Genomic DNA, 49515 nt, shown 5'->3' with positions numbered 1-49515 from the left:
CGAAGAGCTCCTCCAGCTTGTGGGAGACGAAGAGGATGGCCACGCCCTTGGCCTTCAGGTTCCGGACGGTCTCCATCAGCTGGGCGATCTCGTCCTTGCCCAGGGAGGACGTGGGCTCATCCATGATGATGAGCTTGGCGTCCAGGGAGACGGCCTTGGCGATCTCCACCATCTGCTGCTGGCCCACGCCCAGCTTGCCACACTCCATGCGGACGTCGATCTCGGGGTGGCCCAGGGACTTCAGGGCCTCCTCGGCCTCCCGGTGCATCCGGGGATAGTCCAGGAGCAGCCCCTTCTTGACGGCCCGCCCCATGAAGACGTTATCGGTCACGGGGAGCTGCTTGACGATGTTCAGCTCCTGATAGACGCAGGCGATGCCGGCCTCCCGGGACTGGACCGGGGTCCGGAAGGTCTTCTTCTCGCCATCGACGAAGATCTCGCCCTCCTCCGGGGAGTGCACGCCGGTGAGGACCTTGATCAGCGTGGACTTGCCCGCGCCGTTCTCGCCGATCAGTCCGTGGATCTCTCCGGGCCGGATGCCGATGGACATGTTTTTCAACGCGATAACGCCAGGGAAACGTTTGGTGATGTTTTTCAGCTCGACGACGTATTCGCCCATGCAATTACCTCGATTCTGTAAGTCTGTGATCCGGAGGTCGTTTCGGCCCTGTCCCGCTCCTCCGGCCTCTGCCGGTCTCGCCGGTGCGCCGAGGGATCAGGACAGGGTCGAAAGCCAGCCGGGGGGGGGGGGGGGGCCCCCCCCCCCCCCCCCGCCGACGGAGGCGTGCTCGTTAGCCCTTCATGGAAGCCAGGTTGTCCAGGTAAGCCTGGCCGTTCTCAGAGGTGACGACCTGGACGGGAGCGTTGACGACCTCGTCCACGGACTCGCCCTTGGCGGCCTTCACGGCGTTCTCGACCACCTGATAGCCCATCTCATAGGGCTGCTGGGCGACGGTGGCCTTCACCAGCTCGCCGTCCAGGATCAGCTTCACGGCGGACTCGTTGCCGTCGAAGCCCACGATGATGATGTCGGTGATGCCGGCGGACTTGCAGGCGTTCATGGCGCCGATGGCGGTGTCGTCGTTGTGGCAGAGGACGATGTCGATCTGGTCGGGATAGGCGTTCAGCAGGTCCTCCATGGTCTTGGTGGCGCCGTCGGTGGTGTTCTGGCCGGACAGGGCGGACAGGACTTCCACACCGGCCTCGGCGCAGGCGGCCTCATAGCCCTCGCGGCGCATATTGGAGGTGTTGTCGCCTTCCTGGCCGTAGATGACGACGGCCTTGGCGCCGTCGCCGGCCTGGGCGGCGGCCCACAGTCCGCCTTCCTTGGCGGCGTCCACGTTGGAGGTGCCCACGAAGCAGGTCTGGCCGCCGATGCCCACGTTGGTGTCCACCGCCAGGACGGGGATGTTCTGGTCGATGGCGCTCTGGAGGGCGGAGATGGCGGCGCCGGCGTCGTTGGGAGCGCAGACGATGGCGTCGCAGCCGGCGCCGATCTGCTGCTCGATCATGGAGACCTGGCCCTCGATGTCGCTCTCAGCGCCGGGGCCCACCACGACGACTTCCACGCCCAGGTCGGCGGCGGCGGCGTCGCAGCCGGTCTTCACATAGCCCCAGTACTCGGAGGCCAGGGTCTTCAGGACGACGGCGACCTTGATGGAGCCGTCGGCGGGAGCGCCCTGCTGGGCGCCGCCGTCGGAGGAGCCGCCATCGCTGGGGGTGCTGCTGCCGCTGTCTTTGCCGCCGCAGGCGGCCAGGGACAGGGCCATCGCCAGGGCCAGGATCAGAGCCAATACCTTCTTTTTCATACGCTTCTTTTCTCCTTTTCATTTCTGATGCCCTTCGAGGCGCATCCCCCCGCCGGCCTGCCGGCGGGACAAGCGGGAGCGCTCCCGCTTGATGGTCCCGTGGCGCAGGCTGAGAGGCCGCGCCCGAAAAGCGGAATCATTCTACCATACGGCACAGCCGAGCGTCAATCATGCTCAAAAGAAAATGTACATTTTATACAAATTTTTTGTGCGTTATGTTGAATTTATAAAGAGACCGGCATATTTTATGGAATGTTTTTCCAGATCTCGCGGCCCGCGCCTCCCCTCCCGTGGGGCCGGGACCGGCGCGGCGGGCGTCCGACGGGGGGAGCGGGACGGGAGGGCCCCGTCCCGTGCCCGGTCAATACGCCATGATGGCCTCCACCGCCTTTTCCGTGGTGGTCTCCGGGATCAGCTCGAAGCCGATCAGGCCCTGATAGCCGATCTCCTCCAGGCAGGAGAAGACCCTGTGGTACTCGATCTCCCCGGTGCCCGGCTCGTGCCGGCCCGGGGCGTCCGCCACGTGGACATGGCCGAACTGGTCCCCGTAGGCCCGGATGTTGCCGCAGAGGCTGCCCTCGTTGAGCTGCATATGGTACACGTCATAGAGCACCTTCAGCATGGGGGACCCGATCAGGCGGGTCATCTCCGCCGCCGTCCGGGTGGTCGTCAGGAAATTGCCCGCATGGTCCGTGGTGACGTTCAGCGGCTCCAGATCGATGCGGATGCCGGAGGACTCCGCGAGGGCGGCGCACTCTCTCAGCGTGTCGAACATGGTGCACAGCTTGACGGTATCGCTCAGCCCGTCATAGCGGTCGAGGACGGCGCCGCCGGCGCCCAGGCCGTTGGAATGGATGGTGACGGACCGGGCCCCGATCCGCTCCGCCGCCGCCACAGAGCGCCGGAGGAAGGCCAGATAGGCCCCCTTCTGGGCCGGGTCGATCAGGGACAGCTCCGCGTCCCCGTTGAACCCGGCGATGCCGATCCCGGCGGCAGCCGCCGCCGCGCGGACGGCGTCCAGGTCCTTGTCCGTCCAGCTCCAGAACTCCGCGAAGTCGAAGCCGTCGTCTCCCGCCGCCCGGAAGCGGTCCAGGAACGGGAGCTCGCGGTACATCGTTTCGATGCACGCCGATCGTTGAGACCTCATGCTCATCCTCCTCCCATATTGTATCCCGTGCGGATCAGGATGTCCGTATAGAGCAGCGCTCCCCCCGGTGCTTTCCCGTTCAGGAGGTAGTCATAGAGGATCTGCAGCGGCTGGCTGCCCTGCTGGAAGGCCATCTGATCGAGCACGAAGCTCAGGTCCCCGCTCTTGAGCAGGCGGCGGTTCGGCTCGTTCAGGTCGTAGGCCACCACCCGGACGCGCCCCTTCCGGCGCTCGTCCTCGATGGCCCGGCAGACCCCCCGCTGGCCGTTGGAGGTGATGTAGATGCAGGCCAGGGAGGGGTTCTCCCGGAGGGTGTGCTGGGCGATCTCGTGGGCATAGTCGTCCCGGTCGAAGCAGGGCTGGGACGGGAGGAGCTGGATGTCGCGGCTGTCCTCCAGCGTGTCGAGGAACCCCCGGAGGCGGCTGTTGTGGGCGCTGTTGTTGACGTGCCCGGCGATGGGCAGCACCAGCCCGCCGCCCGGCAGCATCTGCCGGATCAGCCCCGCCGCCGTCTGCCCGGCCCGGTAATTGTCCATGCCCACGAAGCACAGCCGTCTGCTGTCCGGCGCGTCCGTGTTGAAGGTCACCACCGGGATGCCCCGGTCGTGGAGCGCGTCGATGCGCTGGACCAGCTCCGGGGCGCTGCCCGCGGCGACGGCCAGGCCGCTGGCCCCCCAGGCCACCAGCTCGTCGATCTGCCGCAGGACCTGGAAGGTGTCCCGTCCCTGGACCTCCCGGAGCTCGACCTCCAGGCCGGAGGCCCGCAGCTCCGCCGCCGCCTGCCGGGCCCCGGCGGCCGCGTCCTGCATGGTGGGCGTCTCCGCCGACTGGAGGATGGCCCCCAGCCGGAAGCCCTGCCGGGCCCGGACCAGGGCCTGCCCGTTGGTGTTGGGCCGGTAGCCCAGCTCCTCCGCGATCTTGCGGATGCGGGCCGCCACCTCGGGATCGATCCGCCCCCGGTCGTGGAGGGCCCGGTCCACCGTCCCCCGGGAGACGCCGGCCAGCTCGGCGATCTGCTGTGAAGTCACTGCCATGATACGACACTCCTGTTCCGTTATGATGGCATTATAGCAGGTACGCACACGGTTTGACAAGATGCCGGGCCAAGGTTTTTCAAAAAAGAACGCAGTGCACGCGATCGAGGGCGATTCCTGGACCGATCGTACAAGAGGGGGGCGTCCATTTTGCTGGGACATCCAAACTTTCAAGGTTAATCGTTTACGCCGATTTTCTGTACTTGTATGTCCGAAAAATGTGTGGTATTTTGATAGCAGGACAGAAGACCGCCCCCGGCGGGGGCCTCTGGGGCGTGTTGCCGCACGCCCACGGGGCCGGACGCGGGCCTCCCCTCTTTGTGTGCAGTCGTGCGTGCCCCCATCCTCCTCCCCGAAAAAACGACATGGAGGCTTTCACAATGACGTTCTTCAGTTCAATGGCATGGACGCTGATCTCCTTCGTCCTATTCACGGCCCTGGTGGCGGTCATCTCCAGCTGGAAGACCCGGGGAGACGACCTGGAGTCCGCTGAGGGCTATTTCCTGGCCGGGCGGGGCCTGCCGGGCATCGTCATCGCCGGCTCCCTGCTGCTGACCAACCTCTCCGCCGAGCAGCTGGTGGGCCTGAACGGCCAGAGCTGGGCGTCCAACATGGGCCCCATCGCCTGGGAGGTGGGCTCCATGTTCACCCTGCTGGCGCTGGCGTATTACTTCCTGCCCCGCTATCTGAAGATGGGGGCCATGACCATCCCGTCCCTGATGGAGGTCCGCTACGGCAAGGGGACCAAGACCATGTTCTCCCTGGTCATCGTGGTCATGTACTCCATCCTGAACCTGCCGGTCATCCTCTATTCCGGCGCGGTGGTCTTCGAGCAGATCTTCGGCATCTCCGGGATGCTGGGCATCTCGAAGTTCCAGGCGGTGGCGGTCCTCTGCCTGATCATCGGCATCATCGGCGGGTGCTACGCCATCTTCGGCGGGCTGAAAGCGGTGGCGGTGTCCGACACGATCAACGGCATCGGCCTGATCGTCGGCGGATTGATGGTGCCCTTCATCGGCTTCGCGGTGCTGGCCTCCGAGACCGGGGGCAGCGGGATCGCCGACGGCATCCGGTACATCGTCCAGGCGGATCCGGCGAAGCTGAACGCCGTCAATGCCTGGAACGCCGCCGAGCCGGAGGTCCCCTGGCCCTTGATCATCACCGGCATGTTCTTCAACAACCTCTATTGGTGGTGCACGAACCAGTCCTTCGTCCAGCGGTCCCTGGCGGCCAAGTCCCTGAAGGAGGGGCAGAAGGGCGCGATCTACTGCGGCTTCCTGAAGTGCCTGGGCCCCCTGTACCTGGTCATCCCCGGCATCATCGCCTTCTACCTGCCCTCTATCCAGGACGCCATCGCCGCCGCCGGGGACAAGGCCATCGACTTCGCCTATCCCGCGCTGATCGCGGCCATCATCCCCAAGCCGGTGATGGGCTTCTTCGCCGCCGTGATGTTCGGCGCGATCTTGTCCTCCTTCAACTCGGTGCTGAACTCCGCGTCCACCATGTTCACCCTGGACCTGTACCGCTCCGCCTTCAAGCCCGGCGCCACGGACGCCCACTGCGTCAAGGTCGGCAAGATCTACGGCACCATCGCGGGCTGCGTGTCCATCGTCATCGCTCCCTTCGTCATGAACGCCCAGGGCATCACCACGTTCCTGAACTCCATGAGCCAGTTCGTGTCCCTGCCGGTGCTGTGCGCCGTCCTCGGCGTGTTCCTGTTCCGGCGCCTGCCCGCCTATACGCCGAAGGTCGTCACGGTCTTCCACGTGGTCTGCTACGGCGCGTTCCTGCTCATCGCCCCCACCTATCCCGGCACGGACGATCCCATCCACTATCTGTATGCCATGGCGGTGCTGTTCCCCATCGAGCTCATCATCATGTGGGCCCTGGACAGATACCGTCCCGCCGAGGAGTACGTGCCCGAGGACGTGGGCGCGGTGGACCTGACTCCCTGGAGATACCGGCATGTGGTCTCCATCGTCGGACTGCTCCTCGCCGTCGCCATCTACGTCGTCTTCTCCCCCCTGGGCATCGCCGCGTGAAGGGGCCTCCGCCCGGCGGACGGCCCGGCGGACCGCGCATCCATCCTAAACGAGAGGGGCCCTTCCCGGGCCCCTCTCGCAGCGCTCTCCCTTCCACCGGGGAAGCCCCCACTGCGTCCCCGGCCCTCCGGGCCCTGCGACGGTCCGTCCCGGAGCGATGCGTGCTGCACGCAAGGGAGGGGTGGCAGCTTTGTACACCTTCCTTAAAAAACGGTCCCGCAAAATGGTGGCTACGGGATATCTCACAATTTTTCAGTCATATAATTGTGGATGATACGCGCAGATTTTCCTTGCGTTCTCGTGAACGCTTTGCTATAATCTAAATCGAGGAGAAGGGAACGAGGCACAGACGAACGCACGCATCAAGGGGATCGCTCCCCGGCGGCTCCGGCAAGGGCCGCCGGACCTGAAGCGGACTGCATCGGACCACGATATCATTTTTATCATAGGAGGTATCCTTATGGAACTCAACATCTGCTTAGTCGGCTGCGGCATGATCGGCCGGGAACACATCGAGCGCATCCAGGACCGCATCCGGGGCGCCAAGGTCGTGGCGGTCTGCGACGTCTTCGAGGAAGGCGTGAAGAAGGGCGCGGAGCTCGCCGGGCCCGGGACCAAGACCTACACGGACTTCAACGAGGCCATCAACGACCCGGACGTCAACGCCGTGGTGGTCACCACCCCCGGCCAGTTCCACAAGGACCCCGTCCTGGCCGCCATCAAGGCCGGCAAGCCCGTCTTCTGCGAGAAGCCCCTGGCCAACACCGCCGCGGACTGCAAGGCCGTGGTGGACGCGGAGATGGCCTCCGGGAAGCACCTGGTCCAGATCGGCTTCATGCGCCGCTATGACCGGGGCTACAACCAGGTGAAGGAGCTGCTGAGCTCCGGCAAGTTCGGCGCTCCCCTGATCGTCAAGTGCACCCACCGGGCCGACGGCGTGGCGGACAGCTATACCACCGCCATGGCCGTCACCGACACCGCCATCCACGAGATCGACTGCCTGCCCTGGCTGGTGGACGACGAGTGGGACGAGGTCCAGTGCATCCTCCCCAAGGTCTCCAGCAAGGCCCATGAGGGCCTCCGGGATCCCCAGGTCATGCTCATGAAGACCAAGGGCGGGATCGTGGTCATGCTGGAAGTCAACGTCAACTGCGGCTTCGGCTATGACATCAACTGCGAGGTGGTCTGCGAGAACGGCGTCGTGAGCCTGCCCTGCCCGTCCTTCCCCACCGTGCGCTACGCCAACAATGTCTCCACCAAGATCGAGGACAACTGGATCATGCGCTTCATCGACTCCTACGACGTGGAGATCCAGGACTGGGTGGACCACGCCCTCAAGGGCGAGACCGGCGGTTCCTCCGCCTGGGACGGCTATGTCGCCTCCATCACCGCCGACGCGCTGGTGAAGTCCCAGACCTCCGGCCAAGTGGAGAAGGTCGTCACCGGCGGCACCCCCGATTTCTATAAGAAGTAATTAGGAAGGAGCGCCCTCTAATGAAGATCGCATTTGACGTCGACGTCTTAGCCAAGCAGATGCCCATCCGGGACTACGTCCGCAAGGTAGCCGACTGGGGCTACAAGTACATCGAGCAGTCCCCCCATCCCCGCATCAACCCCTTCTATAAGCACCCCCTGTTCTCCAAGGAGTGCGAGGAGGAGTACCGCAGGGCCCTGAAGGAGACCGGCGTGGAGATCTCCAGCTTCATCGTGGTCTATCGCTGGTCCGGCCCCACCGAGGAGCAGAGGCAGCACGCCGTGGCCAACTGGAAGCGGATGATCCAGATCGCCGTGGACATGGGCGTCCCCGTCATCAACACGGAGTTCTCCGGCGACCCCAACCAGCAGGAGCTCTGCAACGGCATGTTCTTCCGCTCCATGGAGGAGCTGCTCCCCATCATCGAGCGGGAGGGCCTCCGGGTGGAAATCCAGTCCCATCCCTACGACTTCTGCGAGCTGAACGACGAGACCTGCGACATCGTGAAGTCCTTCCGCTCCAAGAACCTGGGCTACGTCTACTCCGCCTCCCACGGCTTCTTCTACGACCAGGGCAAGGGCGACGTGCGCCACATGCTGAGATACGCCGGCGACGAGCTGACCCACGTGCTCCTGGCCGACACCTGGAACCAGACGAAGGACTGCCGCTACATCCTCAATCCCCCCTGGCTGAACGCCAGAGGCCGGGCGGACGTGACCATTCATCAGCACACCGCCATGGGCGAGGGCGAGGTGGACTTCGACGGCATCTTCGAGACCCTGCGGGAGATGGACTTCGCTGACAAGCAGCTCAAGCCCGACGCGCCGAAAGCGGGCGGGGACAACATCATCTGCGTGAGCTACTTCGGCTTCCCGGAGAAGATGGACAAACAAGCTCCCGAGGCCCTGGAGCGCATCCAGAGCGAACTCCTGCGCAAGTAAGGCGGGCGACCGTTTTACATACTTCTTTTCTCCGCGGGACGCCCGATCGGTGACGACTGGGCGTCCCGCACATCCAGGCGAGACCGCCGACGGCCGCGAACGGCCATCCTAAAAAGATAAGGAGAGTAGAGCTATGAAGATCGGATTCAACGAAGGCTGCAACCGTTTCTGCGAGGACCACTCCGTGCTGGAGGACCTGGCCCTGTGCGAGGAGCACGGCTTCGACTACATCGACGTCCAGTCCGAGTGCCTGGACCGGGAGCTGGCCGCCGGGAAGTACACCCTGGAGGAGCTGGGGGAGTTCTTTCGGAGCCACAAGCTCAAGATGCTGTCCTACAACGCCCTGGTCTTCTTCAACATGAAACAGACCCAGGCGGAGAAGGACGCCGTCATGGCCCAGCTGGATGAGATCATCCGCCGCTGCCAGATCCTGGGGTGCAAGATGATCGTAGTGGTGCCGTCCATGGACCTGAGCGTCCATGCCACGGTGGGCGAGATCAAGGCGGACGCCGTGGCCGTCCTCAAGGAGATGGTCAAGAAGGTGGAGCCCTACGGCATCAAGCTGTCCCTGGAGTTCTGCGGCGCGCCGTCGATGTCCATCAACCGCTTCGAGTACGCCTATGACATCGTGGAGGCGGTGGGCTCCCCCCTGTTGGGCGTGACCCTGGACCAGTTCCACTTCCACGCCATGGCCTCCGGCTGGGACGCGCTGGAGAAAGCGGACGGCAGGAAGATCTTCGTCTGGCACCTGAACGGCACGGAAGACATGCCCTGCGGCGCGGCGTACAACAGCGACGAGAAGCGCCTCTGGCCCGGCGAGCCCGGGGACTGCCTGGACCACAAGCGCTTCGCGGACACGCTGAAGAAGATCGGCTTCGACGGGGACGTCTGCACCATCGAGGTCTTCCGCCCCGACTACTACAAGCTCTCCAGCGCGGAGAACATCCGCAAGGCCGCGGAGGTCACCCGCGCCCACGTAGCGAAGTATTGGTGATATCGCCAGCGCGGCCGAGGAGGGGCCCATAGCCCCTCCTCGGCCGCGCCGACCGCATCGATGATAAGCGGCGCCGGCGTGACAGGCGCCTATGCCGCCGGCCGCATCGCAGGAGGCCGGACGTGGAGCCCGCCGCGATCGAGACGGCCGGGACCTTGACTTCCGGAAACAGGAGTGGTATCCTATCGATCGAGGGGATCTATGCGGCTGATGGTCAAAAAAGGATACGCCCGGCTCCGCGAAGCGCGGAACGGACGACTGTGGACAGGAGGGGCTCCATGAAACATAAGGTGTGCTGCCGTCTATGTGCGATCGTCATCGCAGTCTCGGCCGTCATGGGCATCTACGTCCGGTCCGTGCAGGCCCCTCTCCGCGCGCAAACATATACGATCTCCCCCTGGGAGACCCTGTACGTTTTTGCAGCCAGACCGGCGTTTTGGTCCTGTTCCGGTATTTTGGTGGCTCTCGCTCTCCTTCGGCTGCGCGTGGGGCCCCGGCCCCGCAAGGTACTTTTATGGTGCGGGACCGCTCTCATCGCGGCATACTGCGCGGCCGCCGCCCTCCACTTCATGGCGGCACCCGGCCGTGCGGCGCTCCCACAGTCCCTCCTGCCATGGCTTTCGGGGCATCCGGCCGTGTTCCTCCTCCCCGGGATGCTGATCGGATCCGGGATCGATGAGAGGGCCCCTTAAGCATCAGGCCGCTTTGTCCCGCCGTCCCTCCCGCCATCGCACCGGCGCCTCGGAGAGCCATGCTCCCCGAGGCGCCGTTCATCTCCGGCCCCGCCCCCGGTCCCGGGACGCGCTCCTGCCCTTCCGCTCCCGTTGGAAGCACGCGTCACACAGCCGCCCCCGGTGGTACAGCGGCAGCGCCTTCCCGCAGCGGTCACAAAAGCGGATGTTGCTGCGCAGGCGGTGGAGCAGGATCTCGTTGATCTCGTCCGCCACCCGCTCCCGGCTGTCGTAGAGCCTGTCCTCGTCCACCGGGCAGCCGAACGCCTTGGCGAAGGAAAAATAGAGGTCTAGCTTCCGGTAATGCTGCTCCAGCTCCGGCAGGGTGGGCTCCCCCTCCGGGAGGCCCGGCTGTTCGACGCCCTCCCCCTGCTGCCAGCGGCGCAGGAAGGAGAAGAACAGCTCCCGCAGGGCCTCCTCCGTCTCGTCGAAGGGGATGTTGGCCGCCCGGAGCTCCTGCTCCCGGGTCAGGCTGAAGCCCATCTCCCGCAGCTTGGAGATCAGGGAGATGTACCGGGAGATGTCCAGCTTCCGGTAGGGCTCCACGGTGGGCATCCTGTTCCACTCGGTGAGGACCTCCAGCAGGTCGAAATCCGCCTGGAGCACCAGGTCCGAGAACCCGACCACGGCATGGTCCAGCGGCGGCACCGCCGCCTCCAGCCCCGCCCGGATGGTCCCCAGGTCCTGGGTCGCACCCACATAGCCCTTGTCGTACATCCCGAAGCGCCCCGCCCGTCCGGCGATCTGGCGGATCTCCTCCGGCCTCAGCTGCCGGCGCTCCACGCCGTCGAACTTCTCCGTCTCCAAAAAGACGATCCGCCGGATGGGGAGGTTCAGCCCCATGCCGATCGCGTCGGTGGAGACGACGTACTCCATCTCCCCCGCCAAAAACCCCTCCATCTGCCTGCGGCGGGTGGAGTAGGGCAGGGCCCCGTAGATGATGGCGGGCTCCTTCCCGCTCTGGCGCAGGTCCTCCGCCACGCTGAGCACCCCCACCTTGGAGAAGGTGATGAGGGCGTCCCCCGGCTGGACCCGGTGATAGTCCACCGTGCGGCTCATGCAGATCAGGGGCGTGGTCCGGCGGTGGACCTCCACCTCGAAGCTGTCGCCGCAGCTCTCGATCAGGCGGATCAGCAGCCCCTCCGCCTCCGGGGCGGCACACAGGTGGACCTCCGGCGCCAGGACGCCCAGGATCGCCCGGGTCCAGGCGTAGCCCCGCTGGCGGTCGGCGATCATCTGGCACTCGTCGATCACCGCCACGTCATAGCGCCGCTTGAGGTCCAGCTTCTCCGCCGTGGCGGCGGTGTGGGTGTCCCACTCCCGGGCGTCCTCCTCCTCGCCGGTGGAGAGGGAGCAGTCCACCCCCGCGTCCAGCAGCGTCTCCTGGGCTTCCAGGGCCAGGAGGCGCAGGGGGGCCAGGTACACGCCGGTCCCCGCCCGCTTCAGCCGCTGGAACCCGGCGTAGGTCTTCCCGGTATTGGTCCCGCCCAGGTGCAGGACGAAATGGCGGTGCATCGCCCGGGCCTCCGGATACTCGTCCTTGGGGTTCAGGGCGATCAGCAGGGACAAGCTGGTGCGGATGGCCTGGGGGACGTACCAGACCGACCAGACCGCGCCCAGGCCCTCCTTGAAAAGCCGGGAGACGGGGAAGCCCTCCATCCTCAGCATGGCCTCCGGATCCGCCTCCGGCTGGGCGGCCCTGAACTCCGCCAGGACCTGCTCCGCGGCGGCGCACAGCACATGGGGATAGCGCTCCAGCACCTGCCGCGCCAGGGGGTGGTCGGCGCAGCTCCCCAGCCAGCCCCCCGCCCGGAGGAAGTTCCGCAAAACGCCGGAGAGGTCCTTCCCCTCGCAGCGCCGCTCCAGGGCCAGGAACTCGTTCAGCCAGGCCCCGGCCTGGGACGGCGGGAGGCCCCGGCCCTTCGCCGCGGAGAGGAGCCGGTCGAGGATGGCCCTGTGGTAATGGCCCGCCAGGATCCAGGAGGCGGACCCCTCCTCCTCCGCCCCTCCCCACGCCTGGTCCAGCAGGGCGCAGGCGTTCCGCGCGCCGGGAGCGGGGGGACGCGGTCCCCGGACCGTCCCCCGCTCCTCCGCGAACCGGGGATCGGCCTCCGCCGCCCGTACGTCCCGTTCGTCCCACACGCGGACGGCGCGTCCGTCCATGGGGACCGTGCGCGGCTTCGGGAGCAGCTCCCGCATCAGTTCGTTGGTCCAGCCCCGGCGCTTCAGCGCGGAGGCCGGCCAGTACCCTCCAAGGCGTCGTCCGGACACGGCGTCCCCTCCCCTCCCTGCCCGGCGGCGCGCCGGGCGGCGGTGTCTCGATGTCGTATAGTATAGCCCGAAACGCGGGATCTTTCAACGGCGGTCCTCACGCCGCCGCGAAAAAAGGGGCGGGGAGCCGGCTGCTCCCCGCCCCCGCGCTTTGGACGGACCGCCCGCGCTCACTCCGCGAAGAGCGGGGTGGAGAGGTAGCGGTCCCCGGTGTCCGGCAGCAGGGCCACGATGGTCCTGCCCTTGTTCTCCGGGCGCTTGGCGAGCCGGACCGCCGCCCAGACCGCCGCGCCGGAGGAGATGCCCACCAGCACGCCCTCTTTCTCCCCCACCAGCCTCCCGGCGGCGAAGGCGTCGCCGTCCTCCACGGTGACGATCTCGTCATAGATCCCGGTGTCCAGCACCTCGGGGACGAAGTTCGCGCCGATGCCCTGGATCTGATGGCTCCCGGCGGCGCCCCTGCTGAGCACGGGGGAGGAGGCGGGCTCCACCGCCACGATCTTGACGGCAGGGTCCCGCTCCTTCAGGTACTGGCCCACGCCGGTGAGGGTGCCGCCGGTGCCCACGCCCGCCACGAAGACGTCCACCCTCCCCTCCGTGTCCTCCCAGATCTCCGGGCCGGTGGAGGCGCGGTGGGCCGCGGGGTTGGCAGGGTTCACGAACTGGCCGGGGACGAAGCTGCCGGGGATCTGCTCCGCCAGCTCGCCGGCCTTGGCGATGGCCCCCTCCATGCCCCCGGCCCCTTCCGTGAGGACCACCTCCGCGCCGTAGGCCCGCATGATCTGGCGGCGCTCCACGCTCATGGTATCCGGCATGACGATGATGACGCGGTACCCCCTGGCGGCCGCCACGGAGGCCAGACCGATCCCCGTGTTGCCGGACGTGGGCTCGATGATGACGGAGCCGGGCCTCAGCAGGCCCCTGGCCTCGGCGTCGTCGATCATGGCCTTGGCCACGCGGTCCTTGACGGACCCGGCGGGGTTGAAGTACTCCAGCTTCGCCAGGATCCTGGCCTCCAGGCCCTCGGACCGCTCGATATGGACCAGCTCCAGCAGCGGGGTCCTGCCGATCAGCTGGTCGGCGGATGTGTAGATACGGCTCATGTCCCGTCCCTCCTAAATAGCTCGATGCTCCAGACTATGCGCCCGTGGCGCGCTTATCCCTCCGGCGGCGGGGGCATCCCCTGTCCCGGGCCCGCCCGCCCCTCAGCGGTCCAGCGGCACGCGCCTCTTCTCCCGGCTGCTCTCCTGGGCGGCCTCCAAGATCCGGAGGACCGCCGCGGCCTCCCCGGGCCCCACCAGCGGCGGCGCGCCGTGCCGGAGGGTCTGATAGAGGGCGTCGTAATAGCCGCCGTAGTCCCCGGTCTCCGTGGGGACGGCCTCCTCCCGGACGCCGTCCTCCGTGACGGTGTAGAGCTTCCCGAAGTCCGCCGGATCCTCCCGGCCCCACTCCGGATCCTCCGCCGGGCGGAGGCCGCGGAGCAGCCGCTCCTCCTGGACGTCCCGTCCGTATTTCAAGTACGTCCCCTTCCGCCCGTTGACCGCGAGATGGGGCCCCGGCATCGCCACCAGCTCCCCGGCGGACAGGACCGCCCGCTTGTCCGGATAGTACAGCACCACCGTGAACCGGTCGACGCCGGGAGACTCCGGCCTCTGCCGACGCAGGTCCCCATAGACCTCCTCGGGCAGGCCGAAGAGGCTGACCGCCTGATCGACCAGGTGGACGCCGATGTCGTACAGCAGGTCCACGCCTCTGCCGCCCTCCCGCTTCCACGGCTTGCTCCGATAGCCCGTGATGAAGCGGTCGAAGTGGCACGTGTAGTCCACCACCTCCCCCAGCCGGCCTCCTTCGATCAGCTTCCGGACGGTCAGGAAGCCCCCGTCCAGCCGCCGGTTCTGGTAGACGGTGAAGAGGACGCGGTTCGCCTCCGCCAGGCGGCGGAGCTCCTCCGCCTCCCGGCTGGAGGCCGCCGCGGGCTTCTCCACCACCACATGCTTCCCCGCCGCCAGGGCCTGGGAGGCCATGGGGACATGGAGCGGGTTCGGCGTGGTGACGACCACCAGATCCACGTCCTCCCCCAGCAGCTCCTCGAAGCTGTGGACCACCTCGGTCTCCGGGTACTCCTCCTTCGCCCGCTCCGTGGAGCGCTCGTAGATCTTGCGCAGGGAAAAGCGGGGATCTGCGTGGATGAAAGGCGCGTGGAAGATGCGGCCGGACATGCCGAAGCCGGCCAGTCCCACGCGGATGGGTCCATGCTCGTTCATGATGTTCCTCCTGTTCGCTCCCGGCCCGCGGCCGCATCCCCTGCCAGGCCCCGAAAAAACAGCCAAGATCTGCGGCATTTGCCTGGGATCTTTGTTACCTCTGTTCCTTGACGGCGGGGGGCCGCGGTGCTATCTTATCACATCATCCAAAAAGAAAACGAAGATCGAGGTAATGCGTTATGGAGATCCTGATCGGACTGTCCGCCGCCCTGATCGGCGGGCTGCTGCTGTCCCGGCTGGCCAAGCGGCTGGCCCTGCCCGCCGTCACCGCTTATCTGGTGACGGGCCTGCTGCTGGGGCCCTTCTGCATCGGCGCCCTGGGCCTGAGCGGCCTCGGCTTCGCCTCCATGGAGGCCGTGGAGCGCCTGAACATCCTCTCCCAGGTGGCCCTGGGCTTCATCGCCTTCACCATCGGCAACGAGTTCCGGGTGAGCCAGCTGAAGACCATGGGCCGCCAGGCCATCATCGTGGGCATCCTCCAGGCCGCGGCCGCCACGGCGCTGGTGGACCTGGCCCTGATCGTGCTGCACCTGGTCCGGCCGGAGATCATCTCCGTGTCCTCCGCCATCACCCTGGGCTCCATCGCCGCCGCCACCGCGCCCGCCGCCACGCTGATGGTGGTCCGGCAGTACAAGGCCGACGGCCCCATGACCCGGCTCCTGCTGATGGTGGTCGCCATCGACGACGCGGTGGGGCTGGTGCTGTTCTCCGCCTCCTTCGGCGTGGCCATGGCCCTGGAGAGCGGTTCGGTCAGCGTCGTCACCGTGCTGGTGGAGCCGTTGGTGGAGATCGTCCTCTCCCTGGTCCTGGGGGCGGCGGCGGGGCTGGCCCTGTACTGGGTGGAGCGGTTCTTCCACTCCCGGAGCAAGCGCCTGTCCATCTCCATCGGCTTCGTCCTGCTGACGGCGGGATTATCCATGGAGGAGTTCGAGGTCGGCGGCGTCCGGTGCGGCTTCTCCCTGCTGCTGGTGTGCATGATGACGGGGACGCTGTTCTGCAACATCTGCGACTTCTCCGAGGAGCTGATGGCCCGTGTGGACGGCTGGACGGCCCCGCTGTTCGTGCTGTTCTTCGTCCTCTCCGGCGCGGAGCTGGACCTGTCCGTGCTGAAGGACCCCTCCGTGCTGCTGATCGGCATCATCTACATCTTCGTCCGGTCCCTGGGCAAATACCTGGGCGCCTACGGCAGCTGCGCCCTCACCGGCTGCGACGAGAAGATCAAAAAACACCTGGGCATCACCCTCCTGCCCCAGGCGGGCGTGGCCCTGGGCATGGCCATCACCGCCCAGGCCCTGGCCGACGGCGCAGTGGTGCGCAGCGTGGTGCTGTTCTCCGTCCTGGTCTACGAACTGGTGGGCCCGGCGCTGACCAAGCGCTCCCTGCTGGCCGCCGGGGAGATCCAGCCGGAGGGCCGGACCTCCGCCCGGAAGAAGAACGGCTGAGCGGTCCCGGCAGGACGATATACATAGGCGGCAGGGCTGCGCCCTGCCGCCTCCTCCGCTCCGTCAGATCCGCGCCACGCCGGATCTCCGGGCGGCCTCGGCCACGGCCTGGGCCACGGCGGGGCCCACCCGCTTGTCGAACGCCTTGGGGATGATGTAGTCGGCGTCCAGCTCCCCGGCGCCGATCAGCCCCGCCAGCGCCCCGGCGGCGGCCATCTTCATCTCCTCGTTGATGTCGCTGGCCCGCACGTCGAAGGCCCCCCGGAACACCCCGGGGAAGGCCAGGACGTTGTTGATCTGGTTGGGATAGTCGCTCCGCCCCGTGGAGACCACCGCCGCGCCGCCGGCCTTGGCGTCGTCCGGGAAGATCTCCGGCGTGGGGTTGGCGCAGGCGAAGACCACCGCGTCCTTGTTCATGGTCCTCACCATGTCTGTGGTCACGGTGCCGGGGGCGGAGACGCCGATGAACACGTCCGCGCCTTCGAGGGCGTCGGCCAGGGTGCCGGCCTGCTTTTCCAGGTTCGTCACCCGGGCCATCTCCTCCTTGATCCAGTTCAGGCCCTCCCGGCCCTGGTAGATGGTCCCCCTGCGGTCGCACATGGTGACATGCCGGAAGCCCGCGGACAGCAGCAGCTTCACGATGGACACCGCCGCGGCCCCCGCGCCGGAGGTGACCACCTTCACGTCCTCCTTCTCCTTGCCCACCACCTTCAGGGCGTTGGTCAGGCCCGCCAGCGTGATGATGGCGGTGCCGTGCTGGTCGTCATGGAAGATGGGGATGTCGCACTTCTCCTTCAGCTTCCGCTCGATCTCGAAGCACCGGGGGGCGGCGATGTCCTCCAGGTTGATGCCGCCGAAGGAACCGGACATCAGCCACACGGCGTTGACGAACTCGTCCACGTCGTGGGTCCTCACGCACAGGGGGAAGGCGTCCACGCCGCCGAACGCCTTGAAGAGGACGCACTTGCCCTCCATGACGGGCATCCCGGCCTCGGGCCCGATGTCCCCCAGGCCCAGGACGGCGGAGCCGTCGGTGATGACGGCGCAGAGGTTGTGCCGCCGGGTGAGCTCATAGCTCTTGGCGATATCCTTCTGGATCTCCAGACAGGGCTGGGCCACGCCGGGGGTGTAGGCCAGGGACAGATCGTCCTTGGTCTCCACGGGGACGGTAGCCGCCACCTCGATCTTCCCCTTCCACTCGCCGTGGAGCCGAAGGGATTCCTTCGCGTAATCCATGTTGGGTCCTCCTTATGTGAATAAGATCTTGGATCCAGGTCCCGGCGGATACCGGGACCACCGGCGCCCCTCCTCCCGGCAGGGGCCGGGGCGCTCCATGGGGCCCGGCAAATGCCGGATCGGGCCGGGCCCGGCCGTCCCCGGACGCGGCCGCTCCGCCCGGGGGAGGGGGGCTCACGCACCGCCCGGGGCCTCCCCCGTTCCCGGCAGGGCCGCCGCCCCGCCGCCCCTCAGCAGGTCCGCCAGGGTGAAGCCCTCCAGGTATTCCGCGATCGCCCTGTCCAGCCCCTGCCACAGCGGCAGGGTGGGGCAGCCGTCCATGCGGGGGCAGCCGCCCTCCAGGCAGACCACCGGGGCCAGCGGGCCCTCCGCCGCCTCCAGGACCCGCCGGACGCTGTACTCCTCCGGCGCTTTGCTCAGGCGGTAGCCGCCGCCCTTGCCCCGCACGCCGGTGAGGTATCCCTCCTGGACCAGGGCGCGGACGATGATCTCCAGATACTTCTCCGAGATCCCCTGCCGCTTCGCGGCGTCCCGCAGGCGGATATAGCCGCCCTCCTGGTGCTCCGCGACGTCGATCAGCAGCCGCAGGGCATATCGTCCTTTCGTCGAGATCATCATATCCTCCATACCGCCTTTCCAAGACCTGCCGTGTCCCATCCATCCTCATCCATTATACCGGATGGGACGGCCGATTTCAAGGATCACGAAGCCCGGCCCCGCGTCTCCCGGGACGCGGGGCCGGCCCGCCCTCATCCGATCCAATAGAGCACCCGGCGGTCGAAGGTCAGCCCCAGCTTCTCCTGCAAAGCCTCGGAGGCCGTGTTGCCGATCCGCACCTGGGCATAGGGCAGGGCGCCTTTTCCCAGCTGCCGCCCGATGAGCGTGGCCTCCAGCGCCTCCGCCAGCCCCCGGCGGCGGAACTGGGGCAGGACCTCCAAAAGGCCCATGGCCCCCTCCTCGTGGATGCCGATGAAGCCCGCCAGCCGGCCGCCGACCTCGGCCCCCAGCATCCCCTCGGCGATGCGCCCCCGGATGTGCTCCGGGAAGGCGCCGGGGTGGTGGTAGTTCTCCAGGACGAAGTCCAAGTCCTCCGGCGTCAGGGGGCGGAGGACGGCGCCGGGGCACTCCGCCCGGGGCGGGTCCTCCCGCAGGTACATGCACTGCCGGCACTCCATGATCCCCAGCCCGGCGTCCCTCGCCGCCAGCCGCTCCGCCAGGGCCCTGTCCTCCACCAGCACCAGCCGGCCGGCCTCCAGCTCCGGCGAGGAGGCGGTCCCTCCGGCATAGCAGATGTCGAACTCCTCGTTTTTCAAGACCAGGCCGTCCTCCCCGGCATAGCAGACCCGGGCCCCCCGCCGGTAAAAGTCCAGCAGATAGCCATAGCCCGCCGGATCCCGGCGGACCCAGTCCCTCACTGCTCGTTCCATGTCATCCCTCCGCTCGTTCGTTCCATCTCAAAATACCACATCCCCCGCTCCTTGTCCAGGGCCTGCCGGGGCCGGGCCTGGACTTTTTGCCTGTTCCGGGCGGGGAGACTTGTGCATCTTGTCAGATCGACACCAAAATGGAGCTGTGTTACAATGGGGGAAACGCTCCGGGCCGGTCCAAGGCCCCGGGGAGACGGAGGTATGCTCAGCTCATGACCTACACCTACGAATACTTTCAAAAAAGCGCGGACTTCCTGCGGTCCAAGGTAGACGACGTCCCGGAGATCGCCATCGTCCTGGGCTCCTGCCTGGGCCCCTTCGCCCAGACCATCGAGGACCCTGTGGTGATCGACTACGCCGACATCCCCAACTTCCTGGTCTCTACCGTGGCCTCCCATGCCGGGAAGCTGATCTTCGGCAGCGTGGCGGGGCGGAAGGTGGTCTGCATGTCCGGCCGCTTCCACTCTTACGAGGGCTATGACTTCGAGCAGCTGGTCATCCCCATCCGGGTGATGAAGCTGCTGGGGGTCCGGGCCGTCATCCTGACCAACGCCGCGGGGGCCGTCAACACCGCCTACCGCCCCGGGGACGTGATGGTCATCTCCGACCACATCAAGCTCAACGGGGACAGCCCCCTCCGGGGCCCCAACGTGGACGAGTTCGGCCCCCGGTTCTTCGACGTGTCCCGCATGTACACGCCGGAGCTGCGGGCGGCGGCCCTGGCGTGCGCGAAGGACGCCGCCCTCCGGGTCCACGAGGGCGTCTACATGTTCTTCCCCGGTCCCCAGTTCGAGACGCCGGCGGAGATCCGGGCCGCCCGGGCCCTGGGCGCCGACGCGGTGGGCATGTCCACCGTCACCGAGGCCCTCACCGCCGCCCACTGCGGGATGCCCCTGCTGGCCCTGTCCGTCATGACGAACATGGCGGCGGGCGTGCTGGACCGGCCCCTCACCGACACCGAGGTGGACGAGACCGCCCGGACGATCGCCGGGGCGTTCAGCGACTACATGAAGAAGATCGTTGCCGCGATCTGAGGATCTGAGGAGGGACACTGCCATGAAACTGCTGCTGAGACACTGCGACATCCTGGCCGCCGGGGAGACGGGCTTCCGCGCCTTGAAGGACGCCTATCTGGGCATCGACGGCGACACCATCGACTACATCGGCACGGAGGGACCCAAGGCCGCCTACGACCAGACGAAGGACATGTCCGGCCGTTTGCTGCTCCCCGGCCTCATCAACTGCCACGGGCACAGCCCCATGGTGCTCCTCCGGGGCGTGGGCAGCGACCTGCCCCTCCAGGAGTGGCTGTTCGAGAAGATGATGCCCATCGAGGACCGGCTCACCGCCGAGGACATCCGGGCGGGCAACGCCCTGGCCCTGCTGGAGATGATCTCCACCGGCACCACCAGCTACTCCGACATGTATTTCGAGCCCCAGACCGCCGCGGAGAACGCCATCGCCGCCGGCATCAAGGCCAACCTCAGCCGCCCCGTCCAGTGCTTCGACAAGGACGAGCGGTATGAGGACAACTTCCGGGCCAGGCAGTCCATCCAGCTGTTCAAGGACTTCCACGGCGCGGCGGAGGGCCGGGTCCGCATCGACTTCGCCATCCACGCCGAGTACACCTGCTTCGAGCACATCGTGCGCCCCTACAGCGCCGCGTGCAGGGAGCTGGGGGGCCGGATGCAGGTCCACCTCTCCGAGACGAAGAAGGAGCACGACGAGTGCGTGGCGAAATACGGCAAGACCCCCGCCAGGTGGTTCTGCGACCTGGGGACCTTCGACTCCCCCACCGCCGCCGCCCACTGCGTCTGGGTGACGGAGGAGGACATGGCCCTGATGCTGGAAAAGGGCGTCAGCCCCATCCACAACCCCACCAGCAACATGAAGCTGGGCAGCGGCTACGCCCCCGTCCAGCGGATGCTGGACCTGGGGCTCAACGTCGCCCTGGGCACCGACGGCGCCGCCAGCAACAACAACCTGAACCTGATGGAGGAGCTCCACCTGGCCGCCGTCCTCCACAACGGCTATCACCGGGACCCCACCATCCTGAAGCCCGCCCAGCTCTTGGCCATGGCCACCCGCAGCGGCGCGAAGCTCCAGGGCCGGGAGGACACCGGCGAGCTGGCCGTGGGCAAGAAGGCGGACATCATCGCCCTGGACCTGACCAAGCCCCACATGTACCCCGATCTCGACCCCATGGCCCTGACCGTCTACTCCGCTCAGGGCAGCGACGTGGCCATGACCATGGTGGACGGGAAGATCCTTTACGAAAACGGCGAATTTTTGACCCTGGATGCGGACAAGATCCTCTATGAGGCCAAGGCCGCCGTGAAGCGGCTGTACGGCTGATGTCCGATCTTGGATGAAGAAGGTTCGATAAAGGAAGGTCTGTCATCATGGAAAATTTCACTTACGCGATCCCCACCGTGGTCCACTTCGGGAAGGGCCAGATCGAGAAGCTGGGCGCCGAGATCGCCGCCCGGTCCCACAAGGTCCTGGTCGTCTACGGCGGCGGCAGCGTCAAGCGCAGCGGGGCCTATGACGACGCCGTCGCGCAGCTGGAGGCCCACGGCATCGGATGGACCGAGCTTGCCGGCGTGGAGCCCAACCCCCGCATCGCCACCGTCCGGGAGGGCGTCCGCCTCTGCCGGGAGGAGGGGCTGGACGGCGTGCTGGCCCTGGGCGGCGGCAGCGTCATCGACTGTTCCAAGGGCATCGCCGCCGGGGCCCTCTACGACGGGGACCCCTGGGACTTCTCCGGCAAAAAGATCGCGCCGAAGGAGGCCCTGCCCATCTTCACCGTGCTGACCATGGCCGCTACGGGCTCTGAGATGGACGATATCGCCGTGATCTCCAACCCGGAGACCAACGAGAAGGAGTCCTTCGCCGGCCCCTGCTGCTACCCCGCCGTGTCCATCCTGGACCCCACCTACACCTACTCCCTCCCCGCCTCCCAGACCGCCGCGGGCACCGCGGACATCATGTCCCATACCTTCGAGAACTATTTCAGCCCCATCGAGACCTCCCGCCTGGCGGACAGCCTGGCCGAGGCCATCCTGCGCTCCTGCATCCAGTACGGTCCCAAGGCCATCGCGGTCCCCGACGACTACGAGGCCCGGGCCAACCTCATGTGGGACGCCTCCTGGGCCATCAACGGCTTTTTGAGCATGGGCAAGGGCGTGGCCTGGAGCGTCCACCGCATGGAGCACGAGCTCTCCGCCTTCTACGACATCACCCACGGCGTGGGCCTGGCGATCCTGACCCCCAACTGGATGCGCTATGTGCTCAGTGAGGGGACCGAGCGCCGCTTCGCCGCCTATGGCGTGAACGTCTGGGGCCTGGACCGCTCCCTGCCCCAGAGGGACCTGGCGGAGGCCGCCATCCGGAAGACCCGGGAGTTCTTCACCTCCCTGGGCCTCCCCGCCACGCTGAGCGAGGTGGGCATCGGTACGGAGCACTTCGAGGAGATGGCCCGCAAGGCCCGGAACGCCGGCTTCGACCGCACCTTCGTGCCCCTGCGCGTGGAGGACATCGTCGAGATCTACCGGATGAGCCTGTGAGGCGCCCCTCACGTCCCCGCCAAAACGGCGGGCCCCTCCCCGCCGGTCCGTGTCAGGGATCCCACAGATCCGAGAGGGATCCCAAAGATAGAATTGACAACGGACGATCCCTTGTCTTATAATGCTTCCCGTGGGCAGAGGCGGGCCCTTCGGTCCGCCCGCCCCGGACACCTTTGAACGAACGAAACGATGGAGGAAATGAAAAGGATGAAAAAGTTTCTGGCTCTGGCCCTGACCCTGGTCCTGGCCCTGTCCCTGGCCGCCTGCGGCGGTAACGGCGGCGGCTCCCAGCCTTCCGGCGGGAGCTCCGGCGCCCAGACCTCCCAGCCCGCCGGCAGCGGCTCCGACGGCGGCAGCGCCCCGGCCGGCGAGGGCAAGCGCATCGCCCTGGTCTGCGACAAGATCGGCGTGAACCCCTTCCTGACCGAGATGGTCCGGGCCCTGGAGGAGACCTCCGCCACCTACGGCTTCGACCAGGTGGTGGTGGAGTGCGCCGACAACGCCGCCTATGAGGACAACATCCGCGCCCTGGTGGCCGAGGGCTGCGACCTGATCATCGGCGGCGGCTGGGCCGCGGGCGATCCCCTGGACAAGGTGTCCAAGGAGTTCCCCGACGCCTGCGCTTACGCCCTGATCGACTCCGAGATCGACAACGAGCTGGTCAAGTGCATCTCCTACCGGGAGCAGGAGGGCGCTTACCTCATCGGCAAGCTGGCGGCCTACACCGTGGACGGCGAGTCCCATGTCTATGGCGGCGTGCACTGCAACGAGGGCCCCGGCTCCTGGAAGTACCGCTACGGCTATATGGAGGGCGTGAAGTCCATCGACCCTGACGCCACCTTCGTCTTCAACTACACCAACTCCTACTCCGATCCCGCCAAGGCCAAGGAGCTGGCCATCCAGCAGTTCGAGCAGGGCTGCAAGTTCATCAACGGCGCTGCCGCCGCCGGCGACTCCGGCGTGTACGAGGCCGCCATGGAGAAGGGCTTCTACACCTCCGGCCAGGACGTGGACGAGACCAGCGCGGACAATCCGTACATCGTCTCCTCCCAGCTGAAGGACACCTACCAGACCGTGAAGAACCTGGTGGACGAGTTCTTCAGCGGCAGCTGGACCCCCGACAACACCGCCTGGGGCGTGTCCGAGGGCACCATCGGCGCCGTCAACGTCACCCACGACTCCCCCAACCCCCGGAGCGACCGCCTCACCGACGAGGAGATCGCCGACATCCAGGCCGTGGTGGAGCAGATGAAGTCCGGCGCGCTGGACATGACCGACGTCCCCGCCGAGGAGGATTACCAGTTCTGAGCCCCGGCGTCGTCTGCGCATCCAACAACAGGAGCGGACGGGAAGACCCTATCTTCCCGTCCGCTCTCCTACTAGAGACAGGAAAGGTCAGGTGAAGCCCCTTGCTGTTGGAAATGAAGCACATCACCAAGGTCTATGGCTCCCTCTACGCCAACGACGACGTCCACCTCACCCTGGAAAAGGGGGAGATCCTGGCCGTCGTCGGGGAGAACGGCGCGGGGAAGTCCACGCTGATGAAGATCCTCTACGGCCTGGAGCAGCCCACCTCCGGCGAGATCTATCTCAACGGGGAGCTCCAGCACTTCCGCTCCCCCCACGACGCCATCGCCAAGAAGATCGGCATGGTCCAGCAGCACTTCATGCTCCTGGCCCCCTGCACCGTGGCGGAGAACATCGTCTACGGCCGGGAGCCGCGGAAGCACGGCCTCTTCTTCGACCGGGAGGCGGCGGTCCGGGTCACGGAGGAGCTCTGCGGGAGATACGGGCTCCACATCGACCCCCGCCGGAAGGTGGGAGACTGTCCGGTGGGCCTCCAGCAGCGGGTGGAGATCCTGAAGGTCCTCTACCAGGACGCGGACATCATCATCTTCGACGAGCCCTCCGCTGTGCTGACCCCCCAGGAGGTGAACGAGCTCCTGCGCACCATGCGGAAGCTGGCGCAGATGGGCAAGAGCATCATCATCATCACCCACAAGCTGCACGAGGTCATGGCCGTGGCGGACCGGGTGATGGTCATGCGGCTGGGCAGATACATCAAAGAGATGCCCAAGGCGGAGACCAGCGTGGAGGAGATGTCCTTCCTCATGGTGGGCCGCCGCATCGTGGAGCGGCAGGTGCCCCCCCGGGAGACCACCGGCACCGTGCTGGACGTGCGGGACCTGGTCCTGTCGGGCCCGGACGGGAAGGAGATCCTGGACCACTTCAGCATCCATGTGGACGGCGGGGAGATCGTGGGCATCGCCGGGGTCTCCGGCAACGGCCAGTCGGAACTGATCCAGTGCCTGACGGGCCTCCTCTCCCCCACCTCCGGGGAGATCTGGCTCAACGGGGAGGACGTGTCCGGCCGGACCGTGGGCCAGATCCGGGAGGCGGGCTGCGCCTGCATCCCGGAGGACCGCTACCTCTGGGGCTGCGCCGCCCAGGCCACGCTGACGGAGACCGCCATCATGGCCCACCAGTACGAGCCGGGGATCTCCAGGGGCGGGCTGCTCAACGGGAAGAACGCCCGGGCCTTCACGGCTTCCCTGCTGGAGGGCTATGACGTGCGCAACAGCGGCCAGGGCCAGCGGGCCGGGGAGCTCTCCGGCGGCAACATCCAAAAGCTGATCGTGGCCCGGGAGATCGAGCAGAGGTCCCCCCTGCTCATCGCCGCCGAGCCCACCCGGGGCGTGGACATCGGCGCCATGGAGGCCATCCACAACAAGCTGCTGGAAAAGCGGGAGCGGGGAGACGCCGTGCTGCTGATCTCCTCGGAGCTGACGGAGATCATGTCCCTGTCGGACCGCATCTATGTGATCTACGAGGGCCGGGCCGCCGGGGAGTTCCGCAAGGCGGACGCCACGGAGGAGGACCTGGGCATCCTGATGATGGGAGGGGCGCTGCATGAAGCCGGATGATATGAGAGCTTTGGGCGCGCGGGCCTGGCGGGCCCTGCGCCAGCCGCTGGTGGCGACCGTCTTCGGCCTGCTGGTGGGCGCGGCGGTGATCCTGGCCTGCGGCCACGACCCTGCCGCCGTCTACATCGAGATGTTCAACAAATCCTTCTTCACCCCCTACTACCTGTTCTCCACCCTGACCCGGGCCACGCCCATCATCATCTGCGCCATGGCCACGGGCATGGCCTGGCGGGCGGGCTACATCAACATCGGCGTGGAGGGCCAGATGGTCACCGGCACCTTCGCCGCCACCGTCGCGGCGCTGTACCTCCCCGGCCCGCCCATCCTGGTGGGCCTCCTGGCCTGGCTGACCGGCATGGCCGCCGGGGCGCTGTACGCCCTGCTCCCCGCCGTGCTGAATTGGAGGTTCCAGGTCAGCATGGTCATCACCACCCTGATGCTGAACTACGTGGCCAACAACATCGCCAGCTACTTCGTCACCTATCCCCTGAAGGACACCTCCGGCGACGGGCTGGCCCTCCAGACGGCGGAGATCGCCGAGGGCCTGCGCCTGCCCCGCCTGTCCTCCACCAGCACCTTCAACGCGGGGTTCCTCCTCGCCGCGGCGGTGGTGCTCTTCATGATCTTCGTCACGAAGAAGACCGTCTTCGGCTATGAGTCCAAGATGGGCGGGTTCAACCCCTCCTTCGCCCGCTACGGCGGCACGAAGCAGGTGAAGGTCATGATCGTCACCATGGCCCTCTCCGGGGCCATCGCCTCCCTGGCGGGGACGGCGGAGGTCTTCGGCCTCAAGTTCCGCTATGTGGACGGCATGCTCTCCAACACCAACTACGCCTGGACGGGCCTCATGGCCGCCCTGATCGCGGACCTGGACCCGGTGGGCATGTTCTTCGTGTCCATCTTCCTCTCCGGCCTCCAGATCGGCGGCAGCGCCATCCAGCGTTCCCTGGGCATCCCCCTGGAGATCGCCACCATCATCCAGTGCTGCATCACCCTGTTCGTCTCGGTGAAGCTGGTGTTCCGGTCCATCCGCCGGAAGGCCCCGAAAGAGGACGGGAACGTGAAAGGAGGCGCGCAGGCATGAACTCCGCTTACATCGCATCCATCCTCAACTCCACCCTGCGCTCCACCACGCCGATCCTCCTGGCGGCGCTGGGCAGCGCCGTCTGCAGCCGGGTGGGCGTGTTCAACATCGCCCTGGAGGCGCAGATGCTCATCGCCTGCTTCTTCTCCATCGCCGTGAACTACACCACGGGGAGCGTGCTGCTGTCCGTGGCGGCGGGCATCCTCTCCGGGGCCCTGGTGGGCCTCATCGTGGCGGTGCTCCAGGTGAAGTACGGCGCCGCGGACATGGTCATCGGCACCTCGCTGAACCTGCTGGTCCAGGGCGGGACCACCTTCCTGCTCTATCTGTTCTTCGGCCTCCGGGGCGTGCTGAACGACCCGAAGCTGGTGTCCCTGCACAAGATCAACCTCCCCCTCATCCGGGACGTCCCCTTCCTGGGCCGGGCGCTGGAGAACCTGACGATCCTGGACTACCTGTGCTATGTCATCGCCGTCCTGCTCTTCATCTACCTCTTCAAGACCGTCTCGGGCTTCCGCACCCTCTCGGTGGGGATCAACAAGCCCGCCGCCGAGAGCCTGGGCACCAAGGCCACCCGCATCCAGATGGGGATGGTCATCCTCTCCGGGGCCCTCTGCGGCCTGGGCGGCACGGCGCTGAGCATGGGCCAGGTCATCATGTTCACGGAGAACATGACCTCCGGCCGGGGCTTCATCGCCATGGCCGCCGCCAGCCTGGGCATGTCCCATCCCCTGCTGACCATCCTGTCCAGCCTCTTCTTCGGCCTCTGCCAGGGCGTCGGCCTGGCCCTCCAGACCGTCATCAAGAGCCAGCTGACCATGACCCTGCCCTACATCGCCACCATCGTGGCGCTGGTGGCATTCAGCCGCCGGGGCGGAGGGACCGCCAAGCTGAAAAAACAGGCCCCCAAGTCCTGAAGCCGATCCGGCATGGCGCCTCCTCCAAAAAAAGCCCCGGAGGAGGCGCCCTTTTCGTGCCCTCCTCCAGGCAGCGCTCCCGCCTCCGCCGCATAGACTGTCAAATAGTCTGAAAAACGAAGGAGGACTTGCCGTGAGCATACGAAGGACCGCCGCCGGGGACGTGGACGACCTGATCTTCCAGGACGGCTGGCTCCCAAGCGACCGATAGGCCGCGGCCCGGCGAAAGGCTTTCCGCCGGGCCGATCCCCCAGGGCCCCAAAAGATCCTGAGGCCGCCTCGATCCCCATGGCGCGGGAGGCCCGGGCGGGGCCTCCCGCGCACATCCCCCTCCCCGCGGGCCCGATCCCCGCGTCCCCCGCGGGCCCGGACGCCGTCCCGCGGCGTCCTCTCCCCGATCCTGGGCATTGACGATCCCTCCCGATGGGCCTATACTGGTCCTGTGATTCGAAAAGGAGTGTGGACCTTATGGACCTGACTTTGAACAGCGCCGTGCTGGGCGTGGAGCTGTCCGGCATCCGCCGCTTCACCTTCCTGGTGCGGGACACCCCCGGCGCCTGCGCCCTGACCATCGGCGAGCCGGACCAGGACACCCCGGAGGCGGTCAAGGCGGCCGCGAAAGCCGCCCTGGACGCCAACGACACCCACTATCCTCCCGGCAACGGCTATCCCTATCTGCTGGAGGCCATCTCCCGGTTCGAGGAGCGGGCCCACGGGCTGCGCTACTCCCCCGAGGAGATCATCCTCACCATCGGGGCCACGGAGGGCCTGTTCATCGCCCTGTCCACCATGCTCAATCCCGGCGACGAGGTCATCATCCCCACCCCGGCGTTCAGCCTCTATGAGTCCATCACCCGGCTCTGCCGGGGCGTGCCCGTGGCCCTGCCCACGGAGGACCACCGTTTCCAGATCGATCCCGCCGCGCTGAGGGCCGCCGTCACGCCAAGGACCAAGGCCATCGTCCTCACCTCCCCCAACAACCCCACCGGCTGCATCTACACCCGGCAGACCCTGGACGCCGTCCACGACATCCTGAAGGACGAGCCCATCTTCGTCCTCTGCGACGACGTGTACCGCACCCTGGTCTATACGGACGGCTACCACAGCTTCGCCGAGTACCAGGACATGCGGGACCGGATCGTCGTCATCCAGAGCTTCTCCAAGCCCTACGCCATGACCGGCTGGCGCCTGGGCTACTGCCTGGCGGACGCCCCCATCCGGGACCGGATGCAGATCTTCCACCAGTACGCGGTGGTCTCCGCCCCCGCCTTCGTCCAGCCCGCCTGCGCGGCCGCGCTGGACTGCGACACCGCCCCGATGGTCGCGCTCTTCCGCAGGCGCCGGGACTATGTCTACCGCCGCCTCACCGCCATGGGCCTGGACGTCCAGGAGCCGGAGGGCGCCTTCTACATGTTCATCGACATCCGGAAGTTCGGCATGGGCTCCCTCCGTTTCTGCGAGAAGATGCTGAAGGAGGGCCTGGTGGGCGTCATCCCCGGCGTGTACTTCGGCACGGAGGGCTATATGCGCCTGAGCTACTGCTATTCCGACGAGGACCTGAAGGAGGGCCTGGACCGCATCGAACGCTTCATCGGCACGATCTGATCAAAAACGTTCAAAGCTCCCCCGCCAAAAGGCGGGGGAGCTTCGCCTTTCACCAGTCCTTGGGCAAACTGCACAAGTTTCCCTCCCGCTTTTTGTTGACCGGAACGGACCGATACCTGTTGACTTTGATCGGCATTGGCGTTATCATGATCAAGGAAACCAAAATCAAACATTTTCAATCACAGGAAGGAGGTGGATCATGCTGGCTGAACAACGCGCGGAGCGGATCCTCAGGGAGCTGGCCCAGCGGCGGGCCGCCACGGTGACGGACTTTTGTCAGGTGACGGGCGCCTCCGAGGCCACCATCCGGCGGGACCTCACCGCGCTGGCCAAACAGGGCAAGCTGAACAAGGTCCATGGCGGCGCCGTGCGGATGGACGGAGAGTTCCACAGCGAGGAGCTGGATATGGAGACCAAGCGGGGGCTCTACACCGCGGAGAAGGACCGGACCGCCCGGTACGCCGCCGGGCTCATCGGGGACGACGACGTGGTCTTCCTGGACGCGGGCACCACGGTCCTCCACATGGCGGAGCACCTGCGGACCTCCAAGGCCCTGTTCCTGACCAACAGCATCGAATGCGCCTGCCGTCTCATGGAGCGGGACCTCCGGACCCATGTGCTGGGAGGGACGCTGAAGGCGGGCACCATGGCCCTGATCGGCGCCGACACGCTGGAGTCCCTGCGGCGGTACAACTTCACCAAGGCGTTCCTCGGCACCAACGGCATCACCATCGCCCAGGGCTTCACCACGCCCGATCCCGAGGAGGCGGCGGTGAAATCCCTGGCCGCCGCCAGGGCCCAATCGGTCTACGTGCTGGCGGACTCCAGCAAATTCGGCCAGGTGACGGCGGCGGTGATGTTCCCCATCGAGGCCGCCTGCGTCATCACGGACCGCCTGCCGGACCGGCGGTACAAAGACTATACGGACATCAGGGAGGTGTGAGCCGTGGTCTATACGGTAACGCTGAACCCCGCCCTGGACCATGAGGTCCTCGTAGACGGCTTCCGCCCCGGGGGCCTGAACCGCACCAAGCGGGAGAACCTGCACTTCGGCGGCAAGGGCGTCAACGTCTCCACCGTCCTCCACAGCCTGGGCGTGGAGACCACGGCCCTGGGCTTCGTGGCCGGTTTCACCGGCAAGGCCCTGGAGGACGGCCTGAGAGCGGCGGGCATCCGGACCGACTTCGTCCATCTGGAGGAGGGCCTGACCCGGGTCAACGTCAAGATCCGCTCCGTCGGGGGCGGCGAGGAGACGGAGATCAACAGCCAAGGCCCCGTCATCCCGGCCCCGGCGCTGGAGACGCTCTTCCGGAAGCTGGACCGGCTGCGCCCGGGGGACGTGCTGGTCCTGGCCGGGTCCCTGCCCGCCGGACTGCCCGGCGACGTATACCAGCGCATCCTGGCCCGGGTCGAGGGCCGGGGCGTCCTGACGGTGGTGGACGCCGCCCGGGACGTGCTGCGGGGGGTCCTGCCCTACCGGCCCTTCCTCATCAAGCCCAACCGCGCCGAGCTGGGGGAGCTTTTTGGGAAAGACCCCCTCCCCGGCGGGGAGATCCCCTCCTGCGCCAAACGCCTCCAGGAGCAGGGGGCCCGGAACGTCCTGGTCTCCATGGCCGGGGACGGTTCGCTGCTGCTGGACGAGACCGGGGCCCAGCACCGCCTGGGCGTGCCGGAGGGCGCCGTCCGCCACAACGTGGGGGCGGGGGACTCCATGGTCGCCGGGTTCCTGGCCGGATGGCTGGAGACCGGGGACTATGCCGCCGCCCACCGCATGGGGGCCGCCGCCGGATCGGCCACCGCCTTCTCCGACGGCCTGGCCTGCGCAAGCGCGGTGCGGGCGCTCCTCCCGGCGTTCTGAGGGCCCGCATCCGCGGACGCCGTCCGGCCTCCCCCGCCCGCCGGGCGACCCGGTCATGGATGCAGATCCCGACCCCCGATCCCCGCGTCCCCCCGGCCGGGGGCGGCATACGGCTCCCCGGCCTGAAATCTATCATGAGAAAGGACGTCTATCTATGAAAGAAAAAGTCCAGAAATTTGGACGGTCCCTCAGCGGCATGGTCATGCCGAACATCGGGGCCTTCATCGCCTGGGGCTTCATCGCCGCCTTCTTCATCCCGGCGGGCTGGTTCCCCAACGAGACCATCAACGGCATGGTGGGCCCCATGCTCCAGTACCTGCTCCCCATCCTGATCGGCTACACCGGCGGCAAGGCCGTGGGCGGCCAGAAGGGCGCCGTCACCGGCGCGCTGGCCACCCTGGGCGCCATCGCCGCCACGGACAGCACCATGTTCATCGGGGCCATGATCTGCGGCCCCCTGGGCGGCTGGTGCATCAAGAAGTTCGACAAGGCCATGGAGGGCCATATCCCCGCGGGCTTCGAGATGGTGGTCAACAATTTCTCCGTGGGCATCATCGGCGCGGTGCTGGCGATCCTGGCCATCTACGTGATCGGGCCGGTCTGCGTGGTCCTCACCGATGTCCTGGCGGACGGCGTAGGCTGGCTGGTGGACCACAGCCTGCTGCCCCTCACCGCCGTCCTGGTGGAGCCGGCCAAGGTCCTGTTCCTGAACAACGCCATCAACCACGGCGTCTTCACCCCCATCGGCACCCAGCAGGTGGAGGCCCTCCAGGCCATGGGCGAAGTGGGCAAGTCCATCCTCTTCATGATCGAGTCCAACCCCGGCCCCGGCCTGGGGCTCCTGCTGGCCTACTGCGTGGCGGGCAAGGGCGAGACCCGTTCCTCCGCCGGGGCCGCCGCCCTCATCCAGTTCGTGGGCGGCATCCATGAGATCTACTTCCCCTATGTGCTGATGAACCCCATCGTCATCCTGGGGCCCATGGTGGGCAACATCTGCGCCATCTTCACCCTGTCCATCCTGGGCGGCGGTCTGGTGGCCGCGGCCTCTCCCGGCAGCATCATCGCCGAGATGCTCATGACCCCCAAGGGCGGGTACTTCGCCAACGTGGCGGGCATCGCCGTGGGAGCGGCGGTCAGCTTCTTCCTCTCCGCCTCCCTCCTCAAGCTGTTCGGCAAGGACGCCAGCCTCGAGGAGGCGCAGGCCCAGGTCGCCGCCTCGAAGGCCGCTTCCAAGGGCCAGGCCGTCCCCGCTCCCTCCGGCGCCTCCGTCAGCGCCAAGGACGTGCGCAAGATCGTCTTCGCCTGCGACGCGGGCATGGGCTCCTCCGCCATGGGCGCCACCATGGTGCGCAACAAGCTCAAGGAGGTCGGCATCACCGACATCGAGGTCATCCACCATCCCGTGAGCGAGATCCCCGGCGACTGCCAGATCGTCGTCACCCATCATGAGCTGTCCGGCCGCGCCGCCCAGCGCGCGCCCCAGGCCCGCATCATCCCCATCAAGAACTTCATGGGCGCGCCGGAGTACGACGTGCTGGTGAAGGAGCTGCTGGAGGCCCGGAAGTCCGGGGCCGCTCCCGCCGCCCCGGCCCCGGCCGCCGCCCCGGAGGGGCCCGCCGCCTCCGGCGAGATCCTGCTGGAGAAAAAGAACATCCTCCTGGGCTGCAAGCCCGTCAGCCCCGAGGAGGCCATCAAGGCCGTGGGCCGGCGGATGGTCGAGAGCGGTTACGTGGAAGAGGCGTATATCCAGGGCATGCTGGACCGGGAGGAGAGCTTCTCCGTGGCCATCGGCAGCCATGTGGCCATCCCCCACGGCACCGAGGAGTCCCGGAAGGCCATCAAGAAGACCGGCCTGGTCGTCATGACCTATCCCGAGGGCATCGCCTGGGGCGACGACACCGTGCGCCTCGTGGTGGGCATCGCCTCCAAGGGCGAGGACCATCTGGGCATCCTGGGCAAGATCGTCGAGGTCGCCGAGACCGAGGAGGACACCGACAAGCTGGTGGACAACGCCAGCGTGGACCAGCTCTACAAGCTGCTCAACGGCCTGGAGTGAACCCATGAGATCCAAGGGCGTGCGTCTCTACGGCGCTTACGACATCCGCCTGGAGGAGTTCGATCTGCCCGAGATCCGGGACGACGAGATCCTGGTCCGGGTCATGAGCGACAGCATCTGCATGTCCACCTACAAGCTGCTGGTCCAGGGCAAGGCCCACAAGCGCTGCCCCCAGGACGTGGACACACGCCCCGTCATCATCGGCCACGAGTTCGCCGGCGACATCGTGAAGGTGGGGAAGAAATGGCTGGGCGAATTCGCTCCCGGTGAGAAATTCGCCCAGCAGCCCGCCCTGAACTACAAGGGGAGCCTAGCCTCCCCCGGGTACTCCTATGAATACTTCGGCGGGGCCTGCACCTACTGCGTGGTCCCGCCGGAGGTCATGGAGCTGGGGTACCTGCTCCACTACGACGGCGAGAGCTATTTCGAGGCCAGCCTCGGCGAGCCCATGAGCTGCGTCGTGGGGGGCTATCACGGGAACTACCACACGGACCGGCACAGCCACGAGCACCATATGGGCATCAAGGCGGGGGGCAGCGTCCTCATCCTGGGGGGCTGCGGCCCCATGGGCCTGGGGGCCATCGAATACCCCATGACCCTGGAGGAGAAGCCCTCCCTGGTGGTGGTGACCGACCTCTCCAGCGAGCGGATCGCCCGGGCGCGGCAGCTCATCCCCGAGTCCCTGGCCGCCGCCCGCGGCATCCGCCTGGTGTACATCAACCCCGACGAATGCTCCGACCAGTTCACGGAGCTGATGGCCCTCACCGGCGGGAAGGGGTACGACGACATCTTCGTCTACAACTCCATCCGCGCCCTGGCGGAGATGGGGGACCGGCTGCTGGGCTATGACGGGTGCATGAACTTCTTCTCCGGCCCGACGGACAAGGCGTTCTCCGCCACCATCAACCTCTACAACTGCCACTACTCCTCCACCCACATCATCGGCACCACCGGCGGCAGCACGGACGACCTCAAGGAGGCCATCCGCCTGGCCGCCGAGGGGAAGATCCGCCCCGCCGTCATGGTCACCCACGTGGGCGGCATCGACTCCATCGTGGAGACCACGAAAAACCTCCCCCATATCCCCGGCGGGAAGAAGCTGACCTATACCCAGTTCGACATGCCCCTCACCGCCATCGCGGACTTCCGGGAGAAGGGGGAGGAGGACCCGCTCTTCGCCCGCCTGGCGGACTGCTGCGGCGCGCACGACGGCCTTTGGAACTCCGAGGCGGAGCGCATCCTCTTCGAGCACTTCGGCGTGGTCTGACCCGCCGCTCCCCATGGAGCCGGGCGCGGCAGGCCGCCCGCGCGGCCCCCGCCGCCGCGCCGCGGCGGCGCCTGGGGGGAACCCTCCGGATCGTTCCCGGCGGCGGAGGCGATGACAGCCGGGCCTCACGGCTGTGAGGCCCGGCTGTCCATGTCCCGGTCTATTCCACGGTCACCGATTTCGCCAGGTTCCTGGGCTTGTCGATGTCGCAGCCCCGCTGGAGTGCCACATAGTAGGCGAACAGCTGGAGCGGCACGATGCTCAGGGACGGCTGGAGCAGCGGATGGGTGTCCGGCACGGCGATCACCGCGTCGGCGGTCTTCTCCATCTTCTCCCGGAAGCGCTCGGTGGTGACGGCCAGCACCGTGGCCCCGCGGGCCTTGACCTCCACGACGTTGCTCATGGCCTTGTCGAAGAGGGCGGCGTAGGTCCCCAGGGCCACCACCAGCGTCCCCGGCTCGATGAGGGAGATCGTCCCGTGCTTCAGCTCGCCGGAGGCGTACGCCTCCGAGTGGATGTAGCTGATCTCCTTGAGCTTCAGGGAGCCCTCCAGGCCCATGGCGTAGTCCAGGTTCCGGCCGATGAAGAAGATGGAATCGTGGTTGAAGAACCGGGAGGCGAAGTATTTCGTGTCCTCGAAGTCCTCCAGATACGCCTGCATCTTCTCCGGCAGGGCCTGCAGCTCCGTCAAAACGGCGTCGTACTCGCTCTTTCCGACCGTCCCCAGCAGATCCGCCAGATACAGGCCCACCAGATACAGCGCCGCAAGCTGGGTCGAATAGCCCTTGCTGGTCGCCACGGCGATCTCCGGCCCGGCCCAGGTGTAGAGCACGTCGTCGGCCTCTCTCGCGATCGAGCTGCCGACCACGTTGCAGATGGCCAGGGTCCGGCCTCCCAGGCGCTTGGCCTCCCGGAGGGCAGCCATGGTGTCCAGGGTCTCGCCGGACTGGCTGATGGCGATGACCAGGGTGTGCTCATCCACCAGCGGCTGGCTGTAGCGGAACTCCGAGGCCAGCACCACCTCCACCGGGCGGCGGAGCAGGCGCTCCCAGGTGTACTTGCCCACGACGCCCGCATGGTACGCGGAGCCGCAGGCGATGATATAGATATGGGAGATGCCCCGGGCGTACCCTTCCGTCAGGCGGATGTCGTCCAGCACCACCCGGCCCTCCCGGACGCGGGGAGAGATGGTCTTGCGCATGGCCTCCGGCTGTTCCAGGATCTCCTTGAACATGAAGTGGGGATATCCCCCCTTCTCGGCGGAGGCCGCGTCCCAGTCGATGTGGCAGCGCTCCTTCTCCAGGGGCTCCAGCTCGTCGTTGAACACGTCCACGCTCTGGGCGGTCAGCACGGCGATCTCCCCGTCGTTCATATAGGCCACGTCCCTGGTATGCCGGATGATGGCCGTGGCGTCGGAGGCGATGAAGTTCTCCCCCTCGCCGAAGCCGATGATCAGCGGGCTGTCCTTCCGGGCGGCGATGAGGGCGTTGGGATAGTCCGAGCAGATGATGCCGAAGGCGTAGGACCCCTCGATCCGCCGCAGGCACCGGCCCACGGCCTCCAGCATGTTGCCGCACTCGTGGTAATGGAACTCCAGCAGGTGGGCCACCACCTCGCTGTCGGTCTCGGACGTGAAGGCCACGCCCTGGCGGGCGAGCTGTTCCTTGAGCTCCAGGTAATTCTCGATGATGCCGTTGTGGACCAGGGCGATCTTGCCGTCCCCGCTGACGTGGGGATGGGCATTCACGTCGTTGGGCTCGCCGTGCGTGGCCCAGCGGGTGTGCCCGATGCCCAGCACCCCTTCCAGGTCCGCCCCGTCCCGGGTCAGGTCCGCCAGGACCTGGAGGCGGCCCTTGGACTTTCGGACCTGGAGGCCCTTCGTCTCCGACCGCACGGCGATCCCCGCCGAGTCATAGCCCCGGTACTCCATCTGCCGGAGCCCCTCCAGTAAGATCGGCGCGGCCTGTCCATGGCCCACGAAGCCTACGATTCCACACATGGGATAAGATCCTCCTAATTTAAAAAATTAAGGGGACAAATGCGCAGTCACTTGTCTTCTCGAGGCGGTCACGGCCCCTCTGTTCCGCGGTCGCCCGCGTATTTGTAAGCCGTGTATCGCGCCCGCCCGGACGCGGAGGGGCATCCGCCGAATCCTTCGATCGCGGGACCTCCCGTTCGGAGATCCCGGCTCTCCCCTCACCTCGTCATCGTCGGAGCAAGCTCCGCTCCTCCGCCTCTCCTCCCCCGCAAACGCTCCGCTGTTTCGCGGCAGTGCCCCTCCGGGGGGACGCGCGGCTTCGCCGCGCGGAGAGCCCCCGTCCCCGTCTTTCGTCCCCCTGGAGGGGGATGCTCAAGGGGGAGCCTCCTCCCCCTTGGATCGAGGAGGGAGGGATGTGCGGGTGGAGCCCCCGCCGCCCGGGGCGGTGGGGACGGGACAGAGCGGGATCTTTCCCGACGACCTGGCGCTTTGATGGGTCTTCCCCATGGCCTCCTTCCACCTCTGCGATTTTGAAACGGCCCTGCGGCCTCCCTGCATTATACTGATACGCCCCGGAAATGTCAACCCGGCCCCTGACTCATCCGCTCCCCGCAAAATTTTCCCAACTTTTTCTCCGGCCTGTCTTGCCGTCGACTTGCCGAAATGTTATACTGGTTTCAGGACCGCTTTTGGCGGGAAGCCACAAAAACAAGGAAACCTCACGGAAAGGAAGCTGTATCATGCTGAACGTTAGATCCTTCCAGATCGAAAATTTCATCCCCGCGGATTACCAGGAGACCGCCGCCGCCAAGCTGGCCGAGGCCCAGGAGAAGCTCCAGAACGGCACCGGACTGGGCCATGAGTTCACCGACTGGGTCCGCCTCCCCGCCGACTATGATAAGGAGGAGTTCGCCCGCATCCAGGCCGCCGCCAAGAAGATCCAGAGCGACTCCAAGGCTCTCGTGGTCATCGGCATCGGCGGATCCTACCTGGGCGCGCGGGGCGTCATCGAATACCTCTGCTCCCCCAACTACAACCAGAAGAGGGGCAAAGCGACCCCCAATATCTACTTCGTGGGCAACGGCCTCTCCGCCGACGCCATGCAGGAGGTCTTCGACTTCATCGGGGACGACGACTTCTCCGTCAACGTCATCTCCAAATCCGGCACCACCACCGAGCCCGCCGTGGCCTTCCGCTTCTTCCGGGACGCCCTGGAGAAGAAGTACGGCAGGGAAGGGGCCAAGGGCCGCATCTACGCCACCACCGACAAGTCCCGGGGCGCCCTGAAGTCCCTGGCCAACGAGGAGGGCTGGGAGAGCTTCGTGGTGCCCGACGGCGTGGGCGGGCGGTACTCCGTCCTCACCGCCGTGGGCCTGCTGCCCATCGCCGTGGCCGGCGTCGACATCGCCGAGCTGATGGGCGGCGCCGCCAAGATGATGGAGCTCTGCCGCACCGCCTCTTACGACAGCCCCGCCTGGCGCTACGCCGCCCTGCGGGACGCGCTGTACCGCAAGGGCTGGTCCATCGAGGTGCTGGCCTGCTACGACCCCGCCTTCCGCTTCATGCTGGAGTGGTGGAAGCAGCTCTACGGCGAGAGCGAGGGCAAGGACGGCAAGGGCCTCTTCCCCGCCAGCGTGGAGTTCACCGCCGACCTCCACTCCATGGGCCAGTATATCCAGGCCGGGCGGCGCATCATGTTCGAGACCGTGGTCCGCCTGGGCGCTTCCCAGCACGAGCTGCTGGTCCCCAGGGACGAGGCCGACGGCGACGGGCTGAACTTCGTGGCCGGGAAGTCCATGGACTATATCCGGGACAAGGCCATGGAGGGCACCCTGCTAGCCCACACCGAGGGCGGCGTGCCCAACGTCATCGTGGAGACCGACGGCAAGAGCGCCGGCTCCCTGGGCCAGCTGATCTACTTCTTCGAATACGCCTGCGGCCTGTCCGGCTACCTGCTGGAGGTGAACCCCTTCGACCAGCCCGGCGTGGAGGCTTACAAGAAGAACATGTTCGCCCTGCTGGGCAAGCCTGGCTACGAGGCCCAGAAGGCCGAGCTGGAGGCGAAGCTCGGCAAGTGACCCAGATCCTTTGGGGACGCCGCCTTGTCTCTGCGGGCGGGGCGGCGTTCCCCATGCGCCGCCGAGAGATCGATCCCCCATCCAAAAACCATCTTTTCAAGGAGGAACACTATGAAACAGGCGATCCAAATCGGCGCCGGCAACATCGGCCGGGGCTTCATCGGGGCCCTGCTCAGCCAGGCGGGCTGGCACGTCACCTTCGCCGACGTGGTGGAGCCCATCATCGAGGCGCTGAATAGAGACCACGCCTACACGGTCCACATCCTGGACAAGGAGCCCGGCGAGATCGCCATCAGCGATGTGGACGGCGTCATCTCCACCTCCCCGGAATTCGCCCGGAGGGTGGCCCAGTGCGACCTGATCACCACCGCCGTGGGCCCCAACGTCCTGCCCATCATCGCCAAGTCCATCGCCGGCGGCATCCAGGCCCGGAAGGCCGCCGGGAACACCTCTGCGATGAACGTGGTGTGCTGCGAGAACGGCCTGCGGACCACCACCCGGCTGAAAAACGAGGTCTTGAAGCACCTCGATCCGGACGGCATCGCCTTCCTGGAGGCCAACATCGGCTTCGCCGACTGCGCCGTGGACCGCATCTGCCCCAAGCCCAGCTTCGACAACATCCTGGACGCCGCCGTGGAGCGCTACTGCGAGTGGGACGTGGAGGCCGCCGCCTGGAAGGGCGAGAAGCCCGACATCGACGGGCTGACCTTCGCCGAGGACCTGATGGCCTATCTGGAGCGGAAGCTCTTCACCCTCAACAGCGGCCACGCCATCTGCGCCTACCTGGGCTATCTGAAAGGCTATGGGACCATCCGGGACAGCATCGCGGATCCCGCCATCGGCCAGATCGTCCACGCCGCCATCTCCGAGAGCGGCGAGGGCCTCATCAAGGAGTTCGGCTTCGACCCCGACGCCCACCACGCTTACGTGGAGAAGATCTTCGCCCGTTACCAGAACCCCTTCCTGGAGGACGAGGTGCTCCGCGTGGGCCGGGAGCCCATCCGCAAGCTGGAGCCCGGCGACCGGCTCATCAAGCCCCTGACCACCGCCGCCGCCTACGGCCTGCCGGTGGACCACCTGATCTTCGGCGCCGCCGCCGCCCTGCGGTTCGACTGCGCGGAGGACCCCCAGAGCGTGGAGCTCCAGGGCAAGATCGAGGCGGAGGGCGCCGCCGCCGCCCTGGCGGCGTATTCCGGCCTGAAGCCGGGAGACCCCCTGTTCGGCCGCATCCTGGACGTGTACACTGCCTTGGCCCTCGTCAAGAGATGAGCGCCCGCCCCAGTCCGCTGGGGACGGGAGGGGCCGGGCCCCTCCGCGTGATGCGCCCGCTCCCTCGGCAGGCCGGGCGGAGGGACCTCCCTCCGCCCGGCCGCATCGTCCCTGCCCGGGAGATCCCCGTTCCCATCCGGCTGGGATCTTGGTAAGATGGTCGATGGAGACCCGGTATCTTTTTCTAGGAAAGAGGCAAGGCTCATGAAACGATCCCTGGTCGGCCTCCTGGCCGCTTTGCATCTGCTGGTGTGCGCGCTCCCCGCCTCCGCGGCGGAGTGGGACCCCACGGACCCCAACGACCCCCTGCTCTGGGAGCCGGACCTCCCCGCCTTCGCCGGGCCCGTGCCCCGGCCCGGCGAGACCCCGGAGCGTTTCAGCATCGTCTTGAGCTTCACCGGCGACATGCTGCTGGCCTCCCTCCACGGCAAGCGGGCGGCGGGGAACTTCCTGGACTACGCCGCCAAACAGGGGCCGGAGTATTTCCTCCAAGACGTCCGCCCCATCTTCGAGGCCGACGACTTCACCGTGGTGAACCTGGAGACCGTGCTGACGGACCGGGCCCTGCCCCCCAAGGAGAAGAGCACCACCCCCGCCTTCTGGTTCCGGGCCCCCACGGCCAACACCGCCATCCTCACCTCCTCCGGCGTGGAGGCGGTCTCCCTGGCCAACAACCACACGGGAGACTATGGCGCGGCGGGCAGCCGGGACACGGTGGAGGCGGTCCGCGCCGCCGGGCTGGAGTATGGGGACAACGGCCGGACCTTCTACCTGGAGAAGAACGGGTTCCGCATCGCCGTCATCTGCCACGGCCTCTGGAACGAAGCGCAGGCCGGGGCCATCGCCAAGCGCATCCAGGCCGCGGAGGCGGAGTCCGACTTCCAGATCGTCTTCTACCACGGCGGCACCGAGGGCGTGCACACGCCGGAGGACTGGCGGGTCCGGGCCTCCCGGGTACTGGTGGACGCCGGCGCGGACCTGGTGCTGGGGAACCACCCCCATGTGCTCCAGCCCCGGGAGACCTACAAGGGCGTGGAGATCGTCTATTCCCTGGGCAACTTCTGCTTCGGCGGCAGCCGCCAGCCCAAGAACCGGACCGTCATCTATCAGTCGATCCTCCGGATCGAGGACGGAGAGCTGGCGGAGGTCTCGTCGGAGCTCATCCCCTGCTACGTCCACACCGGGGCCTCGGTGAACAACTACCGTCCCGCCGTCATCGAAGACGAGGAGCAGCGCCAGAGGGTGCTGGATTTCATGGATGGCAGATCGAAGCTCCCCTACTGACGGGGGGAGGGATCGAGTCACGAGGGGGGCCCTCCCTGGGCCCCTCTCGTTTTTGACCATGCGTGTCCGGGACGTTTTGGAAAGTCCCGAACACCGGCTCAGGCTGTCGGACCCCTCCGCCCCCTCCAGGTCCATATGGCTCATGTCCCGGTCAGGGTCGCAGCGCCCGGCAAACTCCGGGGCCCGGGAATCGTCCAGATGGACCGCGCCATACTCCCGGGCGAGGAGCGCCCCCGGAGAGACCGCCCCAAATCCACGTCCACGATGTTCCACGGCGATAGGATCCGGTAATACCGGGGCTGCTGCTCTTCGAACTGGCCGTCCGGCGGCTCGTAAAAGAGGGTCATGGGGCTGACGGCGATGACCACCAGCGCGCCGGGGCGGATGCGGTCCTGGTACTCCCGCATGAGCCGCAGATCGTATACAGGCGTCTGCGGGGCCAGGGAGAAATCGCCCCTCCGGAGGGGACTTGAAATCCTCCCGCCCGTGGGACGTGCCGAAGACGGCGACGCCGATGGACTCCGGCATACTGCGGAACATCCCCGTGCCCTCCTCCCGCTCCAGGTCCCTTTAGGCGTTCGTCTGCCGGTAGGCCGCGCCGCCCGCGTACAGGAGGCCGCCCACGACCGAAAGCAGCCGGGCACACTTGAAGATCAGCTTTCTCACGCTCCCCCCTCCTCCTCAGGACCGGAAATAGATGAGCGAGGACGCGCCCGTCTTGGGGATCAGCAGGATCAGCAGGAGGAGGGAGACGCAGGGGAAGGGCACCGGGAACCCCTTGGGATCGAACAGCATGACAGGAAGCCCTCTCTTTTTGGCGTTCGGCAGGATCTGACATCTTTTGTCCCGCAACGGTATATCCCGCCGGGGCGGCCTGTCAAGCGGGCCCGGCGCCGGGAAAAGCCCTTGCAATCTCCGCGCCGGTCCTGTATAATAAAGTGTCATTTTATTTTGCAAAATGGGAGGACTCTGCTATGGCGGACGAGATCAAACTGCCGGGATCTGAGAACCGGAACTTCATCCACGCATTCATCGAGGAGGACATCGCCCCCGGCGGGCAGTACGAGGGCATGACGGTCCACACCCGTTTCCCCCCGGAGCCCAACGGCTACCTCCACATCGGCCACTGCAAGGCCCTGACCATCGACTTCGGCACCGCCGAGAAATACGGCGGACTGTGCAACCTCCGTATGGACGACACGAACCCCACCAAGGAGGATGAGGAATTCGTCGAGGCCATCAAGGAGGACATCCACTGGCTGGGCTTCGACTGGGGCGACCGCTTCTTCTATGGGTCCGACTACTTCGAGGAGGACTACCGCCAGGCCGAGGGCCTCATCGAGAAGGGCCTGGCCTATGTCTGCCAGCTCACCCCCGAGGAGTTCAAGGAGTACCGGGGCGGCGTGGGCGTCCCCGCCAGGAGCCCCTGGCGGGACCGGCCCATAGAGGAGAGCCTGGACCTCTTCCGCCGGATGCGGGCCGGGGAGTTCCCCGACGGGGCCATGACCCTGCGGGCCAAGATCGACCTGGCCAGCGGCAACTTCAACATGCGGGACCCGGTGCTCTACCGGATCAACCACCTGCCCCACCACCGCCACGGGACGGACTGGTGCATCTACCCCATGTATGACTTCGCCCACCCCATCCAGGACGCGCTGGAGGGCATCACCCACAGCCTGTGCTCCCTGGAGTTCGAGGCCCACCGGCCCCTGTACAACTGGGTCGTGGAGCACTGCGACCTGCCCAGCCGGCCCCGTCAGATCGAGTTCGCCCGCCTGGGCATCGACCACACCGTCATGAGCAAGCGGAAGCTCCGCCGCCTCGTGGAGGAGGGCCGGGTCTCCGGCTGGGACGACCCCCGGATGCCCACCCTGTGCGGCCTGCGCCGCCGGGGCTACACCCCCCGCGCCATCCGCAATTTCTGCGAGCGCATCGGCGTGGCGAAATCCGCCAACATCGTCGAGTACGGCTTCCTGGAGCACTGCCTCCGGGAAGACCTGAACGCCACGGCGGAGCGGGTCATGGCGGTCCTGCGGCCCGTGAAGCTGACCGTCACCAACTATCCCGAGGGGGAGTCGGAGACCGTCACCGTGGAGAACAACCCCGTGGACCCCGAGGCCGGGACCCGGGAGGTCACCTTCTCCCGCACCCTCTGGGTGGAGGCCGATGACTTCCTGGAGGTCCCCGTGCCCAAGTACAAGCGCCTCTATCCCGGCGGCCCGGAGTGCCGCTTGAAGGGGGCCTACCTCATCCGCTGCACCGGCTGCGTGAAGGACGAGGCGGGCCGCGTGACCGAGATCCTCTGTGAGTACGATCCCGAGAGCCGGGGCGGCGACCCCGCCGACGGCCGGAAGGTCAAGGGCGCGACGATCCACTGGGTGGACGCCGCCACCGCCGTGGACGCCGAGGTCCGGCTGTACAGCGACCTCTTCACCGACCCGGACCCCGACGCCGCCGACAAGGATTTCATCGACTGCCTGAACCCCGATTCCCTGGAGATCCTCACCGGCTGCAAGGTGGAGGCTTCCCTGGCGGAGGCCCAGGCCCCCGCCAGCTTCCAGTTCCTGCGCCAGGGCTACTTCTGCCTGGACAGCAAGGACAGCCGGCCGGGGCACCTGGTGTTCGACCGGAGCGTCAGCCTGAAGGACAGCTTCAAAAAATGAGACCCCGCCGGGGGACCTGTCGGTCCCCCGGCGCAGAGTGTCGAAAAAGCAGAGGAGACTTCATCGACGGGAAGGAAGAGAGTTACGAGAGGGACCCAGGAAGGGTCCCTTTCGTTTTCAATAAAAAAGTTTTCAGGACTTTCAAAAAAGTTCTGAAAACTTGCTCGGCCTGTCGAAAAGACGTTTTCGACAGGCTGGCCGCCGGGGGACCTGTCGGTCCCCCGGCGGTCTCCTGCCGCTGCCCTCAGTCGTCGACCGTGACGGTCGTGGCGGTGGTGAACGAGCCTCCCGCCGCGCCGCTCTCCTCAGCCACGTGGTAGTCCGCGTCCCCGTCCTCGAAGGAGGTCCGGATATCCCAGTCCTCCAGCGTGCCGGTGACGCTGACCTCCACCGCCCGGCCGTCGGCACTCTCCACCGTGGCGCTGTAGGCGCCGTCCTCCTCGATGTCCTCGGTGATGTCGATCTCTGTGTCGTCCACGGTCAGCATCAGCCTGCCGTCCCGCAGCTCCGCGTCCGTGAAGACGCCGGTGACCAGCACTTGGTTCCCATCGTCATCCTCCAGCATGATCTGGGAGCCGTCCTGCCAGATGATGCGCAGGTCCCTGAACAGCGCGCCGCCGCTGGCGGCGTTGGCCGTCACGGCCAGGGCCAGGGTGAGCATGGCCGCCAGCGCCAGCGCCCGCAGGGCCTTCACAGGCCGCTTCATGGTCTTCCTCTCGTTCATTTTCAAAAGGACCTCCTCCTTCGCCTCGCCGGAGGCCCGGAGCCCGGAAAAGGTCTCGCGGTACAGTCCCTCGTCGATCATAGGGCTTCTGCCTCCTTCAGTTTCGTGTGCAGCTGTCCCCTGGCCCGCATGAGCCAGGTCTGGACGGTGGACGCCTTGGCCCCCAGCAGGACGGCGGTCTCCTTGACGGAGTAGCCCTCATAGTAGTAGAGGTACACCGCCGCCCGGTACTTGGGCGGCAGGCTCATCACCTGCCGGAACAGCTCCGACTGGGCGGGGCGGTCGAAGGCCGCGGCCTCCTCCGCCTCGTCCAGGGGGCCGGTCCGCCTGCGCCAGGGGGAGCGGAGGAGCTTTTTGCACTCGTTGGCCGCCACCCGGAGGAGCCAGTGCTTCTCATGGTCCGCCGACTCGAACTCCTTCGGCTCTACATAGAGCTTCAGCAGCGACTCCTGCATCACGTCCTCCGCGTCCGCCCGGTTCTTCAAATAGCTGTAGGCCAGCCGGAACACCGTGTCGCCGTACCGCTCCACGGCCTCCCGGAACCGCTCTTCAGTCAACGCGTCCCACCTCCTTGCGTGTATGGTCTGGAAGGGCCCTTCCATAGGGGATATCCCTCAGGAGGCCATCTTATCTCACGTCCCTGAAGATCCCCCTAAAAAAATGGGAGACCCGAGATGGGTCCCCCATTTTTTTTAGGGATAGGATCGGTCTGCAGAGGACCGGACCGCGTCCCGCCCTCCAAGCCCGCGGGACGCCCAGGCGGTCACTGCTTCTCCTGCCACTTGCTGACGCAGAGGGAGCAGGCGATGTCGCCGGTGACGTTCAGGCAGGTGCGGCCCATATCGAAGAGCCGGTCCACCGCCACGATGAGGCCGATGTAGGCCACGGGGATGCCCAAGGTCTCCAGGACCATCGCCAGCATGATCATGCCCGCGCCGGAGACGCCGGCGGTGCCGATGGAGGCCAGGGTGGCGGTGACCACCACGATGACCATCTGGCCGATGGTCAGGTGGATGCCCGCGCAGGAGGCGATGAACACCGTCGCCACGCACTGGTAGATCGCCGTGCCGTCCATGTTGATGGTGGAGCCCAGCGGCAGGACGAAGGCGGCGATGTCGTCCTTGGCCCCCAGCTCATGGGCGCACTCCTTGGAGACCGGCAGAGTCGCCGCGGAGGACGTGGAGGTGAAGGCGAAGATCATGGCCGCGAAGGCGCCCTTGAAGAACTTGACGGGGCTCATGCCCACGAAGACCTGGGCGGACAGGGAGTAGACCAGGACGGCGTGGACGATGTAGCCGATGTACGCGCAGAGGATGACCAGGAACAGCGAGCCCAGGATGGCCGCGCCCTGGGTGGCGGTGACCCACGCCATGTAGGTGAACACGCCGATGGGGGACAGGGAGATGACGAACTCCATCAGCCGCTCGATGACGGCGTAGAAGGAGCCGACCAGATCCCGGCAGAGCTTCCCCTTCTCGCCGGCGGCCATGATGGCGCCGCCGAAGAACAGGGAGACCACGATGACCTGGAGCATGTTGGCGTTGACGAAGGCGCTCCACATGTTGCTGGGGAAGATGTCCACCAGCACGGACATGAAGCCGCCGAAGGCCTTCGGCTCATACTCCGCCGAGCCCAGCTCCGCGGAGAGGTCCGGGAACAGGCCCGCGCCGTTGAAGATGTTGGCGAAGATCAGGCCGATGATGCAAGCGATGGCGGTGGTGCAGAGGAAGTAGGCCACCGTCTTCACGCCCACGGAGCCCACCTGCTTCATGTCGCCCATGGACAGGATGCCGTCGATCATGGACAGGAGCACCACGGGCACCACGATGAACTTCAGCAGGTTCACGAAGATGTCGCCGAAGGGCTTGAGGTACGTGGCGGTCAGGTCCGCCCAGCCCGCGAAGTAGCAGACGAGGCCGACCACGATGCCCCCGGCCAGCGCGACCAGGATCCGCACGGGGAGGTTGTTTTTCTTCTTCATACACTCACCTCATAAAAATAAAATTTTGGCTCCCCCGGCAGGGCGTCTGCACTTTTAGACAGATCTCTCACCGAGGGCCCTCTCCAAATTGGGTACATTATACCAAACCACTTTGAGAATGTAAAGAGTAAATGGAAAAATTGTGAAAAGATCATGAAAAGATCGTGAACAAAAGGCCAGATGTCTGACGATATAGACAGACATCTGGCCTCTATGCCCCCCTTCATCCGGCCCGCAGGGCGCGCCCGCAGAAACGGATGGCGGCCTTCGCCAGTTCCTCGGTGGCGTCGATGCAGGGCAGATCCGTCCCCAGCGCCTGGAAGGCCAGGGGCAGCTCCGTACAGGCCAGGAGGAAGCGGTCCGCTCCCCGCCCGGCGAGGCCCTCCGTCACGGAGAGGAGCGCCTCCCGCCAGCGCTCCGGCGGCGCTCCGGCCTTGACGCCCCGGTAGATGACCTCCATCAGGGCCTCCTGCTCTCCCTCGTCCGGGATCAGGAAGGGCACACCCTCCGCCGCCAGGGCCTCCTGGTACAGCCCCGCCGCCAGGGTGCCCTTCGTCGCCAGGACCGCCGCGGTCTCCCCCGGGGAGCGTTCCCGGCAGGCCCTCGCCGCCGCTTCGATCATGCTGAGGAAGGGCGTCTGCGTCTGCGCCTCCAGGCGGGGGAGGAAGTAGTGGGCGGTATTGCAGGGCATGATGATGCAGTCCGCGCCGCACCGCTCCAGCTTCCGCAGGGAGTCGGTCATGGCGGGGACCGGATCCTCCCCGCCGTCCAGGATGGCGGCCGTGCGGTCCGGGATCGAGGCGTTGCTGTCGATGTACACCCGGATGTGGCCGCTGTCCCCGACGGCGTCCGTCAGGGAGACGATCTTCCGGAACAGGTCCGCCGTGGCCATGGGGCCCATGCCGCCTAAAATGCCGATGGTCTTCTCCATAAACTGCATCTCCAATATCTATACGAAACTATCGCTGGGATATGCGCGGTCCCCTCCGCCGTCCCCGTCCGCCGGGGGGGCTGCCGCGGGAAGGGGCGGGTCACCCCCAGAACTCGGGGAACAGCAGCTCGCTGCCCACCTTCACCGTCAGCAGGATCAGCACGAGGATGACCGCGGGCCGGACGATCTTGCTGCCGTTCTTGATCGCCAGCCCGGAACCGATGTAATGCCCCGCGATGGAGGCCACGGAGGCGATGAGCCCCACCCTCAAAAATACGTAATGCGAGGCCAGCTGGGTCACCAGGCTCCCGATGTTGGAGGAGAGGTTGATGACCTTCACGCCCCCCGCCGCGTGGCGGGTGTCCAGCTTGGCGGCCCGGATGAAGAGGATCATCAGGAAGGTCCCTGTGCCGGGGCCGTAATAGCCGTCGTACCCGCCGATGACGAAGGACGCCGCCCAGACGACGGCCATCTGCCGCCGGGGGTCGATCTGTCCCGGCTCGTCGGGCCAGTCGTGGTTGCGCAGGGTGATGACCGCCACCACCGGCAGGACCAGCAGCAGCATGTATTTCAGCACCGCGTCCGGCGTCCGGTGCTGCAGCCAGGTGCCGATCACCGAGCCCGTCAGGGCGAAGGCGATGGAGGGCCCGAACAGCTTCCAGTCCACATAGCCGTTCTTGATGAAACGGGCGGTGGAGAACACGGTGCCGATGGAGGCGGAGACCTTATTGGTCCCCAGCGCGTAGGGGGCGGGCAGATCCCCGAAGGCGATGAGGTGGGCGGGCCCGGAGATGATGCCGCCGCCCCCGGCGATCGCGTCCATGAAGGACGCCAGGAACACGCCCACGCACAGCAGCAGCACCACCCACAGGGGGAAGCCGTCCACCGTGAGGGACGTCAAGGTATGGAACATCGGGAAGACCTCCCATCGGCCGAGATTAGGTGGATGCGGTCCGGATCTTGACCGCCAGGCTCCACTATAGCAGGACCCGGCGGCAAAATCAACCGGAGGACCGCCCTTTTTATGGCACATGGCTGGATTTCTTCTCCATCTTTTGCGCAATTTGCCGAATATGAACAAAAAAGATTGTGAATCTTGCGGCAGATTTGGGGGAACATGCTAAAAGACAGGGACCATTTTCGACAGGAGCGTCCTTGACGGTATTTTCCAAAAGAAGTATAATAGTCAGGAATAACCAAGCGCCACCCATGAAACGTGGTCCGCCGTGCGCTGTGCGGCGGGCACGGCGTCCCGAAGGGACGTTTGGGAAATCGGCGGGCCGCTCGCCGATAAGCGGCAGCCGCGGGTCCGGAAAGCGCCCCGGCTCTATACGGAGGTCGACTATGGCAAAACACGATCAGGCCGAGCGCTTCCACGCCGGCACGCTGACAGACGGCTGGCGATGGTTCGGCTCCCACCCTGAGCAGCGGAAAAACGAACAGGGCTGGAGCTTCCGGGTCTGGGCCCCCCACGCGCAGAGCGTCAGCGTGGTGGGCGACTTCAACGATTGGAGCGAGGGCGCCCACCCCCTCGTCCGCCAGGGCGAGGTCTGGGAGGGCTTCATCCCCGGCCTGCCGGAGTATACGTCCTACAAATACGCCATCACCGGACCGGACGGCAAGACCCGGCTGAAGACGGACCCCTACGCCTTCCACTGTGAGACCCGTCCCGCCACCGCCAGCAAGCTCTATGACATCGGCGGCTTCAAATGGAGCGACTCCGCCTTCCTGGCCAAGCAGGACAAACACCAGGTCTACGATTCCCCCCTGAACATCTATGAGGTCCATCTGGGATCCTGGAAGAAGCGGGAGAACGGCGACTTCTACGACTATAGGGACATGGCCAAGGAGCTGGCCGCCTATGTCAAGGACATGGGCTACACCGCCATCGAGCTGCTGCCCGTGCTGGAGCACCCCTTCGACGGCTCCTGGGGCTATCAGTGCACCGGCTACTTCGCCCCCACCTCCCGCTACGGCACGCCCAAGGACTTCCTCTGGTTCGTGGACCACATGCACAAAAACGGCATCGCCGTCATCCTGGACTGGGTCCCCGCCCACTTCTGCAAAGACTCCCACGGCCTCTACGAGTTCGACGGCGGCTGCTGCTATGAGTACAGCGACCCCAACAAGTGGGAGCACGCCTCCTGGGGCACCCGGGTCTTCGACTATGGCCGGCCCGAGGTCAAGAGCTTCCTCTTCTCCTCCGCCCGCTTCTGGCTGGAGGAGTGCCACATCGACGGCCTGCGGGTGGACGCCGTGGCGTCCATGCTGTACCTGGACTACAGCCGCCAGGGCGGCGCCTGGACCCCCAACAAGTACGGCGGGCACGAGAACCTGGAGGCCATCGATTTCCTCCGGGAGCTGAACGCCATGGCCTTCTCCGTGAAGCCCGGCGCGATGATGATCGCCGAGGAGTCCACCGCCTGGCCCATGGTCAGCCGTCCCGCCGACATCGGCGGCCTGGGCTTCAACCTCAAGTGGAACATGGGCTGGATGAACGACATGTGCCACTACCTGAA

General features: G+C 66.6%; 39 protein-coding genes. 22 read left to right on the top strand and 17 right to left on the bottom strand.

What is annotated here, in order from left to right; genetic code table 11:
• The 4 genes from QZ332_RS05020 to QZ332_RS05005 all read right to left on the bottom strand — a co-directional run.
• The coding region (locus QZ332_RS05020; RefSeq protein WP_295763152.1) for an ATP-binding cassette domain-containing protein at positions 1–619 on the bottom strand (619 nt) is incomplete at its 3' end.
• A gap of 172 nt (positions 620–791) precedes the next feature.
• A complete protein-coding gene (locus QZ332_RS05015) occupies positions 792–1808 on the bottom strand; it encodes a sugar ABC transporter substrate-binding protein (protein ID WP_295763149.1) in 1017 nt (338 codons plus the stop codon).
• Positions 1809–2169: 361 nt separating this feature from the next.
• Positions 2170–2955 (bottom strand): TIM barrel protein, encoded by a 786-nt coding sequence (locus QZ332_RS05010; protein ID WP_295763146.1) that lies wholly within the window; start codon positions 2953–2955, stop codon positions 2170–2172.
• 2 nt (positions 2956–2957) lie between these two features.
• Entirely contained in the window at positions 2958–3989 is a 1032-nt protein-coding gene (locus tag QZ332_RS05005; RefSeq protein WP_295763142.1) for a LacI family DNA-binding transcriptional regulator, read from the bottom strand.
• A 398-nt stretch (positions 3990–4387) separates the two neighbouring features.
• Here QZ332_RS05005 and QZ332_RS05000 point away from each other — a divergent pair, with 398 nt between their 5' ends.
• The 4 genes from QZ332_RS05000 (at position 4388) to QZ332_RS04985 (ending at position 9440) form a co-directional block, all read left to right on the top strand.
• Positions 4388–6031 (top strand): solute:sodium symporter family transporter, encoded by a 1644-nt coding sequence (locus QZ332_RS05000; RefSeq protein ID WP_295763140.1) that lies wholly within the window; start codon positions 4388–4390, stop codon positions 6029–6031.
• A 460-nt stretch (positions 6032–6491) separates the two neighbouring features.
• Positions 6492–7505: a Gfo/Idh/MocA family protein gene (locus QZ332_RS04995; protein ID WP_295763138.1), complete on the top strand. Its 1014-nt coding sequence runs from the start codon at positions 6492–6494 to the stop codon at positions 7503–7505.
• A 20-nt stretch (positions 7506–7525) separates the two neighbouring features.
• Positions 7526–8446 carry a sugar phosphate isomerase/epimerase family protein gene (locus QZ332_RS04990; RefSeq protein WP_295763136.1) on the top strand — a complete coding sequence of 307 codons (921 nt, stop codon included), beginning with the start codon at positions 7526–7528 and terminating at the stop codon, positions 8444–8446.
• A 133-nt stretch (positions 8447–8579) separates the two neighbouring features.
• On the top strand, positions 8580–9440 hold the full coding sequence (locus QZ332_RS04985; RefSeq protein ID WP_295763133.1) for a sugar phosphate isomerase/epimerase: 861 nt from the start codon (positions 8580–8582) through the stop codon (positions 9438–9440).
• A gap of 770 nt (positions 9441–10210) precedes the next feature.
• On the opposite strand, the gene QZ332_RS04980 is transcribed toward QZ332_RS04985, so the two are convergent.
• The 3 genes from QZ332_RS04980 to QZ332_RS04970 form a co-directional block, all read right to left on the bottom strand.
• A complete protein-coding gene (locus tag QZ332_RS04980; RefSeq protein WP_295763131.1) occupies positions 10211–12442 on the bottom strand; it encodes a helicase-related protein in 2232 nt (743 codons plus the stop codon).
• Positions 12443–12612: 170 nt separating this feature from the next.
• Entirely contained in the window at positions 12613–13545 is a 933-nt protein-coding gene (cysK, locus tag QZ332_RS04975) for a cysteine synthase A (protein WP_295763129.1), read from the bottom strand.
• Between the two features lie 102 nt (positions 13546–13647).
• Positions 13648–14706: a Gfo/Idh/MocA family oxidoreductase gene (locus QZ332_RS04970; protein WP_295763127.1), complete on the bottom strand. Its 1059-nt coding sequence runs from the start codon at positions 14704–14706 to the stop codon at positions 13648–13650.
• Between the two features lie 179 nt (positions 14707–14885).
• Here QZ332_RS04970 and QZ332_RS04965 point away from each other — a divergent pair, with 179 nt between their 5' ends.
• A complete protein-coding gene (locus QZ332_RS04965; RefSeq protein WP_295763124.1) occupies positions 14886–16148 on the top strand; it encodes a cation:proton antiporter in 1263 nt (420 codons plus the stop codon).
• 63 nt (positions 16149–16211) lie between these two features.
• On the opposite strand, the gene QZ332_RS04960 is transcribed toward QZ332_RS04965, so the two are convergent.
• The 3 genes from QZ332_RS04960 to QZ332_RS04950 all read right to left on the bottom strand — a co-directional run bounded on the left by QZ332_RS04960 (position 16212) and on the right by QZ332_RS04950 (position 18811).
• The gene (locus QZ332_RS04960; RefSeq protein ID WP_295763122.1) at positions 16212–17384 is read right to left on the bottom strand and encodes an NADP-dependent malic enzyme; all 1173 of its coding nucleotides are present in this window, start codon (positions 17382–17384) and stop codon (positions 16212–16214) included.
• A gap of 174 nt (positions 17385–17558) precedes the next feature.
• Entirely contained in the window at positions 17559–18002 is a 444-nt protein-coding gene (locus QZ332_RS04955) for an Rrf2 family transcriptional regulator (protein ID WP_295763120.1), read from the bottom strand.
• A 131-nt stretch (positions 18003–18133) separates the two neighbouring features.
• Positions 18134–18811 (bottom strand): GNAT family N-acetyltransferase, encoded by a 678-nt coding sequence (locus tag QZ332_RS04950; protein WP_295763118.1) that lies wholly within the window; start codon positions 18809–18811, stop codon positions 18134–18136.
• Positions 18812–19023: 212 nt separating this feature from the next.
• On the opposite strand from QZ332_RS04950, the gene QZ332_RS04945 reads away from it, so the two are divergent.
• The 12 genes from QZ332_RS04945 to QZ332_RS04890 all read left to right on the top strand — a co-directional run bounded on the left by QZ332_RS04945 (position 19024) and on the right by QZ332_RS04890 (position 34088).
• Positions 19024–19845 carry a purine-nucleoside phosphorylase gene (locus tag QZ332_RS04945; RefSeq protein ID WP_295763116.1) on the top strand — a complete coding sequence of 274 codons (822 nt, stop codon included), beginning with the start codon at positions 19024–19026 and terminating at the stop codon, positions 19843–19845.
• A 22-nt stretch (positions 19846–19867) separates the two neighbouring features.
• Positions 19868–21166: an amidohydrolase gene (locus QZ332_RS04940; protein ID WP_295763114.1), complete on the top strand. Its 1299-nt coding sequence runs from the start codon at positions 19868–19870 to the stop codon at positions 21164–21166.
• A 47-nt stretch (positions 21167–21213) separates the two neighbouring features.
• Positions 21214–22377, top strand: coding sequence for an iron-containing alcohol dehydrogenase (locus QZ332_RS04935; protein ID WP_295763112.1), 1164 nt, complete (start codon positions 21214–21216; stop codon positions 22375–22377).
• Positions 22378–22584: 207 nt separating this feature from the next.
• Positions 22585–23685 (top strand): BMP family protein, encoded by a 1101-nt coding sequence (locus QZ332_RS04930; protein ID WP_295763110.1) that lies wholly within the window; start codon positions 22585–22587, stop codon positions 23683–23685.
• 113 nt (positions 23686–23798) lie between these two features.
• Positions 23799–25301 carry an ABC transporter ATP-binding protein gene (locus tag QZ332_RS04925; RefSeq protein ID WP_295763108.1) on the top strand — a complete coding sequence of 501 codons (1503 nt, stop codon included), beginning with the start codon at positions 23799–23801 and terminating at the stop codon, positions 25299–25301.
• Positions 25288–26385, top strand: a complete 1098-nt coding sequence (locus QZ332_RS04920; protein WP_295763106.1) for an ABC transporter permease — start codon at positions 25288–25290, stop codon at positions 26383–26385. Before QZ332_RS04925 ends, QZ332_RS04920 begins: the two co-directional genes overlap by 14 nt.
• Positions 26382–27302 carry an ABC transporter permease gene (locus QZ332_RS04915; protein WP_295763104.1) on the top strand — a complete coding sequence of 307 codons (921 nt, stop codon included), beginning with the start codon at positions 26382–26384 and terminating at the stop codon, positions 27300–27302. Before QZ332_RS04920 ends, QZ332_RS04915 begins: the two co-directional genes overlap by 4 nt.
• Before the next feature lie 468 nt (positions 27303–27770).
• Positions 27771–28907 (top strand): pyridoxal phosphate-dependent aminotransferase, encoded by a 1137-nt coding sequence (locus tag QZ332_RS04910; RefSeq protein ID WP_295763102.1) that lies wholly within the window; start codon positions 27771–27773, stop codon positions 28905–28907.
• 199 nt (positions 28908–29106) lie between these two features.
• On the top strand, positions 29107–29850 hold the full coding sequence (locus QZ332_RS04905) for a DeoR/GlpR family DNA-binding transcription regulator (RefSeq protein ID WP_295763099.1): 744 nt from the start codon (positions 29107–29109) through the stop codon (positions 29848–29850).
• A gap of 3 nt (positions 29851–29853) precedes the next feature.
• On the top strand, positions 29854–30765 hold the full coding sequence (gene pfkB / locus QZ332_RS04900; protein WP_295763097.1) for a 1-phosphofructokinase: 912 nt from the start codon (positions 29854–29856) through the stop codon (positions 30763–30765).
• 154 nt (positions 30766–30919) lie between these two features.
• Positions 30920–32821: a PTS mannitol transporter subunit IICBA gene (locus QZ332_RS04895; protein WP_295763095.1), complete on the top strand. Its 1902-nt coding sequence runs from the start codon at positions 30920–30922 to the stop codon at positions 32819–32821.
• Positions 32822–32825: 4 nt separating this feature from the next.
• Positions 32826–34088 (top strand): zinc-binding dehydrogenase, encoded by a 1263-nt coding sequence (locus tag QZ332_RS04890; RefSeq protein WP_295763092.1) that lies wholly within the window; start codon positions 32826–32828, stop codon positions 34086–34088.
• 160 nt (positions 34089–34248) lie between these two features.
• Here the strand turns inward: QZ332_RS04890 and glmS are convergent, their stop codons facing one another.
• Positions 34249–36087: a glutamine--fructose-6-phosphate transaminase (isomerizing) gene (gene glmS, locus QZ332_RS04885; RefSeq protein ID WP_295763091.1), complete on the bottom strand. Its 1839-nt coding sequence runs from the start codon at positions 36085–36087 to the stop codon at positions 34249–34251.
• Between the two features lie 719 nt (positions 36088–36806).
• Here glmS and QZ332_RS04880 point away from each other — a divergent pair.
• The 3 genes from QZ332_RS04880 to QZ332_RS04870 all read left to right on the top strand — a co-directional run bounded on the left by QZ332_RS04880 (position 36807) and on the right by QZ332_RS04870 (position 40697).
• Positions 36807–38144, top strand: a complete 1338-nt coding sequence (locus tag QZ332_RS04880) for a glucose-6-phosphate isomerase (protein WP_295763089.1) — start codon at positions 36807–36809, stop codon at positions 38142–38144.
• Between the two features lie 111 nt (positions 38145–38255).
• Positions 38256–39413, top strand: a complete 1158-nt coding sequence (locus QZ332_RS04875; protein ID WP_295763086.1) for a mannitol-1-phosphate 5-dehydrogenase — start codon at positions 38256–38258, stop codon at positions 39411–39413.
• Between the two features lie 204 nt (positions 39414–39617).
• Positions 39618–40697, top strand: a complete 1080-nt coding sequence (locus QZ332_RS04870; RefSeq protein WP_295763083.1) for a CapA family protein — start codon at positions 39618–39620, stop codon at positions 40695–40697.
• Positions 40698–40837: 140 nt separating this feature from the next.
• Here QZ332_RS04870 and QZ332_RS04865 read toward each other — a convergent pair whose 3' ends face one another.
• Positions 40838–41104, bottom strand: a complete 267-nt coding sequence (locus QZ332_RS04865) for a hypothetical protein (RefSeq protein ID WP_295763081.1) — start codon at positions 41102–41104, stop codon at positions 40838–40840.
• A gap of 567 nt (positions 41105–41671) precedes the next feature.
• Here QZ332_RS04865 and QZ332_RS04860 point away from each other — a divergent pair.
• Positions 41672–43360 carry a glutamine--tRNA ligase/YqeY domain fusion protein gene (locus QZ332_RS04860; protein WP_295763079.1) on the top strand — a complete coding sequence of 563 codons (1689 nt, stop codon included), beginning with the start codon at positions 41672–41674 and terminating at the stop codon, positions 43358–43360.
• 244 nt (positions 43361–43604) lie between these two features.
• Here QZ332_RS04860 and QZ332_RS04855 read toward each other — a convergent pair whose 3' ends face one another.
• The 5 genes from QZ332_RS04855 to QZ332_RS04835 form a co-directional block, all read right to left on the bottom strand.
• A complete protein-coding gene (locus QZ332_RS04855; protein ID WP_295763077.1) occupies positions 43605–44165 on the bottom strand; it encodes a hypothetical protein in 561 nt (186 codons plus the stop codon).
• A complete protein-coding gene (locus QZ332_RS04850; RefSeq protein ID WP_295763074.1) occupies positions 44162–44641 on the bottom strand; it encodes an RNA polymerase sigma factor in 480 nt (159 codons plus the stop codon). The genes QZ332_RS04855 and QZ332_RS04850 overlap by 4 nt, the downstream gene beginning before the upstream one ends.
• A gap of 206 nt (positions 44642–44847) precedes the next feature.
• Positions 44848–46065 carry a dicarboxylate/amino acid:cation symporter gene (locus QZ332_RS04845; protein WP_295763071.1) on the bottom strand — a complete coding sequence of 406 codons (1218 nt, stop codon included), beginning with the start codon at positions 46063–46065 and terminating at the stop codon, positions 44848–44850.
• 223 nt (positions 46066–46288) lie between these two features.
• The gene (locus QZ332_RS04840) at positions 46289–46996 is read right to left on the bottom strand and encodes an aspartate/glutamate racemase family protein (RefSeq protein ID WP_295763068.1); all 708 of its coding nucleotides are present in this window, start codon (positions 46994–46996) and stop codon (positions 46289–46291) included.
• Positions 46997–47096: 100 nt separating this feature from the next.
• On the bottom strand, positions 47097–47909 hold the full coding sequence (locus QZ332_RS04835; RefSeq protein WP_295763065.1) for a sulfite exporter TauE/SafE family protein: 813 nt from the start codon (positions 47907–47909) through the stop codon (positions 47097–47099).
• 431 nt (positions 47910–48340) lie between these two features.
• Between QZ332_RS04835 and glgB the strand changes: the two genes are divergently transcribed.
• A partial coding sequence (glgB, locus tag QZ332_RS04830; RefSeq protein ID WP_295763062.1) for a 1,4-alpha-glucan branching protein GlgB occupies positions 48341–49515 on the top strand: 1175 nt, incomplete at its 3' end.

Origin of the sequence: uncultured Oscillibacter sp., assembly GCF_910584465.1 — a bacterium.
Lineage (GTDB): Bacteria > Bacillota > Clostridia > Oscillospirales > Oscillospiraceae > Oscillibacter.
This window is presented reverse-complemented; position numbering and strand designations above follow the sequence as displayed.

What these genes read in the sequence shown, in the direction of transcription:
- QZ332_RS05015 (WP_295763149.1), bottom strand. Translation starts at nt 1,808, where the DNA reads ATGAAAAAGAAGGTATTGGCTCTGATCCTGGCCCTGGCGATGGCCCTG.
- QZ332_RS05010 (WP_295763146.1), bottom strand. Translation starts at nt 2,955, where the DNA reads ATGAGGTCTCAACGATCGGCGTGCATCGAAACGATGTACCGCGAGCTC.
- QZ332_RS05005 (WP_295763142.1), bottom strand. Translation starts at nt 3,989, where the DNA reads ATGGCAGTGACTTCACAGCAGATCGCCGAGCTGGCCGGCGTCTCCCGG.
- QZ332_RS05000 (WP_295763140.1), top strand. Translation starts at nt 4,388, where the DNA reads ATGGCATGGACGCTGATCTCCTTCGTCCTATTCACGGCCCTGGTGGCG.
- QZ332_RS04995 (WP_295763138.1), top strand. Translation starts at nt 6,492, where the DNA reads ATGGAACTCAACATCTGCTTAGTCGGCTGCGGCATGATCGGCCGGGAA.
- QZ332_RS04990 (WP_295763136.1), top strand. Translation starts at nt 7,526, where the DNA reads ATGAAGATCGCATTTGACGTCGACGTCTTAGCCAAGCAGATGCCCATC.
- QZ332_RS04985 (WP_295763133.1), top strand. Translation starts at nt 8,580, where the DNA reads ATGAAGATCGGATTCAACGAAGGCTGCAACCGTTTCTGCGAGGACCAC.
- cysK (WP_295763129.1), bottom strand. Translation starts at nt 13,545, where the DNA reads ATGAGCCGTATCTACACATCCGCCGACCAGCTGATCGGCAGGACCCCG.
- QZ332_RS04970 (WP_295763127.1), bottom strand. Translation starts at nt 14,706, where the DNA reads ATGAACGAGCATGGACCCATCCGCGTGGGACTGGCCGGCTTCGGCATG.
- QZ332_RS04965 (WP_295763124.1), top strand. Translation starts at nt 14,886, where the DNA reads ATGGAGATCCTGATCGGACTGTCCGCCGCCCTGATCGGCGGGCTGCTG.
- QZ332_RS04960 (WP_295763122.1), bottom strand. Translation starts at nt 17,384, where the DNA reads ATGGATTACGCGAAGGAATCCCTTCGGCTCCACGGCGAGTGGAAGGGG.
- QZ332_RS04955 (WP_295763120.1), bottom strand. Translation starts at nt 18,002, where the DNA reads ATGATGATCTCGACGAAAGGACGATATGCCCTGCGGCTGCTGATCGAC.
- QZ332_RS04950 (WP_295763118.1), bottom strand. Translation starts at nt 18,811, where the DNA reads ATGGAACGAGCAGTGAGGGACTGGGTCCGCCGGGATCCGGCGGGCTAT.
- QZ332_RS04945 (WP_295763116.1), top strand. Translation starts at nt 19,024, where the DNA reads ATGACCTACACCTACGAATACTTTCAAAAAAGCGCGGACTTCCTGCGG.
- QZ332_RS04940 (WP_295763114.1), top strand. Translation starts at nt 19,868, where the DNA reads ATGAAACTGCTGCTGAGACACTGCGACATCCTGGCCGCCGGGGAGACG.
- QZ332_RS04935 (WP_295763112.1), top strand. Translation starts at nt 21,214, where the DNA reads ATGGAAAATTTCACTTACGCGATCCCCACCGTGGTCCACTTCGGGAAG.
- QZ332_RS04930 (WP_295763110.1), top strand. Translation starts at nt 22,585, where the DNA reads ATGAAAAAGTTTCTGGCTCTGGCCCTGACCCTGGTCCTGGCCCTGTCC.
- QZ332_RS04925 (WP_295763108.1), top strand. Translation starts at nt 23,799, where the DNA reads ATGAAGCACATCACCAAGGTCTATGGCTCCCTCTACGCCAACGACGAC.
- QZ332_RS04920 (WP_295763106.1), top strand. Translation starts at nt 25,288, where the DNA reads ATGAAGCCGGATGATATGAGAGCTTTGGGCGCGCGGGCCTGGCGGGCC.
- QZ332_RS04915 (WP_295763104.1), top strand. Translation starts at nt 26,382, where the DNA reads ATGAACTCCGCTTACATCGCATCCATCCTCAACTCCACCCTGCGCTCC.
- QZ332_RS04910 (WP_295763102.1), top strand. Translation starts at nt 27,771, where the DNA reads ATGGACCTGACTTTGAACAGCGCCGTGCTGGGCGTGGAGCTGTCCGGC.
- QZ332_RS04905 (WP_295763099.1), top strand. Translation starts at nt 29,107, where the DNA reads ATGCTGGCTGAACAACGCGCGGAGCGGATCCTCAGGGAGCTGGCCCAG.
- QZ332_RS04895 (WP_295763095.1), top strand. Translation starts at nt 30,920, where the DNA reads ATGAAAGAAAAAGTCCAGAAATTTGGACGGTCCCTCAGCGGCATGGTC.
- QZ332_RS04890 (WP_295763092.1), top strand. Translation starts at nt 32,826, where the DNA reads ATGAGATCCAAGGGCGTGCGTCTCTACGGCGCTTACGACATCCGCCTG.
- glmS (WP_295763091.1), bottom strand. Translation starts at nt 36,087, where the DNA reads ATGTGTGGAATCGTAGGCTTCGTGGGCCATGGACAGGCCGCGCCGATC.
- QZ332_RS04880 (WP_295763089.1), top strand. Translation starts at nt 36,807, where the DNA reads ATGCTGAACGTTAGATCCTTCCAGATCGAAAATTTCATCCCCGCGGAT.
- QZ332_RS04875 (WP_295763086.1), top strand. Translation starts at nt 38,256, where the DNA reads ATGAAACAGGCGATCCAAATCGGCGCCGGCAACATCGGCCGGGGCTTC.
- QZ332_RS04870 (WP_295763083.1), top strand. Translation starts at nt 39,618, where the DNA reads ATGAAACGATCCCTGGTCGGCCTCCTGGCCGCTTTGCATCTGCTGGTG.
- QZ332_RS04865 (WP_295763081.1), bottom strand. Translation starts at nt 41,104, where the DNA reads ATGCGGGAGTACCAGGACCGCATCCGCCCCGGCGCGCTGGTGGTCATC.
- QZ332_RS04860 (WP_295763079.1), top strand. Translation starts at nt 41,672, where the DNA reads ATGGCGGACGAGATCAAACTGCCGGGATCTGAGAACCGGAACTTCATC.
- QZ332_RS04855 (WP_295763077.1), bottom strand. Translation starts at nt 44,165, where the DNA reads ATGATCGACGAGGGACTGTACCGCGAGACCTTTTCCGGGCTCCGGGCC.
- QZ332_RS04845 (WP_295763071.1), bottom strand. Translation starts at nt 46,065, where the DNA reads ATGAAGAAGAAAAACAACCTCCCCGTGCGGATCCTGGTCGCGCTGGCC.
- QZ332_RS04840 (WP_295763068.1), bottom strand. Translation starts at nt 46,996, where the DNA reads ATGGAGAAGACCATCGGCATTTTAGGCGGCATGGGCCCCATGGCCACG.
- QZ332_RS04835 (WP_295763065.1), bottom strand. Translation starts at nt 47,909, where the DNA reads ATGTTCCATACCTTGACGTCCCTCACGGTGGACGGCTTCCCCCTGTGG.